Genomic DNA, 57,671 nt, shown 5'->3' with positions numbered 1-57,671 from the left:
ACCCAGGTTCATGAATGCCAGCAGGGTCATGGTGGCGTCGCGCAGCCAGCAGAAGCGGTAGTCCCAGTTGCGCTCGCCACCCACCCGCTCGGGCAACGAGGTGGTGACGGCGGCGACGATGCCGCCGGTGGGGGCGTAGGTCATGGCCTTGAGGGTCAGCAACGAGCGGCGCACCAGGGCGGTGTAGGGCCCCACCTGCGGACAGCGCGCAGCGAACGCCTGCCACTGCTCGATGGTGCGCGCCAAGGCGTCGTCGATATTGCAGTCCGGCTGTACGGGCAGGTGGGAGGGCTGGTGGCGCAGGCTGAAGACGTGACGTTCGCCTGCGCAGACGCGAAAGCGCGCGACCGTGTGCTGGTCACGCGCCTGCGGTGGCACGCTGCTGCACAGGATCAGGCGTTCGGGGCCGGCGACGGCGCTGAGGGTCAGGGGGTCGAGTTTTTCCACCCAAGGGACGCTGCGGCCGTAATCGAAACGCAACACCAGGTCCATTTCGAAACTGGTTTCGCCTGCCATGCCCTCGACGATGCGCACCACCGAGTTGACCTCGTCCAGCGGCATGAAGTCCAGCACCCGGGCGCGGCCGCTGGCGGTGACCCAGGTGGTTTCCAGCACCAGGGTGTCGTCGATGTAGGTGCGGCTGCAATGCTCGACCGGGTCGCTGGGGGCCAGGCGCCAGCGGCCGTTGTCTTCATTGCCCAACAGCGCGGCGAATACCGCCGGGGCGTCGAAACGGGGCAGGCACAGCCAGTCGAGGGAGCCGTCGCGGCTGACCAGGGCGGCGCTGCGGCAGTTGCCGAGCAGGGCGTAGTCTTCGATTGGGGCGGGCATTGCAACTCCTTGGTAGGTTTGTCTGTACGGGCCTCATCGCCGCGGTTCGTCGCCACGACAAGCCGGCTCCCACAAGGATCACAGAACACCCTGTGGGAGCCGGCTTGTCGTGGCGACGAACCGCGGCGATGAGGCCGGAACAGTCACCCCAGCTTGTGCCATTCACGCTTATCGCGGGCCAGCAGCTCATCCCCGGCCTCTGGCCCATCCTCACCGGCCGGGTACTCGTGCACCTCGCCATCCTGCGCCCAGGCATCGAGAAACGGCTGCACCGCACGCCAGCCGTTCTCGATGTTGTCGGCGCGCTGGAACAAGGTCTGGTCGCCGGTCAGGCAGTCATAGATCAACGTCTCGTAGCCCGTCGCCGGGGTCATGTTGAAGAAGTCCTTGTAGGCGAAGCCGAGCTCGACGTTCTCGATCACCATCTCCGGCCCCGGCCGCTTGGCCTGCAGGTCGAACGTCATGCCCTCGTTGGGCTGGATCTGGATCTTCAGGTAGTTGGGCTTGGGCCGCTCCAGCTCCGATTCGCGAAACTGCGCATAGGGCGCCGGCTTGAAGCAGATGGCGATCTCGGTGTCGCGTACGCTCATGCGCTTGCCGGTACGCAGGTAGAACGGCACTCCGGCCCAGCGCCAGTTGTCGATCATCACCTTGAGGGCGACATAGGTTTCGGTCTGGCTGCCTGGCGCGACCTTGTCCTCCTGACGGTAGCCCGGCAGCCGCTTGCGGCCGTGCTTGCCCGCCGTGTACTGGCCACGTACCGAGTTCTTCAAGGCCATCTTCGCCGACCACGGGCGGATGGCACCGATCACCTTGGCCTTTTCCCCGCGCACGGCATCGGCGCCAAAGGCCGCCGGCGGCTCCATGGCGACCATGGCCAGCAACTGGAACAGGTGGTTGGGCACCATGTCGCGCAAGGCACCTGTGTTGTCATAGAACGCACCGCGGGTCTCGACGCCAACGGTTTCGGCGGCGGTGATCTGCACATGGTCGATGTAGTGGTTGTTCCAGAACGATTCGAACAGGCCGTTGGAAAAACGGCTGACCAGAATGTTCTGCACCGTTTCCTTGCCCAGGTAATGGTCGATGCGGTAGATCTGCCGCTCGCTCATCACCTTCAAAAGGCGGGCATTGAGGGCCTCGGCGCTGGCCAGGTCGGTGCCGAAGGGTTTCTCCACCACCACCCGACGGAACCCGCCTGCCGACTCGTCGAGCAGGCCGGCATCGCCCAGGCGCTGGGCCACTTCGGGGAAGAAGCGTGGCGAAGTGGCCAGGTAGAAAATGGCGTTGCCATGGGCGGTCTTGTCGATGCGTTTGGCCAGGGCTGTGTAGGTGGCAGGGTCGAGGAAGTCGCCAGTCTGGTAGTCCAGCCGTCTGGCCAGTCGCGCCCAGCGCTTTTCATCCAGGCATTTGCCGGCGCCCTCGCCGCCCCTGTCGCGCTCTTGCATGAACGCATGCAGGCGCTCGGCGAACGCCTCGGCCGTGGCGGCATTGTGGTCGACGCCCACGATGCGCAGGTTGCGGTCGAGCAAACCGTCACGGTCGAGGTTGTAAAGCGCTGGCATCAGCAAGCGCTTTACCAGGTCGCCATTGGCGCCGAACAGGAACAGGGTGCAGGGTGGAGCCGCTGGAATGGTCTGTTTGGTCATGCGTCTTTCTTCTCGACATGGCCACCGAAGCCCAGGCGCATGGCCGAGAGGATCTTGTCGCCGTAGGTGCCCTGCTGCTGGCGCGAGCGGAAGCGGGCGAACAGTGCGCTGGACAGCACCGGCACCGGCACGGCCTGTTCGACCGCGGCGTCGACGGTCCAGCGGCCTTCGCCACTGTCGGACACCGAGCCGCTGAACTGCGCCAGCTGCGGGTCGCCCACCAGGGCATCGGCGGTCAGGTCGAGCAGCCACGATGTGACCACGCTACCGCGGCGCCAGACCTCGGCGATCTCGGCCACGTCGAGATCGAAGCGCTGGTCCTCGGGCAGTTGCTCGCCGCCTTTGCTGCGCAGCAGGTCGAAGCCCTCGGCGTAGGCCTGCATCAAGCCGTACTCGATGCCGTTGTGCACCATCTTCACGTAGTGCCCTGCGCCTGGCGGGCCGGCGTGGATATAGCCGTGCTCGGCGCGCTGGTGCTCGCCGCTGCGGCCATGGGTGCGGGGAATCTCACCGACACCCGGCGCCAGGGCCTTGAACAACGGCTCCAGGCGTTCGAACACATCCTTCTCGCCGCCGATCATCATGCAGTAGCCGCGCTCCAGGCCCCAGACGCCACCGGAGGTGCCGACATCCAGGTAGTGCAGCCCGCGCTTGGCCAGCTCGCTGGCACGGCGCATGTCGTCCTTGTAGAAGGTATTGCCGCCGTCGATGATCGCATCGCCCGGTTCCAGCATGTCGGCCAGTTGCGCGATGGTCTGCTCGGTAGGCTCGCCAGCCGGCAGCATCACCCACACCGCACGCGGCGCCTTGAGTTTCTGCACCAGCGCGCCAAGGTCGTGGGCGCCCTGGGCGCCCTCGCCTTCCAGGCCGACGACAGCGTCACGGTTGCGGTCATGGACCACCGTGCGATGACCGGCGCGCATCAGGCGCCTTGCGATATTGCCGCCCATGCGGCCCAGCCCGACGATTCCCAGTTGCATGAGCCGATGCTCCCCTGTGCAAATGAATGAAAATTCAGTTCAGCATTTCAGATTAGTCCAGCACACGGACCAGGGGTTCAGCGACGGACGGCGAGACAACGCCAAACAAAAAAGTTCCCAAGGCCTGCAAAAGAATTCAGAATGCGCGCCGCGTGGAGCGACTACGCTTCAATTGTCACCAGCCAAAACCGCGAGGTGTGCTCATGGGTACCTTGATGCCTGCAACTCCAACCCAGACCCTCTATGTCTCCGTGCGTCGTGATGAGCTGCGCAAGTTGAAGGATGAACGCGACCAATTGCGCCAACAGGTCGCCCAGTTGCACATGCTGCTGGAGCAGGCCCGCTCCGACGACAAATCCGTAAGCCTCTGAGTCACCCCATCCTCCCGTGGGGGCTGCACGGCTCCCAACCTGACTGGCAGCGCCGAATAATCACCATTCGACCCAAGATATCTCCGATAGTTGAGCACCGTGGCAGTGCCTACAGTGGCCTGCGTCAAGGGCCCAGCCAGGCGCCCGCGTGCAACGGAGATACCCATGAACATCGCGAAATGCTGCTTGCCCATGGCCCTGCTCGGCCTCGTAGCGCTGCCCCTTCAGGCAGCGGCCCAGAACTGCCAGACCGTCAGCGAACAACATGCACTGGCGCTCTTCGAACAGTGGAACGACAGCCTCAAGAGCGGTGACCCACAGCAGGTCGCCCAGCTCTACCAGCATGACGCCCTGCTGCTGCCCACGGTGTCCATGCAGCCCCGCCTGACCCAGCAAGAGCGCATCGACTACTTCACCCACTTCCTGGCCGAAAAACCCAGCGGCAAGCTGGACAGCCACCACTTCCAGGCGGCGTGCGACACGGCAATCCTCGCCGGCCTTTATACCTTCGATCTTGCCGCCAGCGGCAAGCAGGTGGCGGCACGCTACAGCTTCATCTATCGCTGGAATGGCCAGCAGTGGTTGATCAGCCACCATCACTCGTCCCTGCTGCCTTCGACCTGATCCACAAGCCCGCGGGGCGAGCGCCCCGCCTCAGGGCAAAAATGCCTTGAGCGTGCTGCAAAATGATGCACACCTGCTCTTCGAAGATGCCTCCTGGCTCTCCATTCACACCCGGTCACAAACGCCAACGTTTGCGTCTAGCACGCGTCATAACGAAAGTGACCAACGGGTCACCTTTTTATCTCCGTCTCTCCTACACTCGGTTTTCGGCCCGCGATTTGCTCAGGGAAGAAGCGACCTAAATAAGTCGAACTTTTGCAAACGGTAGCGGGTCAGCAACATAAGTAGGCCATGGTAGAGGGACCACCCTTGCCGAAGCCGACCCAACCCAATTCGATCAATCGCCTTCGGCCGGAATGCCGATTGCGCCGTGCCTGCGCGCACGACCCTGGGGCAAGGACAGCATTACCACGCCAAGAACCAGAGATCGCCAACACGAAATAAAGCAACGGGTGCAAGCACCCGGCCATAACATAGGGACGGAGAGAAGTATGATCAGTGCCGCTGTCGAACCTCACGTAGATTCATTCAACCCGGACAACCGCGAACCGCTCACCCCTGACTTCGCCACGACAGCCAAGGCACCCGGCGCCCAGCGCCAGCACAACCCCAACAAGCGCAAGATCCTGTTCGTCACCTCGGAAATCGCCGACCTGGTCAAGACCGGCGGCCTGGGCGACGTATCGGCAGCGCTGCCGCGGGCACTGGCCCACCTGCATGATGTCCGGGTACTGATCCCCGGCTACCCGCAGGTGATGGAAAGCGACAACCCCATTCATATCGTCGGCGAACTCGGCGGCCATGCGGCGCTGCCACCGTGCAAGATCGGCCGCATGGACCTGGCCGACGGCCTGGTCATCTATGTGCTGATCTGCCCCGAACTGTACCAGCGCGACGGCACGCCCTATGGTGCCAACAACGGCCGCGACTGGCCTGACAACCATATCCGTTTCGCCCGCCTGGGCCTGGCCGCGGCCGAGATCGCCGCAGGCGAAGGCATGATCCACTGGAAACCCGAAGTGGTGCATGCCCACGACTGGCCCGCCGGCCTGGCCCCGGCCTACATGCATTGGCGCGGGCTGAACACGCCGACCCTGTTCACCATCCACAACCTCGCCTACCAGGGCGTGTACAGCCGCGGCTGCAGCCCGGAACTGGCGATCCCGGACCACGCCATGCAACAGGAAGGCATGGAGTTCTACGGCAAGCTGTCGTTCCTCAAGGCCGGCCTTGCCTACTCCAGCCACATCACCACGGTCAGCGCCACCTATGCCCGAGAGATCACCACCCCGGAATTCGGCTGCGGCCTCGATGGCTTCCTGGCCAGCAAGGCCCAGCAAGGTCTGCTTGGCGGCATCCCCAACGGCATCGACGAAAGCTGGGATTCGGCCACCGACAAGCACCTGCAGCACAACTTCAGCATCAATGACTGGGACGGCAAGGCGCGCAACGCCGACGAGGTACGCCATCTGTTCGGCCTGGAGCCTGCCAGCGGCCCGCTGTTCGCCGTGGTCTCGCGCCTGGTCTACCAGAAGGGCCTGGACCTGACCCTGGGCGTGGCCGACTACATCGTCGAGCAAGGCGGCCAGATCGCCATCATTGGTCGCGGCGAGCCGGAAGAAGAACAGGCCATGCGCGATCTGGCGCTGCGCCACCCGGGCCGCATCGGGGTGCACATCGGCTTCAACGAGACCGATGCCCGGCGCATGTTTGCCGGCAGCGACTTCCTGCTCATGCCCTCGCGCTACGAGCCCTGCGGCCTGAGCCAGATGTATGCGCAGCGGTTCGGCTCGTTGCCGGTGGCACGCAACACCGGCGGCCTGGCCGACACCATCGAGAACGGCGTCACCGGTTTCCTGTTCGACGAGTCGACGGTTGAAAGCTACCGCGAGGCACTGAGCCGGGCCTTCTATGTCTACGGCAAGAAGAACCTGCTCAATGCCATGCGCTGCCTGTCCATGACCCAGCCGTTCAACTGGTGCCAGGCGGTCGAGCCCTACGCCCGCCTCTACGAGGACCTGGTCAAGCAGACCCAGTTCAGCCACTACTAAGCGGGGGTCGAAGATGCACAGGCATGGCGCACACTTGCTGGACGCCACGTCGGCGCGCTTCGCCCTCTGGGCGCCCGATGCGCGCAGCGTGAGCTTGGAACTGGAGCAGCAGCCGGCGATCGAGCTGCTGGCCGATGACGATGGCTGGTACACGGGAGTCGCCGCGTGCCAGGCAGGTGACCGTTATCACTACCGTATCGATGGCCAGCTGCAGGTGGCCGACCCCGCGTCGCGCTACCAGCCTGAAGGCGTGCAGGGGCCGAGCCAGCTGGTCGACACCGGGGCCCATGCCTGGCAGCACCCATGGCAGGGCCGGCCCTGGCACGAAGCGGTGATCCAGGAGCTGCACGTCGGCGTGCTCGATGGCTACGACGGCGTGGCCCGGCACCTGCCGCGCCTGGCCGAGCTGGGCATCAGCGCCATCGAGCTGATGCCCCTCGGGCAGTTTCCGGGCGAACGCAACTGGGGCTACGACGGCGTGCTGCCCTACGCGCCGCAGCACAGCTACGGCAGCCCCGAGCAATTGTGCGCGCTGGTCGACGATGCCCACGGCCACGGCCTGATGGTGCTGGTGGACGTGGTCTACAACCACTTCGGCCCCGACGGCAATTACCTGCATCAGTACGCCAGCCCGTTTTTCCGCCAGGACCGGCAGACGCCCTGGGGCGCCGCGATCGACTTCCGCCGCCCCGAGGTGCGCGAGTACTTTATCCAGAACGCCCTGATGTGGCTGTGCGAGTACCGCTGCGACGGCCTGCGCCTGGACGCCGTGCATGCCATCGACCAGCCGGATTTTCTCGTCGAGCTGGCGCAGCGGGTGCGCACTGCCGTGGAGCCTGGCCGGCATGTCTGGCTGGTGCTGGAGAACGAGCACAACCAGGCCTCGCTGCTCGAACAGGGCTTCGACGCCCAGTGGAACGACGACGGCCACAATGCCCTGCACGTGCTGCTGACCGGCGAGACCGAAGGCTACTACGCCGACTACCGGCAACGGCCGATCGACAAACTGGCTCGCTGCCTGGGCGAAGGCTTCGTGTTCCAGGGCCAAGCCAACCGCCACGGCACGCCACGCGGCGAACCCAGCGGCCACTTGCCGCCCAGCGCGTTCGTGCTGTTCCTGCAGAACCATGACCAGGTCGGCAACCGCGCCCTGGGTGAGCGCCTCACCCGGCTGTGCCCGCCGCCGGCCCTGCGTGCCGCGACTGCCCTGCTGCTGCTGGCACCGATGATCCCGCTTCTGTTCATGGGCGACGACGACGGCAGTTGCCGGCCGTTCCTGTTCTTCACCGACTTCCACGACGAACTGGCCGATGCCGTGCGCGAAGGCCGCCGCGGCGAGTTCGCCCACTTTCGCGCCTTCGCCGACCCACACCAGCGCGAACGGATTCCCGACCCCAACGCCGAACAGACCTTCGAGGCCTCACGGCCACAGCGCCAGGAAGTCATCGCTGGCTGGCACGGTTTATACCAACAGCTGCTGGCGCTGCGCCAACGCCACGTCATCCCGCACCTGCTCGGCAGCCACGCACTGGGTGCCGAGGTACTGGGCGACAAGGCGCTGAGCGCCCGTTGGCGGCTTGGGGATGGCAGCACCCTGCGCATCGACCTGAACCTGGCAGACACGCCCCAGGCCGCAGCCCTGCCCCCCGCCGAACTGCGCCTGTTCGACAGCAGCGACACCACGCACCCTGACACCGCACTATCGGCCTACAGCTGCGTGGTCAGCCTGCTTGCACCTGGCCAGGAGAGCCCATGAGCGAAACCGCACTGCACCGCCTGGCCGCCCGCGTCGGCCTTGCCCGTGACTGGATCGATGCCAACAACCGGCCACAGCAGGTGGCCGACGAGGTGCTGCGCAAGGTCCTCGAAGGCCTGGGCCACCCAGCCGCCGACGACAGCGCCGTCCACAGCAGCCTGCACGCTGTCGAAGCCTGCGAAGACAGCCAGCACCTGCCGCCCCTTCTGACTGCCGAGGTTGACCAGCCGCTGGCCTTGGCGCACTTCTTCGCACCTGCCAGCAACGCCTTATGCACCCTGGAGGACGGCAGCCAGCGCCGCATCGCCCTCGACGCCCAGGCGCACCTGCCGGGCCAGCTGCCCATCGGCTATCACCAGGTGGAAATCGAAGGTCGCACCTTTGTCCTCGCCGTGGCACCCCCGCGCTGCTACAGCCTGGCAGACGCCATCCAGCAACCGCCGCCACGCTGCTGGGGCATCGCCGTGCAGCTGTACAGCCTGCGCCGCACGGGCGACGGCGGCTTCGGCGACTGCCTGGCGCTGGAGCAACTGGCGCGCAGCGCCGCCGAACGCGGCGCCGACGCCTTGGCCATCAGCCCGATCCATGCCTTGTCGGCGGTCGACCAACTGCACTACAGCCCCTACTCACCGTCCAGCCGCCTGCTGCTCAACACCCTCTATGCCAGCCCCGCGGCCATTCTCGGCGAGCGCGCCGTGCGCATGGCCATCGACGCCTGCCGCCTGGAGCAGACGCTCGAAGACCTGGAACGCCGCCCGCTGGTGGACTGGCCACGCGCCGCCTATGCCCGGCTGAGCCTGCTCGAAGCGCTGTACCAGGACTTCAGCCAGGGCGATCACCCGTTGCGCAAGGACTTCGACAGCTACCGCGGCGCTGCAGGTCAGGCCCTGGAGCACCACTGCCGTTTCGAAGTGCTGCAAGCGCAAGCTGTCGACCACGGCCTGGGGGGTGACTGGCGCAACTGGCCCAGTGCCTGGCACGACCCTTATCACCCCGAGGTCGAAGCCTTCGCCAACGCCTACCCGGCGAAGATCGAGTTCCACGCCTTTTGCCAATGGCTGACCGAACGCAGCCTGCAACGCGCCCAGGAGGCCGCGCGCAGCAACGGCATGGCGATCGGCCTGATCGCCGACCTGGCCGTAGGCGCAGACGGTGCCGGCAGCCAGGCCTGGAGCCGCCAGGACGAGCTGCTGGCCAACCTCAAGGTCGGCGCGCCACCCGACATCCTCAATCGCGCCGGGCAGGACTGGGGGATCTGCGCGTTCTCCCCGGAAGGCCTCAAGCGCAATGGCTACCGCGCCTTCATCGAGATGTTGCGGGCCAACCTGGCGCACGCCGGCGGCCTGCGCATCGACCACGTGATGGGCCTGCGCCGACTGTGGTTGATCCCGCGTGGCTGCAAGCCCAGCGAAGGCGCCTACCTCGATTACCCGCTGGAGGATCTGCTGCGCCTGTTGGCCCTGGAGTCGGTGCGGCACCAGGCGATCATCCTTGGCGAAGATCTCGGCACGGTGCCTGAAGGGCTGCGCGAACAGCTGGCCGACAAAGCGCTGCTAGGCATGCGCGTATTGCCCTTCGAGCAGACCCACCCCGGACACTTCAAGCCGATCCTCGACTGGCCGGACGATGCCTTGGCCACCACCGGCACCCACGACCTGGCGCCCCTGGCCGGCTGGCTGCAGAGCCGGGATATCGACTGGAACCAGCGCCTGAAGTTGATCGATGCCGCCACCGAACTGCACTGGCGACACGAACGGCAAAAGGAGCGGGACGGCCTGCGCCGCACCCTGGAAGCCAATTATGGGCCCTTGACGGACAACGACGCACTGATCGATGCCGCGATCCGCTACGTCGGCCACACCCGCGCGCCGCTGGTGCTGATCCCGCTGGAAGACCTGCTCGGCAGCGATGAACAACCCAACCTGCCAGGTACCACCGAAGGCCACCCCAACTGGCGCCGGCGCTTCGCCGCGCCGGTGGGCGAGCTGCTCGACGACGAAGACGCCGCTCGCCGCCTGGAGCTGTTGGCCCAGGCCCGCGAGCAAGCTTGGGAGCGTGACCGATGAAGCCGTTGACCGCGACCCTGCGCCTGCAACTGCACAGTGACTTCACCCTCGACCATGCGGTGCCGCTGGTGCCCTACTTCGCCCAGCTGGGCATCAGCCATGTGTATGCCTCGCCGATCCTCAAGGCCCGTGCAGGCTCGCGCCACGGCTACGACGTGGTCGACCCGACCCAGATCAACCCGGAGCTGGGCGGCGAAGCCGCGCTGGAACGCCTGGTGGCCGCCCTGCGCCAACATGGCATGGGGCTGATCCTCGACACCGTGTCCAACCACATGGCCGTGGGCGGCGCCGACAACCCGTGGTGGCAGAGCCTGCTGGCATGGGGGCGACGCAGCCCCTATGCCGAATTCTTCGACATCCAGTGGCATTCCAACGACCCCCTGCTGGCTGGCCAGTTGTTGCTGCCGTTTCTTGCCAGCGACTATGGCATGGCGTTGAAGAACGGCGAGATCCCGCTGCAGTTCGATGCCCATCAGGGCGTACTGCAGATCGCCCACTACGACCACCGATTCCCGATCTGCCCCATCGATTACGGCTGGATATTGTCCCTGAGCCCGGAGCCTGCCCTGCAGGCGCTGGCCGAGCACTTCACGGCCCTGCACGAGCATGCCGCGCCGCTGGCCGCCGCCCTGCCCCTGCACGTCGAGCTGGCGCGCCTGGTGGCCGATGGGGCCGACCTCGAATCCGCCCTCGTCGCCTTCGACAGCCGCTGCGAGAACGGCTTCAAGCGCCTGCACCTGCTGCTTGAGCGCCAGACCTACCGGCTGGCCAGCTGGCGCACCGCCGCCGACGACATCAACTGGCGGCGCTTCTTCGACATCAACGAGCTGGGTGGCTTGCGGGTGGAGCGCGCGGTGGTGTTCGAGGCGACCCACGCCAAGCTGTTCGAGCTGATCGAGCGGGGCCTGGTGGACGGCTTGCGCATCGACCACATCGACGGTCTGGCCGACCCGCGTGGCTACTGCCGCAAGCTGCGCCGGCGGGTCACCGGCCTGCTCGCCAGCCGACCGCTGTCGGCAGCGCTGGAGCACTTCCCGATCTACGTGGAAAAGATCCTCGGCAGTGATGAACACCTGCACCGCGACTGGCTCACCGACGGCACTACCGGCTACGAATTCATGAACCAGGTGTCGCTGCTGCAGCACGACCCGGCAGGCGAAGCGCCACTCACCGAGCTGTGGGCCACGCTCAGCGAACGCCCCGCGTTTGCCGAGGAAGTGCGCCAGGCCCGCCATTTGGTGCTCAATGCCAGCCTGGCCGGCGATTGCGAATCGGTGGCCCAGGCGCTGCTGCAGGTGGCCCGCGACGACCTGATGACCCGCGACCTGACCCTCGGCGCCATCCGCCGTGCGCTGCAGGCGCTGGTCGCCCACTACCCGGTGTACCGCACCTATTTCAACGCCTGCGGGCGCCCGGCCGAGGACGAAAAATGCTTCCAGCAGGCCCTGGCCAATGCTCGCCAGGACCTTGCCGAAGCCGACTGGCCGCTGCTCGAGCAGCTGGCGCACTGGCTCGGCGGCCAACCTTGGCGCCAATTGCCCCACGGCCGACCCCGCAAGCACCTGCGCCATGCCTGCGTGCGTTTCCAGCAACTGACTGCGCCCAGTGCGGCCAAGGCGGTGGAAGACACCGCCTTCTACCGCTCGGCTCGGCTGCTGTCGCGCAATGACGTCGGCTTCGACGCAGAACGCTTCGCTGCCGGCGCCGAGTACTTCCACAACGAGGCCCAGCGCCGTCTGCGTGACTTCCCCGACAACCTGCTGGCCACCGCCACCCACGACCACAAGCGCGGCGAAGACACCCGTGCGCGCCTGGCGGTATTGAGCGAACGGGGCACGTGGCTGGCCAGCCGGGTGGAACACTGGCGCGAGCTCGCTGCCCCCCTGCGCGAGCAGCTGGACGATGGCCCGGCGCCGAGCCCGGGCGATGAATTGCTGTTGCTGCAGACCCTGCTCGGCAGTTGGCCGCTGGCGCTGGACCTGCACGACGACAGTGCAGTGCGCCGCTACGCCGAACGCATACGCCAGTGGCAGCAGAAAGCACTGCGCGAGGCCAAGCTGCGCAGCAGCTGGAATGCACCCAACGAAGCCTATGAAGGGGCCTGCGCTGCCTATGTCGATGGCCTGCTGCAAGGCCGCGAGAACCAGCAGTTGCGCCAGTCACTGGCGGATGCCGCGCAGTTGATCGCCTGCCCCGGCGCGCTCAACGGGCTGGTCCAGGCGCTGCTGCGCATGACCGTGCCCGGCGTGCCCGACTTGTACCAGGGCAACGAGTACTGGGATTTCAGCCTGGTCGATCCGGATAACCGCCAGGCAGTGGACTACGCCGCCAGGCGTCGCACCCTGGACGACGCTGCGGCCCCCGCTGAACTGCTCGCGCACTGGCATGACGGACGCATCAAGCAGGCCCTGGTTGCGCGGGTGCTGGATTGCCGCCAGGCCCACGCCGAGCTGTTCCGCCGCGGCGCCTATCTGCCTCTGACCGTGCAGGGCCGGCATGCCGACGAGGTGCTCGCATTCGCTCGCCTGGGTGAAGGCGAGCGCGCCATCGTGGTGGCCCCGCGCCTGGCCAGCGGCCTGTTGGAGGGCGCCACGACACCGTTGATCCCGGCGCAGAACTGGGACGACACCCGGGTGATCCTGCCGTTTGCCGCGTCACCTGCAACCTCGACGGGACTTTTCCCCTGCGCGGCGGTCAGCCCTTCAAAGGAGCTGCTGGTAAGCGCGGTGCTGGCGGAGTTTCCGGTCAACCTGTTGATACAACAATCTTGAATATCAGGAGCGTCACGATGAGTGTCGATGAAAAACGTATTCGCGAATTCGCCTATCAGATCTGGGAGTCGGAGGGTAAGCCCGCTGGCCAGGAAGACCGGCACTGGGACATGGCGCGCAAGCTGGCCGAGGCCGAGGCGCTAGCGCCCAAGGCAGCGCCACGCAAGAAGGCGGCGGCCAAGCCCAAGGCACCGGCCGAGCCCAAGGCGGCAGCGTTGCCAGGGGTTGAGCCGGCAGTAGCGAAGAAGCCACGGGCGGTGAAGAAACCGAGCGCTGGTTGAGCCTGTTCGGGCCCTATCGCCGGCAAGCCGGCTCCCACAGGGTCACCCAGTTCTCGCGTTTTATCGGGTACCTGTGGGAGCCGGCTTGCCGGCGATAGGGCCACCCCTGCCTTGCGCAAACTCCCTTCCCCCGGCCAATCGAGGACCGCCATGAGCCCCCGCACCCCGAAGAAAACCCGCTCCGTCGCCCCGTCGCGCATCCGTGAAGGCATGCCCTTCCCCCTCGGCGCTACCTGGGACGGCCTGGGTGTCAACTTCGCCCTGTTCTCGGCCAACGCCACCAAGGTCGAACTGTGCCTATTCGACGCCAGCGGCGAGCAGGAAATCGAGCGCATCGAGCTCCCCGAATACACCGACGAGATCTTCCACGGCTACCTGCCCGACGCTCATCCAGGGCTGATCTACGGCTACCGTGTGCACGGCCCCTACGCGCCGCAGAACGGCCACCGCTTCAACCCCAACAAGCTGCTGATCGACCCTTACGCCAAGCAACTGGTCGGCAGCCTGAAATGGTCCGAGGCGCTGTTCGGCTACACCATCGGCCACCCTGACGGCGACCTGTCGTTCGATGAACGCGACAGCGCGCCCTTCGTGCCCAAGTGCAAGGTGATCGACCCGGCCTTCACCTGGGGCCGCGACCAGCGCGTGCTGGTGCCATGGGAGCGCACCATCCTCTACGAGGCCCATGCGCGCGGCATCAGCATGCGCCACCCGGCGGTCCCGGAAGAGCTGCGCGGCACCTTCGCGGGCCTGGCCAACGACGAGCTGCTCAAGCACATCAAGGACCTTGGTGTGTCGAGCATCGAGCTGCTGCCGATCCATGCCTTCGTCAACGACCAGCACCTGCTCGACAAGGGCCTGAACAACTACTGGGGCTACAACAGCATCGCCTTCTTCGCACCGCACCCCCGTTACCTGGCCAGCGGCAAGATCGCCGAGTTCAAGGAGATGGTCGCGCACCTGCATGACGCAGGCCTGGAGGTGATCCTCGATGTGGTCTACAACCACACCGCCGAAGGCAACGAGCGCGGCCCGACCCTGTCTATGCGCGGCATCGACAACGCCTCCTACTACCGCCTGATGCCCGACGACAAGCGCTATTACATCAACGATTCCGGCACCGGCAACACCCTCGACCTCAGCCACCCGTGCGTGCTGCAGCTGGTCACCGACTCGCTGCGCTACTGGGCCGGCGAAATGCACGTCGATGGCTTCCGCTTCGACCTGGCGACCATCCTTGGCCGCTACCACGAGGGCTACAGCGAACGCCACGGCTTCCTCGTGGCCTGCCGCCAGGACCCGATGCTCAGCCAGGTCAAGCTCATCGCCGAGCCCTGGGACTGTGGCCCGGGCGGCTACCAGGTGGGCAACTTCGCACCGGGTTGGGCGGAGTGGAACGATCGCTTTCGCGACACCGTGCGCGCTTTCTGGAAGGGTGACGAAGGCCAACTGGCCGACTTCGCCGCACGCATGACCGCCTCGGGCGACATGTTCAACAACCGTGGCCGGCGGCCCTACGCCTCGGTCAACTTCGTCACCGCCCACGACGGCTTCACCCTGCGCGACCTGGTGTCGTACAACAGCAAGCACAACGAGGACAACGACGAGAACAACCAGGACGGCACCGACAACAACCTGTCGTGGAACTGCGGCGTCGAAGGCCCCACCGACGACCCGCAGATCAATGCCCTGCGCATGCGCCAGATGCGCAACTACTTCGCCACCTTGCTGCTGGCCCAGGGCACGCCGATGATCGTCGCCGGCGACGAATTCAGCCGCACCCAGCATGGCAACAACAATGCCTACTGCCAGGACAGCGAGATCGGCTGGATCAACTGGGACCTGGACGAGGACGGCCAGGCGCTGCTGGCATTCGTCCAGCGCCTGACCCGCTTGCGCCTGGCCTACCCGGTGCTGCGCCGCTCGCGCTTCCTGGTGGGCGACTACAACGAGGCCATCGGGGTCAAGGACGTGACCTGGCTGGCGCCGGACGGCAGCGAGATGACCGTGGAGCAGTGGGAAGACCCCAATGGGCGTTGCCTGGGCATGCTGATCGACGGGCGCGCGCAGGTCAGCGGCATTGCCCGGCCCGGGTCCGAGGCGACCATGCTGATCATCGTCAACGCCCACCATGATGTGGTGCCGTTCCAGCTGCCGGCGGTGCCGGAAGGTGAGTACTGGAGTTGCCTGGTCGACACCGACCGGCCGGAAATGCGCAAGCCACAGCACCTGCAGTTCGACAGCACGTTCGAGGTCAAGGGGCGATCGTTCCTGCTGATGGTGTTGCAGCGCGAGGAAGAGTGAACCCAGCTTGTCCTGGCCGGTCCCATGACTATCTGTGGCCTGTACCGGCGATAGGGCCGGTATGGACAACATCCTCACTCAAGGAGCCACCGTGAACCCCGAAGCCGGCCGTCCAGGTTTCGCCCATGCTGACCCATCCGCGGCCGTGCACCGGCTGCGGGTGCTGACGGTGAACACGCACAAGGGCTTCACGGCCTTCAACCGTCGCTTCATCCTGCACGAACTGCGCGAAGCGGTGCGCAGCACCCAGGCCGATATCGTGTTTCTCCAGGAAGTGCTCGGCAGCCATGACCGGCATGCCGCACGCTACCCCGGCTGGCCGCAGACTTCACAATACGAGTTTCTCGCCGACAGCATGTGGAGCGACTTCGCCTACGGCCGCAATGCGGTCTACCCCGACGGCCATCATGGCAACGCGCTGCTTTCCAAATACCCGATCATCGAACACCGCAACCTCGACGTGTCGATCACCGGCCCCGAGCGGCGTGGCCTGTTGCACTGCGTGCTCGACGTGCCAGGCCAGCGCCAGGTGCATGCGATCTGCGTGCACCTGTCGTTGCTCGAGAGTCACCGCCAGAAACAGCTGCAGTTGCTGGGCCAACTGCTCGACGCACTGCCAGCCGATGCGCCGGTGATCATTGCCGGTGATTTCAACGACTGGAAGCTGCGCGGCAACCGCACCTTGCGCCTGCAACGCGACTTGCACGAGGCCTTCGAACGGCACCACGGATTGCTCGCGCGCACGTATCCGGCGCGCCTGCCTTTACTGGCCCTGGACCGCATCTACCTGCGCAATGCCGAAAGCCATGCGCCCAGGATTCTGGGGCACAAACCTTGGACCCACCTCTCCGATCATCTGCCATTGGCCGTGGAAGTGAGGCTGTAGCAATGATTCGTCATAGCCACAGCGCGGCAAATAGCGAACACCACTATCTGAGCCGTTTTTCCGAAGAAAAACAACGTGATATCGACCTTCGCCAGGGGTGTCCGGTTTTTTAACACATTCTTGACGCAACCCCCCAACTCACCTTAGCTGAACAATTACCTAGTCGTAGAAAACTCGCGCCGGGCCTTTAGCTCGCGCCTTTGTGCGCGCTCGCGAAAGCTGGCGTGCCGGTTTGGGTCGCCCTCTGTTTTTGCCGTACAGCTCGTGACAACCGGCCAGGTCCTTGGGCTGTACAACAAAAAACAGAGGAGATCCGCCATGAAAAGAACCTCGATCCCCGTGCGCTTCGATCGAATCTTATACGCGGTTTCCACGTCGATGCTTCTGGCAACCCCGGTGGAAACCTTTGCCCTCGAACTGCAGGACGATCCAACGTTCTCCGCATTTCTGCAACAACCGGCAGTGCCAAGCCTGTCGCTCGAGCCGGTCGGTGCCAGCGCCATCAACCTGGACACGCTGGCAGCCTTCTCCGACAACATGAGCGAACGCCACGGCCAGATGGCCCCTGACCTTGTAGCCAGCCAATGGAAGCAATTCTTCCCCACCGCCCCACGGCTCGGTGCGCAGCCACCCGAACAGCTGGAAGCACCCAGCCAGCAACTGATGATCGGCCCGGACCTGTTCGTGCGCGAAACCCCCGGCGGCAATGTGCACCGCGCGGGTATCTTCGTTGGCCACAACAACCTGCAAAGCAGCTTCAGCGGAACGCGCCCCTTGCTCGGCGACAAGCAACGCAATGCCGTCAACCTCAGTGGCGAGAGCCTGGGGATGTACTGGAGCATGACCCATGAACAGGGATGGCACGTGGATGCCGTGGCCATGGGTTCGCGCATCGATGTCATGGGCCGCGGCGACAGCGGCCAGCGCCTGAACGACAGCGGCCATGCCATGACCTTTTCCGTGGAGGGCGGTTATCCGATTCGCCTGGGCAACACTTGGGTGATCGAGCCGCAGGCGCAGTTGATCAACCAGCGCTTCTTCCCCGGCAACCAGGTACAGGAAGAAACCTTGCAGGCGTTCGACAGCCAGCCCACCTGGAGTGGCCGGGTCGGTGCCAAGTTGTCGGGAAAATACTACGTGCGCGGCATGCCGATCGAACCCTATGTGCGCACCAACGTCTGGTATGACTTCAACGACACCGACGAGGTGAAGCTGGACGAGGTCGACAAGATCTCCAGCTCTCGGTATTCGACCACGGTGGAACTGGGCCTGGGGCTGGTGGCGCGGGTGACGCCTTCTGTGGCGCTGTTTGTCAGTGCCGATTACAGCAGTGATGTGGATGGCAATGACTTGAATGGGTTGATTGGCAGCCTTGGGGTCAGGATGAGATGGTAGGCAGGTCTGGCCCTATCGCGGGCAAGCCCGCTCCTACAGGGATCACCACTATCCTGTAGGAGCGGGCTTGCCCGCGATAGGGCCGGTACAGTCAATCCATCAAGCCGGCTTCATCACCAACACCCCAAGCGGCGGCAGGTTCAAGGCCAGCGACAAAGGCTGCCCATGGCTGGCCACCGCCTCGCTTTCAACCGCCCCCAGGTTGCCCACATTCGACCCGGCATACAGCCCGGCATCACTGTTGAGCAGTTCCTGCCAGCGCTCGCCGAACGGCACGCCGATCCGATATTCCTCGCGCGGCACCGGGGTGAAGTTGGCCACCACCAGCAACGGCTCGCCCTGGCTGCTCCAGCGCAGCCAGGCATATACGCTGTTGTGCGCGTCATCGCCGATCAGCCACTGGAAGCCCTGAGGCTGGCAATCCAGTTCATGCAGCGCCGGCAACTCGCGGTACAGCCGGTTGAGGTCACCGACCAGGCGTTGCACACCCTGGTGCTCAGGGTACTGCAGCAGGTACCAGTCCAGCTCGTGATCGTGGTTCCACTCGCGCCACTGGCCGAACTCGCACCCCATGAACAACAGCTTCTTGCCCGGGTGGGTCCACATGAAGGTCAGGTAGGCGCGCAGGTTGGCGAACTTCTGCCAGCGGTCACCGGGCATCTTGTCGATCAGCGAGTGCTTGCCGTGCACCACCTCGTCGTGGGAAATCGGCAGGATGAAGTGCTCGGAGTAGGCGTAGATCAGGCCGAAGCTCATCTCGTTGTGGTGATAGGTGCGGTGCACCGGATCGTTCTGGATGTAGTGCAGGGTGTCGTGCATCCAACCCATGTTCCACTTGTAGGCAAAGCCCAGGCCGCCCTGCTGGGTCGGCTGGCTGACGCCCGGCCAGGCGGTGGATTCCTCGGCGATGATCAGCGCGCCAGGCGCCTCATGGGCCGCGACCCCGTTGAGGTGGCGGATGAAGTCGATGGCTTCGAGGTTCTCGCGTCCGCCATGGCGGTTGGGCACCCATTCGCCAGCCTTGCGCGAGTAGTCGCGGTAGAGCATCGATGCCACCGCGTCGACCCGCAGCCCATCGATGTGAAAGTGCTTGAGCCAGTGCAGGGCCGAGGCCAGCATGAAGCCGCGCACCTCGTTGCGGCCCAGGTTGTAGATCAGCGTGTTCCAGTCCTGGTGAAAGCCCTCGAGGGGGTTGTCGTATTCGTACAACGCGGTGCCATCGAAACGCGCCAGACCATGTTCGTCGGTGGGGAAATGCGCCGGCACCCAGTCGAGGATCACCCCGATACCTCCCTGGTGGCAGGCATCGACGAAGGCCGCGAAGTCTTCGGCGGTGCCATAACGCGAGGTGGGTGCGAACAGCGACAGCGGCTGATAGCCCCATGAGCCACCAAAGGGGTGCTCCATGATCGGCAGCAGCTCGATATGGGTGAAGCCCAGCTCCTGCACATAAGGCACCAGCCGATCGGCCAGTTCGCGCCAGTTGTAGAAGCGCGACACTTCACCCGCGTCGTCCAGCTCGCAGCGCCAGGAACCCGGGTGCAGCTCGTAGATCGACAGCGGTGCGCTGTAGGCATGGCGCTGGGCGCGGTGCTCCATCCAGTCGTGGTCGTGCCAGTCATGGCCGAGCTCACCTGCCACCTTCGATGCGGTGCTGGGCGGCAACTCGGTGGCACGGGCCAACGGGTCGGCCTTGAGGGGCAGGATGCCGTCCTTGCCCAGTACCTCGTACTTGTAGGTTTCGCCCACACCCAGGCGCGGCACGAACAGCTCCCAGATGCCGGCGCTGTGACGCAGGCGCATGGGGTGGCGGCGTCCGTCCCAGTTGTTGAAGTCGCCCACCACCGACACCCGCCGGGCGTTCGGTGCCCACACCGAGAAGCACACCCCCTGGATGCCGTCGACCTCGATCGGCTGGGCGCCAAAACGCCCGGAGAGGTCGCGGTGGTTGCCTTCGGCGAACAGGTACAGGTCCATGTCGCCCAGTTGCGGGCCGAAGCTGTAGGGGTCTTCGGTGACCTGCTCGCCCCCGGCCCAGCCGATCTGCAGCAGGTACGGCTGTGCCTGGTCCAGGTGAGCGCTGAACAGCCCGGGCAGGCTGCCCTGCACCATTTCGGCCAGCACCCGCCCGTCCTGCCGGGCGAGCACCCGACTGCTCAAGGCGCCGGGCAGGAAAGCACGCACCCAGACACCACCCGCACCATCGCCATGGGGACCCAGTACTGCGAACGGATCGGCGTGCTCGGCGCGGGCAAGGGCATCGAGCTCCCGCTGCCGAAGGCCACCGTTGTCACGCGTGCTTGCATTCATCTATGACTCTCCCCAGGTACTTATCAATCCATGCAGGCCATGCAAAGGCACGGCCAGCCAACTTGGCCGGTTCTCGGCTTCATAGGTAATTTCGTAGGCGGCTTTTTCCAGGCAGAACAGTTCCAGTGCGGCGCGCTCGCCCTCGGCCTGTTGCCAGGCGTGGGGCATGGCGGCGGTGGCCAGGCCATAGGCTTCGACGAAGGCATGGCGCGACTGGTGCAGGTACTGCCGGGCAACCCGCTGACGAGCCTGCCGCGCGGCCTCGGAGAGGTCTACCGCCGAGGCGCTGCGCAAGATCATCGCAGCAGCATAGTCGAAGGATCGCAGCACGCCGCTGACATCCTTGTACGGGCTGTGCTTGGCCCGACGCTCCTGCAGGGGCCGTGATGGCTCGCCCTCGAAATCGATCAGGTAGGCATCACCCTGCACCACCAGCACCTGGCCCAGGTGCAGGTCGCCGTGAACCCGCATCAGCAGCCCGCCCTGGGCTTGCTGGGCAAGGTTGTCGATGTGCTGGGCGAGGCCGTCACGCTGTTGCTGCAGCTCGTCGACCAGGGCCTGGCTGTCACTGTCCAGCTGATCGCGGTGCTGCACCAGCAGGTCGAGCGCGTGGGCCAGTTCGGCGTTGATCTGCCGGCTCCAGCGTGCGCTGTCCCGGGCATCGCTGGCCTGCGGCTGGAAGGCGGCATCGTTGCTCGGCGCGGCCAGCAACAGGTGCATTTCGCCCAGGCGCTGGCCAAGCAAGGCCGCGAAGCCGTTGAGCTCGGCCAGGGCATTGGTGTGCGCTTCAGGGTCGATGCTGGTCGGTTCCATCTCGTCGCGGATCGCCCGTTCCAGGGTGTTCTGGGTCCAGGCCCAGGCATCGCCCTGGTTGCTCAGGTAACCCTGGGCGATCATCAGCAGGTGCGCTTCGTCGCGCTCGTCCACGCGGCTGACCCAGGCCAGCAGCGGCGAGATGTTGGCAAAGCCTGCGGCCGTCAGGTAGGCGCTCATTTCCAGCTCCGGGTGGATACCCGGGTTGACCCGGCGAATCAACTTGAGCACCAGGCGATCGGCGACCACCACGGAGCTGTTGGACTGCTCGGCGCTCAGGTAGCGCACTGCACTGTTTTCGTCGAGCGCAAGGCCGGCCAGTTGCTCGGTGCAGGTAAAGCGCAGCTCACCCTCGCCATTGCCGCAGGGCAGGCGCATGCCGTCCTGACAGGCACGCAGCACCGCGCGGACGAAAGGTTCGAGCACGAAGGCATCGGTGATCAGCCCCACCTGGCGGCCGCGGCGAACCCGCGACAGGGCCAGCTGCTGCGGCAACGCGCTGTTGATCTGCTCCTCGGGCAGGAAGCCGAACGGCAGCTGGTACTGGTTGGCCTGGCCATCGCCAAGCACTTCGATCTCGCTCAGCAGCACCGGCGTGCCGGCCGTGCCGAAACGCACACCGTAGCGCAGGCGCACCTGGTCGATCGGCCCTTCCTTGCCGGCGAACCAGCGGCGCTTGGGCAGGTACTGTGGCAGCACCGAGCCTTCCAGAGTGTCGCGCGAAGGCGCCTCGAGCAGTTCTTCCATGCGTTTGCGCAGCACCAACGTGGTCAATTCCGGGAGCCCCTCGGTGGGTTGAACGTGCCAGCTGGGCATGCGGTCGTGGGTAGCCAGCAGGAACCAGTAGAAGGCATAGGGCGGCAAGGTCAGCAGAAACGGCAGTTGGCCGATCGGCGGGAAGGCGCTGCCGCCAAGCATCTCGACAGGCACCTTGTCAGCGTACTGTGACAATTCCAGCTCCGCCGCCTGCGCCGCGCGCGAGACGTTGGCGACACACAGGATGGTCTCGCTGTTGCCCTCGGCATCGGTGTATTCGCGGATGTACGCGAGGATGCGCCGATTGCTCGGGGTGAGCGTGCGCAGGCTGCCGCGGCCAAAGGCCTTCTGCTGCTTGCGCACCGCCAGCAGACGGCGGTTCCAGTTCAGCAGGGAATGCGGGTCGTGGGACTGGGCCTCGACATTGACGGTCTGGTAGCCGTAAAGCGGGTCCATGATCGGTGGCAGCACCAGCCGCTGCGGGTCAGCTTTGGAGAAGCCGCCGTTGCGGTCCGGCGACCACTGCATCGGCGTGCGCACACCGTCACGGTCGCCCAGGTAGATGTTGTCGCCCATGCCCAGTTCGTCGCCGTAGTACAGGGTCGGCGTACCGGGCATCGACAGCAGCAGGCTGGTGAGCAGCTCGATGCGCCGGCGATCGCGTTGCAGCAAAGGCGCCAGGCGGCGACGGATGCCGAGGTTGATGCGCGCGCGGCGGTCTTCTGCGTAGTAGTTCCACAGGTAGTCGCGCTCGCGGTCGGTGACCATCTCCAGGGTCAGCTCATCGTGGTTGCGCAGGAAGATCGCCCATTGGCACTTGGCCGGGATCTCCGGAGTCTGGCGCAGGATATCGGTGATCGGGAAGCGGTCCTCCATGGCCAGGGCCATGTACATGCGCGGCATCAACGGGAAGTGGAAGGCCATGTGGCATTCATCGCCCTCGCCTTCGCCGAAGTACGGCCGCGTGTCCTCGGGCCACTGGTTGGCCTCGGCCAGCAGCATGCGGTCGGGATAGTTGGCGTCGATTTCGGCGCGGATCGCCTTGAGCACCTGGTGGGTTTCGGCCAGGTTCTCGTTGTTGGTGCCGTCGCGCTCGATCAGGTACGGGATGGCGTCCAGGCGCAGGCCGTCGACGCCCAGGTCGAGCCAGAAACGCATCACCCCGATCACCGCCTTGAGCACCTGCGGGTTGTCGAAGTTCAGGTCCGGCTGGTGCGAGTAGAAGCGGTGCCAGAAGTACTGGCCGGCCACCGGGTCCCAGGTCCAGTTGGATTTCTCGGTGTCGAGGAAGATGATCCGCGTGCCGTCGTATTTCTGGTCATCGTCCGACCACACGTAGAAGTCCCGTGCATTGCTGCCGCGCTTGGCGTGACGGGCGCGCTGGAACCAGGGATGCTGGTCGGAGGTGTGGTTGATGACCAGCTCGGTGATGACCCGCAGGCCGCGCTTGTGCGCCTCGCCGATGAAGCGCCTGGCGTCGGCCATGCTGCCGTAGTCGGGGTGCACGGCCTTGTACCCACCGATGTCGTAACCGTCGTCGCGCCGTGGCGAGGGGTAGAACGGCAGCAGCCAGAGCGTGTTGACACCCAGTTCGGCGATGTAGTCGAGCTTGCTGATCAGGCCGGCGAAATCGCCGATGCCGTCGTTGTTGGCATCGAAGAACGATTTGACGTGCAGCTGGTAGATCACGGCGTTCTTGTACCACAGCGGGTCGTCGATGAAGGCTGCCGGGCGGGAACGCTTGGCCATGTGCGACTCCTTTCAATTCTGTGGGGCTGCCTTGCAGCTCATCGCCGGCAAGCCGGCTCCCACAGGTTCATGTGCAAGTTTCCGGCTCTTGTGGGAGTCGGTTTGCCGGCGACGGGGCCCTAACGGGCCTTCTCGATGCGCCAAATACCAAACGGCTGGTGCCATGGATCGATGCGCATCCACTGGGTCTTGCCATGCCAGGTCCAGCGATGGCCGTTCATCAGGTCTTCACCCAGGGTGTCGGCATCGTCGTCCAGCCCCAGCTCCCACAGCGGCAGTTCGAAACTCGCCTCCTGGGCGTTGAAAGGATCGAGACTGACGGCCACCAGGATGTAGTTGTCGCGCTCGGCAGTACGCTTGGCGAAGTACAGGATGTTGTCGTTCCAACAGTTGAAGAACGCCACGCCCAGATGGGTCTGCAGCGCGCGGTTCTGCCGGCGGATGCGGTTGAGCTGGGCGATTTCGGCAATGATGTTGCCGGGCTGGGTGAAGTCGCGCGGGCGGATCTCGTATTTCTCCGAGTCCATGTACTCCTCCTTGCCCGGCAGCGGCGTCGCCTCGCACAGCTCGAAGCCCGAATACATGCCCCACAGGCCCGAACCCATGGTTGCCAGGGCTGCGCGAATCAGGAAACCGGCGCGGCCCGAGGTGTGCAGGAAGAAGGGGTTGATGTCCGGCGTGTTGACGAAGAAGTTCGGCCGGTAGCACTGGCTCCACGGCGGCTGGTTGAGCGCTTCGAAATACTCGCGCAACTCCTGCTTGCTGTTGCGCCAGGTGAAATAGGTGTAGCTCTGGGCATAACCGACCTTACCCAGGCGCGCCATCATCGCAGGCTTGGTGAAGGCCTCGGCGAGGAAGATGACGTCGGGGTGCTGGCTGCGCACGTTGGCGATCAACCATTGCCAGAACGGCAACGGCTTGGTGTGCGGGTTGTCGACGCGGAAGGTCTTGACGCCTTCCTCGACCCAGCCGACCACCACATCGCGCAAGGCCAGCCACAGCGATGGCACGGCCTCGGCGGCATAGAAATCGACGTTGACGATGTCCTGGTACTTCTTCGGCGGGTTCTCGGCATAGCGGATGGTGCCGTCGGGGCGCCAGCTGAACCAGCCTGGGTGCTCCTTGAGCCAGGGGTGGTCCTGGGAGCACTGGATGGCGAAGTCCAGGGCGATTTCCAGGCCGTGTTCGGCGGCGGCGGCGACCAGGCGCCGGAAGTCCTCGCGGCTGCCCAGCTGCGGGTGAATGGCGTCATGACCGCCCTCGGGGCTGCCGATGGCATAGGGGCTGCCGGGGTCGCCGGGCTCGGCGCGCAGGGCATTGTTGCGGCCCTTGCGAAACTGCGTGCCGATCGGGTGAATCGGCGGGAAGTACAACACGTCGAAACCCATGTCGCGGATCATCGGCAGGCGTTCGTGCACGTCGTTGAAGGTGCCGTGGCGTTCCGGGCTGTCGGTGATCGAGCGCGGGAACAGCTCGTACCAGCTGGCGAACTGCGCCGCCGGGCGGTCCACGTCGATCGGGAATTCGCTGCTGCGGGTCAGGTAAGAGCGGTGCTCGGCTTCGCTCATCAGGCGCGAGGCTTGCGCCCCCAGCAACAGCGCCACCTGCTCGTCGGCAGGCAGGCCCGGCAGGCGCGCCTGCAACGCCTCGATCGCGCTGCGCAATTCCCCTTCGCTGCGCTCGGCACCCTTGCCCAGCAGCAACCTGCCCTCTTCCAGCTCGAGCTTGACCTCGACGCCGGCATTGAACTTCTTCTCCAGGTCATGGCAGTAGGTGGCGAACGGGTCGATCCATGCCTCGATGCTGAACAGGTGCGGGCCCAGCTCGAGCGGGGTGAACTCGGCCAGCCACAGGTCATTGCCCGGCGAGTGCATCGGCACGCAGTGCCAGCGGCGACTGTGGGCCTGGCGCCAGTTGAGCATGACTGCCAGACGGTCGTGCCCATCGCTGTAGACCTTGCTGCTGACCGCCACCGGCTGGCCGCTGATGGCCTTGGCGGCGAAGGTGCCGCCGTCGAGCACGGGTTGAGTGTCTTCGACCACGATGCGCGGCGCCAGCAGCGCCTGGGACAGGCTGATGGCCTGGTCCGGATGGTCGTTCGCCATGGGCACGCTTTCGAAGGGCTCGTTTCGTGTCATCTGACCTTGCTCCCTTAGGCTGGTGGCGGTAAGGGTTCAGAGCCGTGCGCAGGCGTGGGGGTTCAAAAAAATTGAGCGAATGGCAGCTGCCAGCGGTCAGAGCCTGCAGCACCTCTTCATTCACCCACGCGAGGTCAGGCCATGAACATTCCCATTCCACCGGAGACACCCGACCCCAACATCGACGACCCCAGCTTGCCGCCGCCCGTACCGGAAGAAGACCCGGACGATCTGCCGATCAAGCCGACCGTGCCGCCGACGGTGGGGGACCCACCGAGTGATGAACCGCCGGTGAAGGCTTAAGGATAGACAAGGATTCAGCGGCGCATTCAGCGGCCCTATCGCTGGCTTGCCAGCGATGGGGCCCCGGAGGTCATTACGCAGACAGTTCTTCCACACTGATCTCGCGCATGCGGAATTTCTGCACCTTCCCCGTCACCGTCATGGGGAACTCATCAACAAAGCGGTAATGCCGCGGCACCTTGAAATGCGCGATGCGCGCCTTGCACCAGGCCTGCAGTTCTTCAGCGCTGGCGACATGCCCAGGATGCAGCTTGATCCACGCCACCACTTCCTCGCCGTACTTGCTGCACGGTATGCCGATCACCTGCGCATCCGCCACCGCCGGGTGGGTGTAGAAGAACTCCTCCAGTTCACGCGGGTAGATGTTCTCGCCCCCGCGAATGATCATGTCCTTATTGCGCCCGACGATACGCACATAGCCGTGCTCGTCCATCACCGCCAGGTCACCCGAATGCATCCAGCCTGCCGGGTCGATGGCGTCTGCCGTGGCCTGGGGGTTGTTCCAGTAACCGAGCATCACGCTGTAGCCACGGGTGCACAGTTCGCCGATCCCGCCGCGGGCAACGATGCATCCGTCAGCATCCACCAGCTTGGTTTCCAGTTGCGGATGGGTGCGCCCGACCGTGGTCACACGCAGCTCCAGCTCGTCGTCGGGGCCGGTCTGCAGCGACACCGGGCTGGTTTCGGTCATGCCATAGGCGATCTGCACTTCGGCCATGTGCATCTGGTCGATCACCCGGCGCATGACTTCGATGGGGCACGTGGCGCCGGCCATGATGCCGCTGCGCAAGGTCGACAGGTCGAGCTGGGGGCGCGACGGGTGGTCGAGCATGGCGATGAACATGGTCGGCACGCCATACAGGATGCTGGCGCGCTCTTCGGCCACGGCCTTGAGCGTCAGCTCGGCATCGAAGGCATCGTTGGGGTAGACCATGGTGCTGCCGTGGGTGATGCAACCCAGGTTGGCCATGACCATGCCGAAGCAGTGGTACAGCGGCACCGGGATCACCATGCGGTCGGCGTGGGTCAGCCCCAGGCTTTCACCGACCACGAAACCGTTGTTGAGAATGTTGTAGTGACTGAGCGTGGCACCCTTGGGCGCGCCAGTGGTGCCCGAGGTGTACTGGATGTTCACCGGCTGGTCGAACTGCAGGCTGGCTTGGCGGGCCAGATACGCCTCGTCGCTGGTCTGCCCTGCCCTTTCGGCCAGCGCCTGCCAGGGCAGGAAACCGCGTGGTGGGTTGGCCGCCAGGCTGACCACGCCGCGCAGGTCAGGCAGGCATTGGCAGGCCAGCTCGCCCGGCGTAGCGCTGGCCAGTTCCGCTACCAGCTGCTGAACCATGGCGTGGTAATCGGACGTCTTGAAGGCATCGGCGCAGACCAGCCAGCGGCAACCGGACTGGCGCAGCACGTACTCCAGCTCACCGACGCGATAGGCCGGGTTGATGTTGACCAGGATCGCACCGACCTTGGCGCTGGCCAGTTGCAGGATGCACCACTGGGCGCAGTTGGGCGCCCAGATGCCGACGCGGTCACCGGTATCCACGCCCAGGGCCATCAGCGCACGGGCATGCAGGTCGACCTGTTCGGCCAGTTCTAGCCAGGTGTAGCGAACGCCCTGGTGGCGCACCACCAGCGCTTCGCCATCGGTGCAGCGGGCCACGGTGGCATCGAAGGCCTGACCGATGGTCAGGGTCAGCAAAGGGTGGTCCTGGCGACCGCGGGTGTAGCTGGGTTGACTCATGGGTGTCCCTTCTTGTGGTTGTTCTGGGCACGGCTGAAGCAAGCGCCAATTACTCTGGCGCAGATTTACGTTTACGTAAAGGTGATGACCCGATTGACACTGACCAAAGGCAGGTTTACGTTAACGTAAAGGTGATCAACCACACCTGCTCCCTCGGGGTTCGGCGGCGAATCCATGAGCTACGGTGTTTCCTTATTTCAAGAACAAGAAGGTGCCCCCGCATGCATTACCCAACCCTGAACTTCGCCCTGGGCGAAACCATCGACATGCTCCGCGACCAGGTGCGCACCTTCGTTGCCGCCGAGCTTGCCCCGCGCGCTGCGCAGATCGACCACGACAACCTGTTCCCTGCCGACATGTGGCGCAAGTTCGGCGACATGGGCCTGCTGGGCATCACCGTGTCGGAAGAGTACGGCGGCGCCGGCCTGGGCTACCTGGCCCATGTCGTCTCGATGGAAGAAATCAGCCGTGGCTCGGCCTCGGTGGCCCTCTCCTACGGCGCCCACTCCAACCTGTGCGTCAACCAGATCAACCGCAACGGCACCCACGAGCAGAAGCTCAAGTACCTGCCCAAGCTGATCAGCGGCGAACACATCGGCGCCTTGGCCATGAGCGAGCCCAACGCCGGCTCCGACGTGGTCTCGATGAAACTGCGCGCCGAGAAACGCGGCGACCACTATGTGCTCAATGGCAGCAAGACCTGGATCACCAACGGCCCCGACGCCAACACCTACGTGATCTATGCCAAGACCGACCTGGACAAGGGTGCCCACGGCATCACCGCCTTCATCGTCGAGCGCGACTGGAAAGGCTTCAGCCGCAGCAACAAGTTCGACAAGCTGGGCATGCGTGGCTCCAACACCTGCGAGCTGTTCTTCGACGGCGTCGAAGTGCCGCAAGAAAACATCCTCGGCCAGCTCAACGGCGGCGTGCGCGTGCTGATGAGCGGCCTGGACTACGAGCGTGTGGTGCTGTCCGGCGGCCCGACCGGCATCATGCAAAGCTGCATGGATCTGGTGGTGCCTTACATCCATGACCGCAAGCAGTTCGGCCAGAGCATCGGCGAGTTCCAGCTGATCCAGGGCAAGATCGCCGACATGTACACCCAGCTCAACGCCAGCCGCGCCTACCTGTATGCCGTGGCCCAGGCCTGCGACCGTGCCGAGACCACCCGCAAGGACGCCGCCGGGGTGATCCTCTACACCGCCGAACGCGCCACCCAGATGGCCCTGGAAGCGATCCAGATACTCGGCGGCAACGGCTACATCAACGAATTCCCGGCCGGCCGCCTGCTGCGCGATGCCAAGCTGTACGAAATCGGCGCCGGCACCAGCGAAATCCGCCGGATGCTGATCGGCCGCGAACTGTTCAACGAAACCCGCTGAGCACAGGGGACGGGCGCACATGGCAACCTTGCACACCCAGATCAACCCGCGTTCGGCGGAATTCGCCGGCAACAGCGCGGCCATGCTCGAACAGGTCCAGGCCCTGCGTGGCCTGCTCGCCCAGGTGGCCCAGGGCGGCGGCCCCAAGGCCCAGGAACGGCATACCTCACGCGGCAAGCTGCTGCCGCGCGAGCGTATCGACCGCCTGCTCGACCCGGGCTCGCCGTTTCTCGAGATCGGCCAACTGGCCGCCCATGAGGTGTATGGCGAAGACGTGCCTGCTGCAGGCGTGATCGCCGGCATCGGCCGCGTCGAAGGCGTGGAATGCATGATCGTGGCCAACGACGCCACGGTAAAAGGCGGCTCCTATTACCCGCTGACGGTAAAGAAGCACCTGCGGGCGCAGACCATCGCCCTGCAGAACCGCCTGCCGTGCATCTACCTGGTGGACTCCGGTGGCGCCAACCTGCCGCGCCAGGACGAAGTGTTCCCCGACCGCGAGCACTTCGGGCGGATCTTCTTCAACCAGGCCAACATGAGCGCCCTCGGCATCCCGCAGATCGCCGTGGTGATGGGTTCGTGCACCGCCGGTGGCGCCTATGTACCGGCCATGGCCGACGAAGCGATCATGGTGCGCCAGCAGGCGACCATCTTCCTCGCCGGCCCGCCGCTGGTGAAAGCTGCCACTGGCGAGGTGGTGAGCGCCGAAGACCTCGGCGGCGCCGACGTGCACTGCCGCACCAGCGGCGTGGCCGACCACTATGCCGACAACGACGAACATGCCCTGGCGATTGCCCGGCGCAGCGTCGCCAACCTCAACTGGCACAAGCTGGGCAAGCTGCAGCGAATGGCGCCGGTGGCACCGCTGTATGCCGCCGACGAGCTGTACGGCGTGGTGCCGGCCGATGCCAAGCAGCCGTTCGATGTGCGCGAAGTGATCGCGCGCCTGGTCGACGGCTCGGTGTTCGATGAGTTCAAGGCGCTGTTCGGCACCACCCTGGTGTGCGGCTTCGCCCACTTGCATGGCTACCCGATAGCGATCCTGGCCAACAACGGCATCCTCTTCGCCGAAGCCGCGCAAAAAGGCGCGCACTTCATCGAACTGGCCTGCCAGCGCGGCATTCCCCTGCTGTTCCTGCAGAACATCACAGGCTTCATGGTCGGCAAGAAGTACGAAGAAGGCGGCATCGCCAAGCACGGCGCCAAGCTGGTCACCGCGGTGGCCTGCGCCCAGGTGCCGAAGTTCACCGTGATCATCGGCGGCAGCTTTGGCGCCGGCAACTACGGCATGTGCGGCCGCGCCTACGACCCACGCTTCCTGTGGATGTGGCCCAACGCGCGGATCGGTGTGATGGGTGCCGAACAGGCTGCCGGGGTGCTGGCCCAGGTCAAGCGCGAGCAGAGCGAACGCAGTGGCCATGCCTTCAGCGCCGAAGACGAGGCGAAACTCAAGCAGCCCATCCTCGATCAGTACGAGCACCAGGGCCACCCCTATTACTCCAGTGCAAGGCTGTGGGACGACGGCGTCATCGACCCGGCGCAAACCCGGGACGTGCTTGGCCTGGCGTTGTCCGCCGCGTTGAACGCACCGATCGAACAGAGCCGCTTCGGCATTTTCCGGATGTGACCCATGAGCGATTTCAGCACTATCGAAGTGACTCGCGACCCACGCGGCTTCGCCACCCTGTGGTTGAGCCGCGAGGACAAGAACAACGCCTTCAACGCGCAGATGATCCACGAACTGATCAAGGCACTCGACCAGCTGGCCGAAGACGCCAGCCTGCGCTTTTTGCTGCTGCGTGGCCGTGGCCGGCACTTCAGCGCCGGTGCGGATCTGGCGTGGATGCAGCAATCGGCGCAACTGGACTTCAACAGCAACCTGGACGACGCCCATGAGCTGGGCGAGCTGATGTATGCCCTGCACCGCCTCAAGGCGCCGACCCTGGCCGTGGTGCAAGGCGCGGCCTTTGGCGGCGCGCTGGGCCTGATCAGCTGCTGCGACATGGCCATTGGCGCCGAAGATGCGCAACTGTGCCTGTCGGAAGTGCGCATCGGCCTGGCCCCGGCGGTGATCAGCCCGTTCGTGGTCAAGGCCATCGGCGAACGCGCTACCCGCCGCTACGCCCTCACCGCCGAGCGTTTCAGCGGCGTGCGGGCCCGCGAACTGGGCCTGCTGGCCGAGGTGTACCCGGCCAGCGAGCTGGACGCGCAGGTGCAAGCCTGGGTCGACAACCTGCTGCTCAACAGCCCGCAAGCATTGCGCGCCAGCAAGGACCTGCTACGTGAAGTGGACGACGGCGAACTAAGCCCGGCCCTGCGCCGCTACTGCGAAAACACCATTGCCCGCATCCGCGTCAGCGCCGAAGGCCAGGAGGGCTTGAACGCCTTCCTGGAAAAACGCCGCCCCGCCTGGCAAACCGAGCACAAGAAGGAGCCGCGCCCATGAGCCGCCCCACGATCACCACCCTGCTGGTCGCCAACCGCGGCGAAATTGCCTGCCGGGTCATGCGCACCGCCAAGGCCATGGGCCTGACCACCGTCGCCGTGCACAGCGCTACCGACCGTGATGCCCGGCACAGCCGCGAAGCGGACATCCGCGTCGACCTGGGCGGCACCAAGGCCGCCGAGAGTTACCTGGTGGTGGAAAAACTGCTGGCCGCGGCGAAGGCCAGCGGCGCCCAGGCGATCCACCCGGGCTATGGTTTCCTGTCCGAGAACGCAGGCTTCGCCCGCGCCATCGAAGAGGCCGGCCTGATCTTCCTCGGCCCACCGGCCAGCGCCATCGATGCCATGGGCAGCAAGTCGGCGGCCAAGGCGCTGATGGAGGCCGCCGGCGTGCCGCTGGTGCCGGGCTACCATGGTCAAGCCCAGGACCTGGAAACCTTCCGCGCCGCCGCCGAGCGTATCGGCTACCCGGTGCTGCTCAAGGCCAGCGCCGGTGGCGGCGGCAAGGGCATGAAAGTGGTCGAGGAGGAAAGTCAGCTGGCTGACGCCCTCGCCTCGGCCCAGCGTGAGGCGCAGGCATCGTTTGGCGACTCGCGCATGCTGGTCGAAAAGTATGTGCTCAAGCCACGTCATGTGGAAATCCAGGTGTTCGCCGACCAGCACGGCAATTGCCTGTACCTCAACGAGCGTGATTGCTCGATCCAGCGGCGCCACCAGAAAGTGGTCGAGGAAGCCCCCGCTCCAGGCCTCTCGGCCGAGCTGCGCCAGGCGATGGGCGAGGCTGCGGTACGGGCTGCCCAGGCCATCGGCTATGTCGGCGCCGGCACCGTGGAGTTCCTGCTCGATGCCCGCGGCGAGTTCTTCTTCATGGAGATGAACACCCGCTTGCAGGTCGAACACCCCGTTACCGAAGCCATCACCGGCTTCGACCTGGTAGCCTGGCAGATTCGCGTGGCGTGCGGCGAGCCGCTGCCTGTCACCCAGGCGCAGGTGCCGCTGATCGGCCATGCCATCGAAGTGCGCCTGTATGCCGAAGATCCGGCCAACGAGTTCCTGCCGGCCACCGGCACGTTGGCCCTGTACCGCGAGTCGGCGCCGGGCGAAGGCCGCCGGGTGGACAGCGGGGTCAGCGAAGGTGACGTGGTGTCGCCGTTCTACGACCCGATGCTGGGCAAGCTGATCGCCTGGGGCGAGAACCGCGAACAGGCGCGGCTGCGCTTGCTGGCGATGCTCGACGAATTCGCCATCGGCGGGCTGAAGACCAACATTGCCTTCCTGCGCCGCATCCTCGCGCACCCGGCGTTCGCTGCAGCGGAACTGGATACCGGCTTCATACCGCGTCATCAGGATGTACTGCTACCGGCGCCGCAAGCCTTGCCAGCCGGTTTCTGGGAGGCCGCCGCCGAGGCCTGGTTGCAAGGCCAGCCGGCGCATGAGCGTGATGATGACCTTCACTCGCCATGGGCGCCACGCAGCGGCCTGCGCCTGGGCCTGCCGGCACGCAGCAGCCTGCACCTGCAAAGCGGAGGCGAATGCCAGGCGGTAGCGCTGGAGCGAAGCGCGGCGTCGATCTGGCGTCTGGACGCAGAACAGCTTGGGCATGATGAGGGTGGCATCCGTCGCCGTCATCTGGCGGTACGCCGGGGTGGCACGCTGTTCCTGCGCTGGGAAGGCGAGATGCATGCCATCGAAGCGTTCGACCCGATCGCCGAAGCCGAAGCCAGCCACAGTCATCAGGGCGGGCTGGGCGCGCCCATGAACGGCAGCATCGTGCGCGTGCTGGTGGAGCCAGGGCAGGTGGTGGAGGCCGGTACGGCGCTGGTGGTACTGGAAGCGATGAAGATGGAGCACAGCATCCGCGCGCCCCATGGCGGGACGGTGAAGGCGCTGTTCTGCCAGGAAGGGGATATGGTCAGCGAAGGGACGGTGCTGGTCGAATTGGTGGAGTGAGGTAGGGCTCGCCTGATGGGGTTTGGCGTTTGTGAGATCGAGCGCCGCGCGGGCGGCGCTCGATCTCACTGCCACCCACACTTTCTTGCCCTACACCTTCCAACCATCACGCAATCACAACAGCAAACGGCCCGTCTAAAAGACCCCGTGCACCCGCACGACCACCCCAAGAAACTCACAGCCTTCCTCGCATACCAACGCCGGATAACTGCTGTTCAGCGCCTTCAGGTACCGCTGCCCACCCTCTTCGCCCAGTTCGCGCAAGATCGCCGACTTGCCGGGTTGGCGAGCAATCACCAGACGCCCCGGCTCAGCCTCCAGCCCCGGATCCACCAGGATGCGCATGCCCTGGGGTACGCTACGGCCACTCAGCGCACTCATCGCATCGTTTTCCACGGTCAGCCAGAACGCCTTGCCCTGGGCCAGGTACTCGGTCTGTTCGTAAACGGCCGCATCACAGGCCTCGCTACCCGCCAAATCGTCCCAATGCAGTACCGGATAACGGAAGCACACGATGTATTGCATCAGGTCGATCGCGTCGTCGTCGTCATCCATCTCGTAGCGGGCGCTTTCTTCACCTACCTGCCCAAGGACGCGCAACTGCAAGCTGACGTGGTAATGCGGCATGCCCAACTCGACGAACACCCGGTTCATCGAATCGACCTTGGGCTGGCGCCGCTTGTTCACCCAGTGCCCCACGCTGCCCTGGGAAACCCCAACGCGTTCGGCGAGCTGCTCCTGGGAGATATCCAGCTCCTCCATCCGGTCACGGACGAGGGCAATCCATTTATCCATATTCATCGCTGGCACGATACGGACTGCCTTCCGACGCTCAATAAACATTCAGTATTATTTATCGAAATGCGCTCGAATACCTCAAGTATTAGACTCGACCAGAAGCTATTCCCTCTTGGCATGCGCAGGTATCAGGATGAAACCACCGAAAAACGACGTAACAGATCTCGACAGCGAAGCCGCCCGCCGCGCCCTCGACTATTACCTCAACCCCAACCCTACCCGCCCCACCGAATACAACAAGATCTGGACCCTGCACGAGGGCGTCAGCAACGAACAGGCACAGGAACACGCCATCGCCCTGCTCCGCTGTGCCGCCGCTACCGCTCACGAAACCGCCATTCACCAGGAAGGCACTACCCGGGAACTGATCTTCGCGCTGATGCACATGATGGACATGGCCCGGGCGCTGCTCGAGCACAAGCATGCCGGAAACACGGGGGTTCAGGGCTGAAAAGGAAGGGAGAGACGTGATTGCCGGGTTGCGGCAGAAGGCCGATTGCCGGGACAAGGAAGCGCTCCGGTAAATTTTTTACCGGATAACTGAAAATTCATTTGACTGGCAAATGATAACGATTATTATTGCACTCAGCTGATCGCGAGATCTGCTGGATAACCTGGAGCTTAGGTCGCTCTCAGATTATCTCCTCATCAGGCTAATCACGGTTTTTGACCCGGCTTTTTGCCGGGTCTTTTTTTTGGCTCTTCAGGCTAATGAAGATCGTTGATGGCCGGCATGGTAGCAAAAGTGTGTCAGGGCGTGAACGCTCATTACAAAACTTTGCGGAATCAGTACTTGAGAATCAATCTCGTTTCACCTATTCTGATTCCGCATCACGGACGATGCCCCCACCTCTACCCTCTCGAGCAAGGAGCTTCCCATGAGCCGTGCACTGCTACCCCTTGAGCACCCCACGCCCTCGGCCGAGCAGTTTGCCGAGCACGCGCTGCTGCATGGCCTCAAGCGCTTGCCACGGCGAGTGCAGCAGGTGTTTCTGCTCAACCGTCTCGATCAACTGGATTTTGCCAGCATTGCCGCACGCCTCGACTTGCCCTTGATAAGCATCGAGCGGCACATGAACCAGGCCTTGCAGACGGCACGCCCCCAGGGAGATTCGCTGGCCAGCGTGGCCGGGCAATGGTATGTACGGTTGCAAAGCCCCGAGGTGACCTCCTGCGAACGCATCGATTTTCGCCGCTGGCTGGATGCAGACCCTGCGCACCTGCAGGCATTCCATGACACCGAATTGCGCTGGCGCAGCCTGCTTGCACCGGCGCGTGAGCTGGGGCGCGATGGCTGGTATCGGCAAGGGCGTGCGGCGATTTCGTTGGGTGGGTGTTCGGTTGCTGTTGGTTTGGGCGTTGCGGCGCTATTGCTGTTTGGCTATTGGGCCTGAATAGCAAAACTGCCAATCGGGCCCGCACGACGCGTAGCGGTTTCATACGTTGGGGTAACTTGGCATTTTTGGGATTTGGTACAGAGCTTGAGTATCAAGCGGTGTACAGTAGCCCCACAACAATTCCCAAGGAGCCCGCCAATGACCGTGACGCTGTCCCCCCTGCAGATCGACTGTGACTTCGACTCCGGCAACATTCAGGTCCTCGACGCCAGCAACCCGTCCGATGTCCACCTGGCCATCCGCCCGGACACTCACAGCGGCCACTACCAGTGGTTCCACTTCAAGGTCGGTGGCCTCACCCCGGGCCAGCGCCACCGTTTCAGCCTGGACAACGCCAGCGAGTCTTCCTACAAGAACGCCTGGACCGGCTACAACGCCGTGGCGTCCTACGACCAGAAGTCCTGGTTCCGCGTGCCCAGCCAGTTCGACGGCCAGGCGCTGTCGTTCGAGATCGAGGCGCAGCAAGAGCAGATCTGGTTCGCCTACTTCGAGCCTTATCCGCGCGCACGCCACAACCAGCTGATCGAGCGTGCACAGCAGATTCCGGGCGTCGAGCTACTGGCCCACGGGCGCAGCGTGCAGGGTCGGGATATCCCGCTGCTGCGCGCAGGTGACGGCGCTGCGGGCAAGCGCAAGCTATGGCTGATTGCCCAGCAGCACCCGGGCGAACACATGGCCGAGTGGTTCATGGAGGGGGTGATCGACCGCTTGCAGGCCAATGATGCGACCGTGCAGAAGCTGCTGGAAAAAGCCGACCTGTACCTGATCCCGAACATGAACCCTGATGGCGCCTTCCTCGGCCACCTGCGTACCAACTTCAAGGGCAAGGACCTCAACCGGGCCTGGCAGGACGCCAGTGTCGAGGCGAGCCCTGAGGTGTTCTTCGCTCAGGCGCAGATGAAACAGTACGGGGTGGATGCATTCATCGATGTGCATGGGGATGAGGAAATCCCCCATGTGTTCACGGCGGCGTGCGAGGGCAACCCGGGGTATACGCCGCGACTGGCCAAGCTGGAGGAACAGTTTCGCAGCACCTTGTGCAGCCTGACGCCGGACTTCCAGACGCAATATGGCTACACCCGCGATGAGCCGGGGCAGGCCAATACCACGCTGGCGTGCAACGCGGTGGGGATGGCGCATGACTGCCTGTCGCTGACCCTGGAGATGCCGTTCAAGGACCATGACGATGCGCCCGACCCGGTCACCGGGTGGTCGGGGGAACGGTCGAAGGCGCTGGCCGGGGCTGTGCTGGAGACGTTGTTGAAGATGGCTGGTGATTTGCGCTGATGCTACAGGCCTCATCGCCGGCAAGCCGGCTCCCACAAGGGGAGCACAGCTGTCAATGCCATGTGGGAGCCGGCTTGCCGGCGATGAGGGCCACACTAATCCCGTTCAGAACTGCACGTCCAGTATCACCGAGTCGGAATAGCTCGCCGCCGGCGGCGTCGCCTGGTCGGTGTAGACCTTGGCGTTGTAGTTGAACACCTGGCTACCCGTCCCGGTCCCTGCCCCGGGGTTCACATCGGCGTCGCTGCTGGCACGCCGCGCACTGCTGACCGAGCCCCAGCGCACGGCACCGGCGCTCTTGAAGATGTCGTAGGCCAGGTAGTTGTTGGCACCGGACTTCATCCTGCGGCGCCCGCCCGCAGCGTTCTGCCCGTCATCCAGCCCCACCGTGTAGCTGCTGCCCTTGGTGCACGACAGGCTCACGCTCTGGTTCACCGTACCGAACCCGGCCACCACCGGTGCACTGGCGAAATTGATGTTGGGCGTGGTGATCTGGCAGTCGTTGGTCACCGTCAGGGTGACGCTCAGGGTCTTGGTGCCGGAGCCGATGTCGCGGCCCAGGCAGATGCTGCCGATGCCAATCCCCGAGCAGTAGTTCCAGTCCCAGAACACCTGCAGGGTTTCGCGATACACGCCTGCCGCCACATTGCTGCCGATCTGCGTGCGCAGGTAGAGCGGCACGGCCTTGGGCGTGGTGCCATTGAGCAGACCGAGCAGGTCGAGAATGCCATTGCGGGCGAAGTCGAATGCCACGCCGCGGCTGATCGGGAAGTTGGTGCTGTTGTCGGCGTACAGGGTGTAGCCGATCACATCGCCCGTCGGGCCCACCAGGCCGGCGGTGCTGGAGGTGATGGTGGCGTAGAAATGGTCGCCCGAGCTGAGCAGCGTGAGCAACGAACCCGTGCATTGCAGCCCGGAGTTTATGCTGGAAGCGTTTTGCACGGTGGTCCGCACCACGGTCGAGCTGAGCGTGCCGAACCCTGCCGGGGCGGTTGCAACCGATGAGCACAGCGCCCACGCCGAGCCTATCGGCAGCAGCACAAGCCCCGCCAGGACAGCCCGCGCAACCCCTCTCATCGACACACCAGCGGGCCGATCAACGGAATCGAGCCCTGCGCTGGCGGCATATCGAATTCGACCTGGCACTGCCCACCCCCTTCGATTGCCACCTGCAGGCGGTTGTGTGACGCCAGGTTTTCCAGGTACACCAGCCCGTCCCAGCCCACCACGGCCTGACTGCCGCTTTCCTGATGAGTCACCTGGCTGCCCAGCTTCAGCGGCTGCTGGCTGCCATCGACCAACTCGATGCTGGCCGCCAGCACGCGCTTGAGCGGGAACTCCAGCAGGTAACCACTGCCACGGCGCACGGCCACGCGCTGCTCGATTTCCGGGGCCAGCACATCGGGCGGCAGGTCCATCGGGTCGATTTCATACTTGCCGCGATAGTAGCCGCTGCTGTACGGCACCAGCAGGTGCCCACCGTCGTCGGTGCGGCCGATCTCCTGGTTCTCGTAGCGCACCGGTACATCGGCATAACCGTCGGTGCTGACGACGACGAAGGCATCGTCGATCCGATTGGCGGCGAACACGCCGGCGTCCATCCATACCAGCGAGCCGCTGGCATCGGCCCAACGGGTCATCTCGCCACTGTTGCCGTACACGCCAGCCTGCAGTTGCACCGACTGCAGGCGCCAGGTGACGTCGGCCTGGCGGTAGGCATCGCGGTCGCTGCCGATGGCATAGCCGAGGTTGTAGCCGACGCCCGCCCCCACCGGCACCGCACGGCTGTAGTTGACCCGCTGCAGGTCTTCGCCGTCCTGGGTGCGCTCCACGCCCACGGCCAGGGTGCCGTTGAAATCGAACGGAATCACCAGCTGCGCCTGCACCGCCCACTGGCTGTCGCCGACCTCGCGGTTGGCCGAGAGGTACACGCTGCTGTTGCCCCACAGCGGTTTGCTCCAGCTCAGGTTGATCAGCCGAGTGCGCGTGCCGTCGCCGGCGCGCACGTCGAAATAGCCCGCGCCGAGGCTGCCGTAGCGGTCGAGGTTGAGGCTCACGGTCACTTGCTCGCTGCGCTGGCTCAGCTGTATCTCGGGGGTGTCGACCCGGCTCAGGTCGGCATAGTCGCCGTAGCGCTGCAGGCGTTGGTAGCTGAAGCCGATGCGCTGGCTGTTGTACTGGTAGCCAAGGGCAACCTGGTGACCGTTGTCGCCGTCGAACTGGCTCTGCGCCAGGGCGGCATTGAGCACGCCGAAGTTTCCCAGGCGCATGTTGCCGCCCAGGCCGCCGAGCACCAGGGATTCGGCCGTTTCGACGTGGCTTTCCAGGGTGAAGAAGTCGCTGATGCCGTGGCGCAGGTTGGCCGAGGCGACACCGGGACCATAACTGAAGTCCTCGACGGCGTAGTCGCGGCGCAGGCTGCCGGCGGCCACCGAGAAGTCCGACAGGCCTTTTTGCAGCAGGCTGCTGGTGACATAGAACGGCAAGGTGGTGGACACCTGGCGGCCCAAGGCATCGGTGGTGACCACCACCGCCTCGCCGGCACCGTTGATGAACGGCACGTTGGTCAGGGTGTAGGGGCCCGGTTGCAGTTCGGTGGAACTGGACTTGTAGCCATTGATGAACAGGTCCAGCGAAGTCGGCACGGCGGCCTCGCCGGCGAATGCCGGCAACGGATAGGTGACCAGGTCCGGGCGGGCAGCGAAATCACGCGACAGCTGCAGGCCACCGACCCGCACCGAGCTGGTCCAGGGCAAGGCCCCGGTCACCACGTCGCCCGCTTCATAGGTCAGCAGGCGCTGCTCGTCGGTAAAGCGCCAGGTGCTGTCGTACCGTAGGAAGCCCTGGTGGCTGTCGTCGCCGGGTGCGCCATTGAACGACTGGCGCCACTGGCCCGTGGTGGAAAAGGTGCCCCAGCTGTCGAACAGCCGCAGTTCGTTCCAGGCAGCCAGGTAGCTGCCGCCGTCATCGGTGTCATTGAGGTACAGGTCGTAGTTGAACAGGGCGCCGAAGCTGCTGCGCGCAGCGCTGGGCGGATACAGGTTGCGATCGCCGACCTGCTGGTCCGGCAGCCAGGCCGCAGGGACCTGCAGCAGCAGGCGCTGGTTGGGGCTGTCGTAGTCGCTGTGCAGGCCGTCGAGCTGATCGAGTGCGACTTCGCCGTGGGGATCGCCCGGCAACTGGATGCCCGCTGCGCGCAGCACCTCGCTGTCCAGGAACAAGTGCCCGGCCCGCTGCTGCACCGGCACCAGCTCAGCCTTGGGCACCTGGTTCACCAGCAGGTCGAGGTACAGCGTGGCGTCGGCGATGGCCGCGGACTCGGTGGGTGGCGGCGGCAGGTCGTCGGCCAGCACCAGACCCGAGCCCAGCAAGGCCAGCCCAAGGCACCAGCGTCGGCTCGCCCGCGACATCCCTTTCACCCTGGGACTGCGGCCATTGTCGGGTCCTCCGTGGCCCCAGACCTTCATGCGCAATCGGTCTCATTGTCCTTGGCGGATCGCTTCGGCCGCCTCCTGGCCGTTCACCCTGCCCTTGAGCACCCCGCTGGCCGCCGGGGCCGGCCAGCGCATGCTGGCACCGGGCAGCACATAACCCAGCAACCCTTCGGCCAGCGGTTTGGCCTGGCCGCCCTGCTCCACTACCACATCGGTCAGGCGCGCATGCACCGGGCCACTGTTACGCAGTTCGACATAGGGCTTGCCCTGCACGGTCACCGGGTGCCAGCTCAATTGCGGCTTGCCGACGCCACTGGCGTTGCGCTTGCCCTCCGGGTCCGGCTTGCCCCACAGGCCTTCGCCGTACACGAACAGCGGCACCGAATAGCGCATCTGCAGGCGAATCGCGGCGCTGGTGCCTTGATTGCCGGTATCGGCCGGCAGTGGCGAGGGGATTTCATCGATGATGATGCGATAGGCCTGCTCCTGACCGGCAGGCGAACTGGCCGTGCGGGTCAGGCGGATCAACTGCTTCTGCCCCGGGGCGATGGTCGCCACCGGCGGGCTGCCGATGATCTCGCGCTGTGCCTGGAACTGCTCCTGATAATCGCCCTGGCGCCAGGCGAAGACCCGCACCTGCAGGCTGGCCGGGGCCGTGCCGCGATTCTCCAGCCACAAGGCACCGGCCTTCTGGTCGGCCTCCAGCACCGGGTCGATGGGCCATATCAGCACCGAGGTGGCGGCCCCTGCCGGCAGGCTCGCCATCATCAGTAACCCGAACACACCCTGCGCCCACTTCGCGCCTGCCCGCATGCCAACTCTCCTTGGGTTTGGGTGGCGGCACCTTCACCAGGTCACCGTCACCTGTACTACGTCGGTATAAGTCCCGGCCGGCAGGGTGCCGGTCAGTTGGGTGCGGCCGTAGACCGGCAGCTTGATGGCCGTGGGGTCGCTGTAGCTCACCACCACGCTCTGGCCAATGCCCAAGGTCTGGGTGTAGGCCGCATCCCGATAAAGCTGGTAGGCCAGCACTTGCGTGCCGCCGCTGCGCTTGAGGTAACGCGTGCCGCTGGCGCTGTTCTGGCCGCCATCCAGGCTCATGCTCAGGCTCACGCCAGGCGTGCATTGGAAAGTCACCGTGGAGCCGCCCAGGGAAGTACCGAGCAGTCCGGTGGACAGCGCCGACTGAGTGCCGTAGTCGAGCACGCCGTAATGGGTCACCCCGCCGACCACCAGGCAACCGGCGACGATCTGCGCGGTCACCTGGAACGTGCTGGTGGTCGCCGCGTCCAGCGGCGTCGCCAGCAGCATGCCGAGGCCCGTCAGGCAGCCCCCAGCCAGGCGCGCATGGCCGCGCCTCAGAACGACAGCTCGACAGCCACGGTGTCGGTGTAGACCCCTGCCGGCAGGCCCGCCTTGCCGCGGGCCTGGCCGTACAGGTTGACGGTTTGCGCAACGCCCGTGCTGGTCGGCAGCGTGATGGTGCCGTCGATGGCCAGCAGCTGGGTGTGCCCGGCGTCGGTGTAGAAGTCATAGGGCACGAAGTTGCCGCTGCCATCGGCCAGCGCCCGGGTGCCTCCGGCCGACTGGCCATCGTGAGCCCCCGCGCGCACGCGGATCGCCGGCACCGTGCCGGCCGAGCAGAGGATGCTCATGGCCCCCCCGCCGCCGCCGAGCACTTGCCCGGGGGCCGTGGTGAACAGGGCGTCCTGGCTGCCGAAGTTGAGGGAACCGAAGTTCAACCCCGAGCTGCCCGTGCTGCCGTTGACCTGGCACGCTGCGGTCAGCGTCAGGGTAGAGCTGATGGTGCCGGTCACCGTGGCGGCGTGGGCATCGGTTGCCAGGGCGAGGCCGAGGCCGGCGAGGATGCAGTGGGTAAGGGTCGTTCGCATCGGGGTCTCCTTGCGATGTTTACCAGTCCAGGGTCACTCTCAAGGTGTCGCGATACAGCCCGGCAGGCAGCGCGCGCGGTTGCGCCACCACTACGCCGTAGATCGGAATCGGAATCTGCTCGGTACCGCGGATGGTGAAGGCACGGGCCTGGCCGATGCCGTAGTGACTATTGCCGCCCGGGTCGACGGCCAGTTGATAAGGGATCATTTCGCGCCCATTGCTCAACCGCCGCACGCCATCGTTGCCATTCAGGCCGCCGTTGATACGCACGTTGAAGGCCCTGACCTCAGGCGTGCAACTGATCTGCAGGCTGCCGTCGCCCCCGGCCTCGTCGACCCGGCTGCGCAGCGGCTGTTCCCAGTTCGGGCCACGCTCGCCAAAGTCCATCAAGCCAGGGTTGCCCAGGGTGGCCGGAGGCTGGTCGCCGCTATCGATCTGGCAGGCGGCGCTGATCACCAGGCGTGCCTGGATGAAGCCGGTGGTGGTGCCATGCGCGCCACCGGGCAACAGCAGCGGGCCGAGACTGAGCAAAAGGATCGAGGTACGTTTCATGGCGTGACGTCCTTGTGCATGGTGGCCTCGCTACCAGATGACCGTGACTTTGAGCAGGTCGGCGTACTGCCCGACACGGGGTACCCAGGCCAGCTTGTCGATTCGGGCATACAGCGGCAGCTCCACCGTGCCGCTGTCCGGCACCCGGTCAGCATGGGCGACCCCGACGACCACAGGTTCCTGCCAGCCAGCGTCGCGGTAGAGACGGTAGGGAATCGGCCGCGCCTTGGCGTCGTCACTGGCCAGGAAACGCAACTCGCCGACGCCGCCATGCTGGCCACCGTCGATGCGTACCTGGTAAGGCGTGTCGGGGTTGCACTCCAGTCGCGGTGGGCGGCGGTTGAGCAGGACACCACTCAACGGGGCACCCGGCCCGTCCAGGCGCGCCGTGTCGCCCAGGTCGATCCGACCCTGGGCCTGAGGGCCTGCGTCGCGGGGCTGGTTGATCAGCATGCAGCCGCGCTGCACCTGCACCCGCACCTCCACGAGGAAGTCCGCCGCACCAGCCAAGCCGCTCAACACCAGGCCCAACAGCGCGGCCATGAAGCGTTCCGTCACTGGGTGATCCTTGTTTTTCTCATCTGAACTTGAGCGTAGCAGTGGTTGGCGAAGGCGTGATGGCTGAGTGCCATTCTTTTGTATTAACGACAAAGGCCTAGCGTAAACACCATTTTTGCCCAGGCCAGCGAACCCCTGCACATCCTGTGCCTCCAATGGCCATGGGCCGGCAAAGCGGCGCACATTCTGATACGGTGCCTGTTCGGGCACCCGCCGGTATCGGGCGCATGCGCATGCATGGACGAACATGACAGGAGCGTTTCATTGAAGACCACCGACAAGCTACTTGCCGAAGCCGTGGAGCGCTGCGCCCAGGAGCCTATCCAGGTGCCCGGCAGCATCCAGCCTCACGGGTTCCTGCTGGTACTCGACGAACCGAGCCTGTGCATCCTCCAGGCCAGCGAGAACGCCGAACGCTGGCTGGGTGTACCTGCGCAGGCGCTGCTCGGATGCAGCTTCGCCGAAGTGGTCGGCGCCAGCTTCGACCTGAGCGCGCAGCTTGATCGCCTGCCTGATGAGCAAGTCTTCCCTTTTCACCTCGGCGATGTGCGCTTGCGCTCCGACGCACCCTGCCGCGAAAAGCTGCGCTTGCTGATCCACCGTCACGACGAGGTGCTGATCGCCGAATTCGAACCCGTGCGCCTGCCCGCCGCGCTGACCGATCACGACCACTATTACCCACTGGTGCGCGAGTTCGTCGGCAGCGTGCACACTGCCGGCGACCTGCAGGCGCTGCTGCAGCAGACCGTGCAACAACTCAAGCGCATCACCGGATTCGGCCGGGTCATGGCCTACCGTTTCGATGCCCAGGGCAATGGCCAGGTACTGGCCGAGGTGGCCGATGACGGCTACCCGCGCTACCTGGGCCTGTGCTTTCCGGCTTCCGACATCCCGCGCCAGGCCCGCGAACTGTATCGGGTCAACCGCATCCGCGTGATCGAGGACGCCAATTACCAGGCCTCGCCGTTGCTGCCTGCCGCCAACCCGCGCACTGGCAAGCCGCTGGACCTGAGCTTCGCCGCCTTGCGCAGCGTGTCGCCGGTGCACCTGCAGTACATGCGCAACATGGGCACCTTGGCGTCGATGTCATTGTCGATCGTGGTCGACGGGCAGTTGTGGGGGCTGGTGTCGTGCCACCACGCACAACCGTGCCCGGTCGACTTGCGCACCCGCACCGCCTGCGAATTGCTGGCCAGCGTGCTGTCGCTGCAGATCGAGTCGCGTGAATCCCACGCCCATACCCGCCAGCTGCTCGACCTGCGTCAGCACATCGTGCGGATGATCTCCTCGATGGCCGACCACGACAGCGTCAGCGATGGCCTGCGTGCCCTGCCCCAGGTGCTGCTGGATTTCGCCGGCGCCAGCGGCGCTGTGGTGATTTCCGCCGAGCGCTGCGACCTGTTCGGCCAGACCCCACCTGCCGCGCTGGTCAATGCGCTGGTCCATTGGCTGTCCCAGCGCGGCACCGAAACCGTGTTCCACAGTGACAACCTGGCCCGTGACATCGGCGAACTGCCCGAGCTGGCCGCGCATGCCGGCGGCGTGCTGGCGGTGGCCATCTCGCAGATCCACTCGCACTACCTGCTGTGGTTCCGCCCGGAACAGGTGCGCACGGTGCACTGGGCCGGGCGGCCGGACAAGCAGATCGGCCCGCAGGGCGCACTCAACCCCCGGCACAGCTTCGAGCACTGGCAGGAACAGCTCAGCGGCTACTGCCAGGCCTGGCACCCGCTGATCATCGAAGGCGTGATAGAGCTGCGCAATGCGGTGCTTGGGATCGTCCTGCGCAAGGCCGAGGAGCTGGCGCAGCTGACCAATGAGCTGCGCCGGTCCAACAAGGAGCTCGAAGCGTTCTCCTACAGCGTGTCCCACGACCTGCGGGCGCCGTTGCGGCACATCGCCGGCTACACCGAACTGCTCGGCGAAATCGAAGGCCAGGGCATGGGCGAGCGCGGCCGGCGCTTCCTCACGCACATCGAGGAAGCTGCGCGCTTCGCCGGCAGCCTGGTGGACAACCTGCTCAACTTCTCGCAGATGGGCCGTTCGGCCTTGCGTCTTTCAGATGTCGACCTCAACGCCCTGGTCGACACCGTTCGCCAGGAACTGGCACCGGACTACCAGGGCCGCGAAGTCATCTGGACAGTCGCGACGCTGCCCAAGGTGATCGGCGATCCGGCGTTCATCAACCTGGTCCTGCACAACCTGATCGCCAATGCCCTCAAGTACACCCGTGACCGAGCGCCTGCGCGGATCGAAATCGGCGCGCAGCAGCACAAGGGCGAAACCGAGGTCTATATTCGCGATAATGGCGTCGGTTTCGACATGGCCTACGCCAACAAGCTGTTCGGGGTGTTCCAGCGCCTGCACCGCATGGAGGACTTCGAAGGTACCGGGATCGGCCTGGCCAGCGTGCGCCGCATCATCGAGCGCCATGACGGCCGGGTGTGGGCCGAAGGCCAGGTCGGCCAGGGTGCCTGTTTTCATTTCACCCTTCCCCGTCATCCAGCGACTACCTGAGGCACCCGTACCATCATGCTCAAGCCCATCCTGCTGGTCGAAGACAACCCCCGCGACCTGGAGCTGACGCTCCTGGCCCTGGAGCGCAGCCAGTTGGCCAATGAAGTCATCGTGCTGCGCGACGGCGCCGAAGCGCTCGACTACCTGCTGCGCCGCAATGCCTATGCCGAGCGCGACGACGGCAACCCGGCGGTGCTGCTGCTGGACCTGAAGCTGCCCAAGGTCGATGGCCTCGAAGTGCTCAAGGTCGTGCGCACCACCGCCGAACTGCGCAGCATCCCCACGGTGATGCTGACCTCCTCGCGGGAGGAGCCCGACCTGCAGCGCGCCTATGAACTGGGGGTCAATGCCTATGTGGTCAAGCCCGTGGAGTTCAAGGAATTCGTCGCCGCCATTTCCGACCTTGGGGTGTTCTGGGCCGTGCTCAATGAACCACCGCCGGGTTCGCTGCGCCTGAACCGGCGCGGCAGCAACTGAGGCCTGCACGAAGATGTTGCCGATGCCACTGAAACTGCTGATGGTCGAAGACAGCTCGTTGGACGCCGAGTTGACCCTGCTCAACCTCGAGCGCAGCGGGCTGCAGGTACGCTCGCAAGTGGTGTTCGACCATGTGGCTGCCGAGCATGCGCTGCTCGAGACCCGCTTCGACCTCATTCTCTGCGACTGCGTGCTGCCCGGCTCCTCCGGCACCGAGGTACTGGCCATCGCCCAGCGCCTGGCACCGGACACACCGTTCATCTTCCTCTCCGGCATCTACGGTGAAGAGCACGCGGTGGAGATGATTCGCCTGGGCGCCACCGACTACGTGCTCAAGAAGAACCTGCCGCTGCTGCCCAAGGCCGTGCGCCGCGCCCTGACCGAGGTCCAGGAGCGCCAGCGGCGGCGGCGCGCCGAGGAGGCCCTGGCCGATGTCGAAGCGCGTGCGCATATCGCCATCGATGCTGCAGGCATGGGCACCTGGGACATGCGCCCGGCGGAAAACCTGCTGATCTGGGACGACCGCTGCAAGACCCTGTTCGGCCTGCCCGTGGACACCGAAATGAGCCTGGCGCTGTTCTATGCCGGCATCTATCCGGAGGATCTGGAGCGGGTGCGCGACGCCGTGGAACAGGCGATGCGCCCCGACAGCGACGGCCTGTACCGTGTCGAGTTCCGCATCGCCCAGCCCAATGGGCTGGAGCCACGCTGGCTGCTCAGCAGCGGCCAGTGCCAGTTCGTCGATGGCCGGTGCACGCGGTTTTCCGGCGTGCTGCAGGACATCCACACCCAGCGCCAGGCGACCCAGGCGCTCAGGCAGCTCAATGAAATGCTCGGCGAACGGGTCGAACGTCGAACCCGCGAACGCGATCGCGCCTGGGAGCTGTCCCAGGACTTGCTCGCCGTGCTCAACAAGGACCTCACCCCAGTCGCGCTCAACCCCGCCTGGGAAGCCAGCCTGGGCTTTTCCCGCGAGCGCCTGAGCCAGGCCTCGCTGCTGCAGTTGCTGCCAGAGGCCGACCAGGCGGCGCTGCTAGCCGAGCTCGCCGCCCTTGCCCACGGTCGCACCAGCGCACGCTTCGTCGGCCGCATCCGCCATGTCACGGGCCAGTTGCGCTGGCTGTCCTGGGCGGTCGTGCCGGAAGACACCTTGCTTTATGTAGTGGCCCGGGACATCACCAGCGAGCGCGAAGCCGCGCTGGACCTGGCCGAAGCCAACGACCGCCTGCGCGAGCAGATCACCGAGCGCGAGCGCATCGAAGCTGCGCTGCAGCAGATGCAGCGGCTCGAGGCGGTGGGCCAGCTCACGGCCGGGGTGGCCCACGACTTCAACAACCTGCTGACGGTGATCCTCACCGGCGCCAGCTTCCTCGAACGCGACCTGGCCAAGGGGGACGTGGAAAAAGCCCGCTCACGCCTGACACATGTTCGCGAGGCCGGTGAGCGCGGCGCCAAGCTGACCTCGCAACTGCTCGCCTTCTCCCGGCGCCAGCGCCTGGAGCCGGTGCCACTGAACCTCAACCGTACCTTGGGCGGCCTGGAAGAACTGCTGCGCCGCACCCTGGGTGGCAACATCTCGGTGCGCCTGGACCTGGACCGTGGCCTGTGGCAGGCGCTGACCGACCCGACCCAGACCGAAATGATCATCCTCAACCTGGCGATCAACGCCCGCGATGCCATGCCCGAAGGTGGCCAGCTGACCTTGTCGACTCGCAACACCCGGATCAAGGCCCGCGCGCAACGCCCGGAAGATCCGGAACCTGGCGAGTACGTGATGCTGAGCATCCGCGACACCGGCTGCGGCATGAGCGAAGAGGTACTGGCCAAGGTGTTCGAGCCGTTCTTCACCACCAAGGACATCGGCAAGGGCTCGGGCCTCGGGCTGGCCCAGGTGTTCGGCTTCGCCAAGCAATCCGGGGGTGGCGTGCGCATCGACACCCAGCCAGGGCATGGTACTCAGGTGGCCGTGTACCTGCCGGCAGTCAAGCATGAAACGGCCAGCGAACCGACGGCCCCGACGGTGGCCCAGGCGATCGGTGACAGTGGCCGCGATCGCACGGTACTGTTGGTGGACGACGACCACCTGGTCCGCGACCTGCTCGGCGATGTGCTGCGCCAGTACGGTTACCAGGTGCGCCAGGCGCACAATGGCGAGCAGGCGCTGGCGTTGCTGGATGAGCGCATCGACCTGTTGCTGACCGACTTCGCCATGCCCGAGTTCAACGGCGCCCAACTGGCACTGGCAGCGCGCGAACGGCATCCACGCTTGCCGGTGGTGTTCCTGACCGGTTATGCCGAGTTGCAGGGGCTGGACATACCTGGAAGCCTGGTGCTGCAGAAACCGGTGCAAGCCGAAGAGCTGGCACGGGCACTGAACGAGATGCTGCGGGGGGACCCGTAGTTCTGGGGTTGCCTGGACTGGCCTCATCGCCGGCAAGCCGGCTCCCACATGAATGAGCCCTACCCCCCCTTGTGGGAGCCGGCTTGCCGGCGATGAGGCCAGCACAAACGCCAGAAACGCGAAAACCCAGCGCCGACTTCATCTGCACTGAGTAGGAAACTAGTATTGGGAAAATGGCAGGGGCGGCTGGATTCGAACCAACGCATGGCAGGATCAAAACCTGCTGCCTTACCGCTTGGCGACGCCCCTGTATCGGATGCAGCTGACGCTGCTCTGACAATTCCAATTTGTCGACAACTGGGTTGTTGTCTTGGAATGCGCGGCACTTTAACAACAAAGTTTCAGTCTGTGAACCCCCTTTGCAAAAAAAAATGCTTTAAAACAGCAAGTTAGTGTTCCCGCCCGCGCCTCACCCGGCAATAGCACCCACCATCCGTCGAATTTCTGCTGCCCTGCCTCAACACAATCGCATTCCTCCCTTCAAATCAGGTAAGCGAACTGAGCAGACCAAGGAGGCCCCCATGCCCGTTTCCCACGACCTGTACCAGGACTTGCACTACCCCCGCGAAATCGTCCAGCAACGCCGCCAGCAGGACCCGACCCTCGACCGACTGCTCGATGAGTACATGGACATCGACAACCAGGTGCTGGCCGCCGAATCGATCTCGGCGGGCAACTTCCAGGACGACGAATTGCGCCAGCTCAAGGAACGCCGGCTTACCGTGAAGTACATGATCGAGCGCCAGCTGGAGCGCAAGGCCTGAGCTATTGCCCGAGCAGCTCGAGGGTACGCGCGTCCGGCTGGCCGGCGTAGAACTGCGCAAGGGCGCGCTGGAACAGCGGATTGTCAGGTGCGACCTTGCCGAACAAGGTCAGGCACGAGCGCAGCTTGAGGTCATCGGGGCTGCCGAGTATCTCGCGGGCACTTTTGTCACTGTGCTGCACGAGCGCGGTGACGCAGGCCTCGGGCCGCTGCTCCTCTGCTCGTTCCTTCCCCTAGCCTACGCCTCCCAGGCCAACCTATCTCGCCAGCCGATCATTGCCCCGCAGTTTATCGACTGGTCACGATGGCCTGCCTCGGGCAAGCTGCACGCTGCCCAGCCTTCGCCCAAGGAGCATCGCTTTTGTCTGCCTGGATCCCTTCCCCGCTGCGCCAGCTCGGCCAGCGCCTTGACGGCGCATCGACCAACCAGAGCGAACTGCTCGCCTGGTTCGAGGACAAGGCACATGACCGTGGCTATCATCTGAGCGATGGCCAGCGCCGGGTCATTCACAGCATGGCCGAACAGCTGACCGTCTTGCCAGACGGCCAGCCATGCAGCCTGTACTTGCATGGCTCGGTGGGCCGCAGCAAAAGCTGGCTGCTCGACGGTTTCTTCCAGGCGGTGCCGATCGCTGCCAAGCGGCGGCTGCATTTCCACCTGTCGGAATGTTCGCTGGCCGCGCAGCAGCGGTTCGTCAACCTGGTGGATGTGTTGTATGACCAGGATCGGCAACTGACGGTGATTGGACGGCGGCCACTGGAAGCAAGCCTGGGCGGGGCAATTGCCGACCTGATGCGCACGCGCAGTCGCTTGGGGCAGTTGCGCCAGGCAGGGCCTGAGGGTTTCAGGGCCTGAAGTGGCCTCATCGCCGGCAAGCCGGCTCCCACAGGGGAGTGCACAGGTCTCAGGTGCTGTGAGCCCTTTGTGGGAGCCGGTTTGCCGGCGATGGGGTCAACCTGTCAACCGGCCCGTGGCAAATCCGCCAGCACCGTCTCTATCTCCCCCAGCACCGCCGGATCATCCAACGTCGACGGCGGCACATACGCCTGCCCATCGACAATCTTGCGCAGCACCGCCCGCAAGATCTTCCCCGAACGCGTCTTGGGCAACCGCTTCACCAGCCGCACCCGGTTGAAACACGCCAGCGCCCCGATCTCCTCGCGCACGCTGCCCACCAGGTCCACCAGCAGCTGAGATTCGGCAATACCCTCGCCATCCTTGAGCACCACCAGCGCCAGTGGCACCTGCCCCTTGATCTCGTCATGCACGCCGATCACCGCACACTCGGCCACCGCCGGGTGGCGTGCCACCAGATCTTCCATCTCACCAGTCGACAGGCGATGGCCGGAAACGTTGATCACATCGTCGGTGCGGCCCATGATGTAGACGAAGCCCTCGTCATCCAGGTAGCCGCCATCGCCGGTGTGGTAATAGCCCGGATAGGTGCGCAGGTAAGCCTGCAGGTAGCGCTCGTGATCGCCCCACAGGGTCTGGCTGCAACCCGGCGGCAATGGCAGCGCGATGACGATGGCGCCTTGGTGATTGGGGCCGAGCAGGCGCCCCTCGTCATCCAGCACCTGCACGTTGTAGCCCGGTACCGCGCGGTTGCTCGAACCCGGCCGCGCCGAACTGCCCTCCAGGCCCACGCAGGGTGCAGTGACCGGCCAGCCGGTCTCGGTCTGCCACCAGTGATCGTGCACCGGCTTGCCGCTGACCCGTTCCAGCCATTCGTGAGTGCTGGAATCGAGCTTCTCCCCGGCCAGGAACAGCTGGCGCAATGAGCTCAAGTCGTGCCGACGGATCAGTTCGCCCTCCGGGTCTTCCTTGCGGATCGCGCGCATGGCGGTGGGCGCGCAGAACAACGCATTGACCCGATACTGCTCGACCACGCGCCAATAGGCCGAGGCATCCGGCGTGCGGATCGGCTTGCCTTCATAGAACACCGTGGTGCAGCCGCTCATCAGCGGCCCGTAGACGATCAGCGAATGGCCGACCACCCAGCCGACATCGGAAATGCCCCACCACACATCGCCCGCCTGCATGCCATAGATGTGGCGCATGGCATAACGAAGCGCGACCGCGTTGCCGCCGTTTTCGCGAACGATGCCCTTGGGTTTGCCGGTGGTGCCAGAGGTATACATGATGTACAGCGGATCGCCGGCCTCCAGTTCCACCGGCGGCACCGCCTGGGCAGTCTCCAGCGCCTGGCCCCAGTCCAGGTCACGCCCTGGCTGCAACTGTGCACGGGCCTGGGGCCGCTGCAGCACCAGCACATGACGCGGCTGGTGGCGGGCCAGTTGCAGCGCGCGATCGACCAGCGGCTTGTACTCGATGACCCGTTCGAACTCCAGGCCGCAGGATGCCGTGAGCAGCAGCGTCGGCCGCGCATCATCGATGCGCAATGCCAGTTCGTTGGCGGCAAAGCCGCCGAACACCACCGAGTGCACGGCGCCGATGCGCGCACAGGCCAGCATGGCCATGGCGGCCTGGGGCACCATGGGCATGTAGATGATCACGCCATCGCCCTTGCCCACGCCAAGCTGGCGCAACAGGCCGGCCAGGCGGGCCACCTCGTCAAGCAGCTGGCGGTAGGTGAACGACTGCTGCACACCGGTCACCGGCGAGTCATGGATCAGTGCGGTCTGCTCGCCACGGCCCTGCTCGATCTGCTGGTCCAAGGCCAGGTAGCAGCTGTTCAGGCGGCCGTCTGCAAACCAGCGGTGGGTGCCGTCGGAGTTTTCCTGCAGGGTCTGGGTGGGTTTGCGGTACCAGGCCAGGTGATCGGCCTGTTCGGCCCAGAAGGTGGCTGGGTCGGCAATGGAATGGTCGTAGCTGTGCTGGTAGGTCATGGTGACGAAAACCCGGTACTTGTTGTTATTGAAGGGCGAACCTTGAGTATGGACCGCAGCGCCAGGCCCGCCATGGGACTAAAGTCACAACCCATGTGCAGATTTGCAGTGCGCGCAAAGGCGCCCCATAACAGTGCAAAGGCTCTAGAATACGCCATCCTTTTTTCTCACCGAGCCCGCCATGGACATCGATCAGGCCCGAACCTTCCTCGAAATCGTGCGTTGCGGCAGCCTGGTCGCCGCCGCCGAGCGCCTGTTCGTGTCGCAGACCGCCATCACCGCCCGGGTGCAGCGGCTGGAGCAGCAACTGGGCTGCCAGCTGTTCGTGCGCAGCCGCAACGGCGCCAGCTTGACCTGCGACGGCGAGGCTTTCGTCAGCTATGCCAACCAGCTGGTACAGACCTGGGAGGCCGCACGACGCGACCTGCCCTTGCCCGAAGGCTGCCAGCAGGTGCTGCATGTGGGCAGCGAGGTCAGCCTGGGCAACCCGATGCTGCTCGACTGGGTCAGTGCCTTGCACCGCGAGCTGCCCAGCCATGCCATCCGCAGCGAGGTGAGTGACGGCGAATCCTTGTTGCGCAAGGTGGAGATGGGCCTGCTGGACGCTGCGCTGGTGTACCAGCCGACCTATGGCCCGGGCCTGCAGGTTGAGCAATTGATGGAGGAAAAGCTGATCAGGGTACGCCGGGTCGACTGCCCCGAGCCGTACATCTACATCGACTGGGGCGAGGCCTTCCGCCGCCAGCACGATGCCGCCCTGCCCGACTGCGCGCGCGCGGCGCTGAGCTTCAACCTCGGGCCGCTGGCGCTGCAGTTCATCCTCGATCAGGGCGGCAGTGGCTATTTTCGTACCCGCGTGGTGCAGGCCTACCTGGACAGCGGCGTGTTCGAACGGGTGCCGCAGGCGCCGGAGTTCACCTACCCGACCTACCTGGTCTACCCGCGCAAACGCGACAGCCAGGCCTTGCAGCAGGCCTTCGCGGTGTTGCGCCGGCTGGTGGAGGCCGGCGCCAGCGATTGGTCACAACGCTGGGACCCGCTGATCTGAAACCCGTCCAGCGGCACTGAGCAACTGGCGCTTGAGGCCGGCGATCAGGTCGGTCTGGGTGATCACGCCGACCAGTTGCTCGCCGTCGAGCACCGGCAGGCAATGCAGGCCCTGCTCGCACAACAACGGCAACAGGCGCTGCAGCGGATGCTGGCTGCCGACACTGATGACGCGCCGGCTCATGACCTGTTCCATGCGCACCGCCTTGCGGGCGAACAGGCCACGCCAGCTGAACCGCCCCCGCTGCATGGCCGGGCCGACCAGGTCGCTGAGGCTGACGATGCCCACCAGCTTGCCCTGCTCCAGCACCGGCAAGGTCTTCAGGTGGTGGCTGGCGAGCATTTTCCAGGCCTGCTCCAGGGTGGTGTCGGGACTTGCGAACTGCACATCGCGAGACATCACCGAGGCGGCGGTGATGCCGCCGAGGCTGCGCTGCAGGGCGTGCTGCTCGGTGGCCAGGATGATGCGTTCGAGTTCGTCGCGGGTGACGTCGACGTATTCGCCGAGTTCTTCCAGGGCCTGGTCCAGGTCCTCGCTGCGGATGCCGACCCGCTCGCTGGGCAAGGGGTCGTGAGTGTGGTGCAGGTCCTTTCGCGGAGCCGCGCCTTTGGGGTACTGCACGCCGGTCAGGCGGTTGTACAGCACCGCAACCGCGACCAGGATCAGCGCATTGAGCAGCACCGGCTCAAGCAGATGGTCGCCCATGGCCGTCAGCCCCGAGTCGGCCAGCACCGCGCTGACCGCCACACCACCCCCTGGCGGATGCAGGCAGCGCAGCAGGCACATCACCAATAGCGAGAGGCCAAGGGCCGCAGCGGCGACCCACAGTTCGGCACCGAAGCCTTCGCGCATGGCCAGGCCCACCACCCCGGCCAGGGCATAGCTGCCCAGCACTGGCCACGGCTGGGCCAGCGGCCCGGAATGCACGGCAAACACCAGCACCGCAGAAGCGGCCAGGGGGCCCAGCAAGTGCAAGGCGATGCCGGGGCCGTACGCCAGACTGGTCAGCCAGCCGGCCAGGAACAGGCCGAGCAGCGCACCGATACCGGCACGCAGCCACTGCTTCGGGGGGATGTTCAGGGGCGCGGGCAATAGCCGCTGCAGACGACTTTCGGAACGCGAGGCAGACATTTGAGTGTTCGTATGGGTATTTTCTTGATTTAAAAGAAAGCCCAGCCGATTTGGGCTGGGCCCTAGGGGGCTCCGTCCGTGGAGAGATGGAAACCGCAGGGTTTCGTGGACGGGATTGTGCCGGGAGGGGGCGGGTTTGGGCCAATTCAAAAAAATGCGGCTGTGCTGCAATTTTTTTGCAGTGCTGGTAGGGCCCTATCGCCGGCAAGCCGGCGATAGGATCAGCGCGGATCAACGCCCCTTGCGCGGCAACTGGATGCTCACCCGCAACCCGCCCAAAGGGCTCTCCAGCAAGGCCAGCGACCCACCCCAGGCCTCGACGATGTCGCGCACGATACCCAGTCCCAGCCCATGCCCATCGACCTGCTCATCCAGCCGCGAGCCGCGCTCGAGCACCTGCAACCGCTGGCTTTCAGGAATTCCCGGCCCATCGTCGTCGACCCAGATCTGGTAACCATCGTCAGCTGGCGCAATGCCCAGTCGCACCTCGCTGTCCGCCCACTTGCAGGCGTTGTCCAGCAAGTTGCCAAGCAGCTCCAGAAAGTCCTCGCGGTCCCACGGCAGCAGCAGCCCCGGAGGGACATCGCGGGTCAGCAGCAGCCCTTCACCGTGGATCATTCCCAGGGTGGCGAGCAGCCCCGGCAGCTCGGCGTCGCAGTCGAACTGTGCGCCCGGCAGCGCATCGCCAGCCAGGCGCGCACGGTTGAGCTCACGCGTCAGGCGCTGCTGGATCTGCTCCAGCTGCTCGCGCATCTGCGCGCGCACCTCGGGCCGGTCCTTGAGACGCTCGCTGGACGCCAGGCTCAACAACACCGCCAGCGGCGTCTTGAGGGCGTGCCCCAGGTTGCCCAAGGCATTGCGCGAGCGACGCAAACTGTCTTCGGTATGGTTCAGCAAGTGGTTGATCTGGTCCACCAGCGGCGCCAGCTCGCTGGGCACCTCGGCATCCAGCTGCGAGCGCTGGCCTTGCTGCAACTGGGCGATCTGCTGGCGGGCGCGCTCCAGCGGGCGCAACGAGCGGGTCACGGTGATGCGTTGCAGCACCAGCACCAGCAGCAAGGCCACCAGCCCCATGCCCAGGCCGATCTGCTGCACGCGTCGGAAGCTTTCGCGCACCGGGGAGTAGTCCTGCGCCACACTGATCGTGATGTTCTGCCCCAGGCGTCGGTAGTCGGCGCGCAAAGCCAGCAACTGTTGCCCTTCCGGGCCCAGCTCGTGGCTGTCGGAAAGGCCGGGCGCGGCCGGCTTGGGCATGTCCAGGTCCCACAGCGAACGGGAACGCCAGGTGCCCTGGTCGAAATCGATACGGAAGTAATAACCCGAGAACGGTCGCTGGTAGGCAGCGGAAATGCGCCGCTCGTCCAGCTGTAGGCCCGAAGGCCCGCGCACCAGCGCCACCAGCAGGTTCTCGCTTTCCTTGCGCAGGCCGCTTTCCAGGTAGCGCTGCAAACCGGCTTCGAACAACCACAAGGTGAGCTGTGCCAGCGCCACGCCGACCACCACCAGCACGGCCACCAGGCCCAGGCTCAGGCGCGCCTGGATCGATTTCATCCGACGTTTCCGGCGTACAGGTAGCCCTGCCCGCGGCGCGTCTCGATGACGCTGCGGCCCAGCTTGCGACGCAGGTGATTGACGTGCACTTCGAGCACGTTGGAATCGCGCTCGGTTTCGCCGTCGTACAGGTGCTCGGCCAAGTGGCTCTTGGAGAGGATCTGTTGCGGGTGCAGCATGAAGTAGCGCAACAGGCGGAATTCGGCCGCGGTGAGCTGAATATCGACACCGTCGCGACTCACGCACTGGCGGCTTTCATCCAGGTGCAGGCCGGCCGCTTCGAGCTTGGGTTGATTGGCCAGGCCGCGAGCCCGACGCAACAGGGACTGGATGCGCAGCTGCAGTTCCTCGGGGTGGAACGGCTTGCTCAGGTAGTCGTCGGCCCCGGCCTTCAGGCCCTCGATGCGTTCGGCCCACGAGCCGCGCGCGGTGAGGATCAATACCGGAGTCGCCAGGCCACCGGCGCGCCACTGGCCCAGTACCTCGAGGCCCGGCAAGCCGGGCAGGCCGAGGTCGAGAATGATCAGGTCATAGGGCTCGCTCTGGCCCTGATACACCGCATCGCGGCCGTCGGCCAGCCAGTCCACGGCATAGCCCTGGCGCTGCAGGCCGGCGATCAGTTCGTCGGCCAGGGGCACGTTGTCCTCGACAAGCAACAGGCGCATTCAGTCGTCTTCCTCGTCTTTGAGCAGGGCGCCGGTGCTGGCATCGAGCTTGATCTCGCGCACCACGCCCTCGGTCGTCAGCAGCTCGACTTCATATTCGTAGCGGTCATCGTCCTGCTCCAGCTCGGCCTCCAGCAAACGCGCCCCAGGGTAACGCCCCAGGGCGGTTTCCAGCAGTTGTTCGAGCGGCAGGATGATGCCGTCCTGGCGCAGCTTCAGGGCTTCATCCTGGTCCAGGTCGCGGGCCATGGCCAGGGAGCAGACGGCCAGCAGCGAAAGCGCCATATATCGCGCTGGCCGGGGTACAGGGATCATCAGTTGTCTCGAGCGTCCTTGAGCACTTCACCGGTCTTGGCGTCCAGGTCGACATCCCACTCGACGTTCTGCGTGTCACGCAGCTCGACCTTGTAGATGTAGCGACCGTATTCGTCTTCAAGCTCCGAATCGGTGACAGTGGCGCCCGGGTGCTTGGCCACGGCGGCAGCCTTGAGCTCGTCCAGCGACTTGATGGTCTTGGCGTTGACCAGCTTGACCACTTCGTCAGGCTGGACGTCCTTGGCCAGGGCAGCGTTGGCACCGAACGCCAGTGCGACGGCAGTGAAGAGGGCAGTCAAAGTTTTCATGGGGTCTCTCCATCGAGATGTGCGATATGTCTACGGGGTTCAGATTAACCACCGGTCCTTAACTCAACCTGAAAACAGCAGACGCCATGATAGCTCAGCTTGGGACCGCGTCGCCTTGATCGCCGGCAAGCCGGCTCCCACGCCCAATGCGCAGCACAGGTAACCTGT

44 protein-coding genes, 1 tRNA gene and 2 pseudogenes (1 of these 47 running past the window's edge) are annotated in these 57,671 nt (G+C 65.2%); 24 read left to right on the top strand and 23 right to left on the bottom strand.

What is annotated here, in order from left to right; translation table 11 throughout:
• From PPL01S_RS19370 to gnd, 3 genes are all read right to left on the bottom strand, one after another.
• Window positions 1-831: the 5' portion of a glycoside hydrolase family 15 protein gene (locus tag PPL01S_RS19370; protein ID WP_028626092.1), read on the bottom strand. Its footprint begins 978 nt before the window's first position; the window shows 831 of its 1,809 coding nt (coding positions 1-831); the start codon lies at window positions 829-831; its stop codon lies off the left edge, out of view.
• A 143-nt stretch (window positions 832-974) separates the two neighbouring features.
• Window positions 975-2,480: a glucose-6-phosphate dehydrogenase gene (zwf, locus tag PPL01S_RS19365; RefSeq protein WP_028626091.1), complete on the bottom strand. Its 1,506-nt coding sequence runs from the start codon at window positions 2,478-2,480 to the stop codon at window positions 975-977.
• Window positions 2,477-3,460 (bottom strand): phosphogluconate dehydrogenase (NAD(+)-dependent, decarboxylating), encoded by a 984-nt coding sequence (gene gnd, locus PPL01S_RS19360; protein ID WP_028626090.1) that lies wholly within the window; start codon window positions 3,458-3,460, stop codon window positions 2,477-2,479. The genes zwf and gnd overlap by 4 nt, the downstream gene beginning before the upstream one ends.
• Before the next feature lie 203 nt (window positions 3,461-3,663).
• Here gnd and PPL01S_RS25435 point away from each other — a divergent pair, with 203 nt between their 5' ends.
• From PPL01S_RS25435 to PPL01S_RS19315, 10 genes are all read left to right on the top strand, one after another.
• Window positions 3,664-3,831, top strand: coding sequence for a DUF6026 family protein (locus tag PPL01S_RS25435; protein WP_016392751.1), 168 nt, complete (start codon window positions 3,664-3,666; stop codon window positions 3,829-3,831).
• Between the two features lie 165 nt (window positions 3,832-3,996).
• Entirely contained in the window at window positions 3,997-4,455 is a 459-nt protein-coding gene (locus PPL01S_RS19355; RefSeq protein WP_016392752.1) for an SgcJ/EcaC family oxidoreductase, read from the top strand.
• 491 nt (window positions 4,456-4,946) lie between these two features.
• Window positions 4,947-6,506 carry a glycogen synthase GlgA gene (glgA, locus tag PPL01S_RS19350; RefSeq protein ID WP_028626089.1) on the top strand — a complete coding sequence of 520 codons (1,560 nt, stop codon included), beginning with the start codon at window positions 4,947-4,949 and terminating at the stop codon, window positions 6,504-6,506.
• Window positions 6,507-6,519: 13 nt separating this feature from the next.
• Window positions 6,520-8,262, top strand: coding sequence for a malto-oligosyltrehalose trehalohydrolase (gene treZ, locus PPL01S_RS19345; protein WP_016392754.1), 1,743 nt, complete (start codon window positions 6,520-6,522; stop codon window positions 8,260-8,262).
• Window positions 8,259-10,328 (top strand): 4-alpha-glucanotransferase, encoded by a 2,070-nt coding sequence (gene malQ / locus PPL01S_RS19340; RefSeq protein WP_016392755.1) that lies wholly within the window; start codon window positions 8,259-8,261, stop codon window positions 10,326-10,328. Before treZ ends, malQ begins: the two co-directional genes overlap by 4 nt.
• Entirely contained in the window at window positions 10,325-13,099 is a 2,775-nt protein-coding gene (locus PPL01S_RS19335; protein WP_016392756.1) for a malto-oligosyltrehalose synthase, read from the top strand. Before malQ ends, PPL01S_RS19335 begins: the two co-directional genes overlap by 4 nt.
• A 17-nt stretch (window positions 13,100-13,116) precedes the next feature.
• Complete coding sequence (locus PPL01S_RS19330; protein WP_016392757.1) at window positions 13,117-13,380, top strand: DUF2934 domain-containing protein; 264 nt, start codon at window positions 13,117-13,119, stop codon at window positions 13,378-13,380.
• A 150-nt stretch (window positions 13,381-13,530) separates the two neighbouring features.
• A complete protein-coding gene (glgX, locus tag PPL01S_RS19325) occupies window positions 13,531-15,684 on the top strand; it encodes a glycogen debranching protein GlgX (protein WP_016392758.1) in 2,154 nt (717 codons plus the stop codon).
• A gap of 91 nt (window positions 15,685-15,775) precedes the next feature.
• Complete coding sequence (locus PPL01S_RS19320; protein WP_016392759.1) at window positions 15,776-16,570, top strand: endonuclease/exonuclease/phosphatase family protein; 795 nt, start codon at window positions 15,776-15,778, stop codon at window positions 16,568-16,570.
• 318 nt (window positions 16,571-16,888) lie between these two features.
• Window positions 16,889-17,965, top strand: coding sequence for an autotransporter domain-containing protein (locus PPL01S_RS19315; RefSeq protein WP_028626088.1), 1,077 nt, complete (start codon window positions 16,889-16,891; stop codon window positions 17,963-17,965).
• A gap of 99 nt (window positions 17,966-18,064) precedes the next feature.
• Here the strand turns inward: PPL01S_RS19315 and glgB are convergent, their stop codons facing one another.
• From glgB to PPL01S_RS19300, 3 genes are all read right to left on the bottom strand, one after another.
• Window positions 18,065-20,275 carry a 1,4-alpha-glucan branching protein GlgB gene (gene glgB / locus PPL01S_RS19310; protein WP_028626087.1) on the bottom strand — a complete coding sequence of 737 codons (2,211 nt, stop codon included), beginning with the start codon at window positions 20,273-20,275 and terminating at the stop codon, window positions 18,065-18,067.
• Entirely contained in the window at window positions 20,276-23,593 is a 3,318-nt protein-coding gene (treS, locus tag PPL01S_RS19305) for a maltose alpha-D-glucosyltransferase (RefSeq protein ID WP_028626086.1), read from the bottom strand.
• 119 nt (window positions 23,594-23,712) lie between these two features.
• Window positions 23,713-25,731: an alpha-1,4-glucan--maltose-1-phosphate maltosyltransferase gene (locus tag PPL01S_RS19300; RefSeq protein ID WP_016392763.1), complete on the bottom strand. Its 2,019-nt coding sequence runs from the start codon at window positions 25,729-25,731 to the stop codon at window positions 23,713-23,715.
• 141 nt (window positions 25,732-25,872) lie between these two features.
• Between PPL01S_RS19300 and PPL01S_RS25430 the strand changes: the two genes are divergently transcribed.
• Window positions 25,873-26,034 carry a hypothetical protein gene (locus PPL01S_RS25430; RefSeq protein ID WP_016392764.1) on the top strand — a complete coding sequence of 54 codons (162 nt, stop codon included), beginning with the start codon at window positions 25,873-25,875 and terminating at the stop codon, window positions 26,032-26,034.
• 73 nt (window positions 26,035-26,107) lie between these two features.
• Here the strand turns inward: PPL01S_RS25430 and PPL01S_RS19295 are convergent, their stop codons facing one another.
• Window positions 26,108-27,778, bottom strand: a complete 1,671-nt coding sequence (locus PPL01S_RS19295) for an AMP-binding protein (protein WP_028626085.1) — start codon at window positions 27,776-27,778, stop codon at window positions 26,108-26,110.
• A 221-nt stretch (window positions 27,779-27,999) separates the two neighbouring features.
• On the opposite strand from PPL01S_RS19295, the gene PPL01S_RS19290 reads away from it, so the two are divergent.
• Genes PPL01S_RS19290 through PPL01S_RS19275 form a run of 4 tightly spaced genes read left to right on the top strand, consistent with a single transcriptional unit; the run spans window position 28,000 to window position 33,558 of the window.
• Window positions 28,000-29,163: an isovaleryl-CoA dehydrogenase gene (locus tag PPL01S_RS19290; RefSeq protein ID WP_016392766.1), complete on the top strand. Its 1,164-nt coding sequence runs from the start codon at window positions 28,000-28,002 to the stop codon at window positions 29,161-29,163.
• 19 nt (window positions 29,164-29,182) lie between these two features.
• A complete protein-coding gene (locus PPL01S_RS19285) occupies window positions 29,183-30,790 on the top strand; it encodes a carboxyl transferase domain-containing protein (protein ID WP_028626084.1) in 1,608 nt (535 codons plus the stop codon).
• A gap of 3 nt (window positions 30,791-30,793) precedes the next feature.
• Complete coding sequence (locus PPL01S_RS19280) at window positions 30,794-31,609, top strand: gamma-carboxygeranoyl-CoA hydratase (RefSeq protein WP_016392768.1); 816 nt, start codon at window positions 30,794-30,796, stop codon at window positions 31,607-31,609.
• Window positions 31,606-33,558: an acetyl/propionyl/methylcrotonyl-CoA carboxylase subunit alpha gene (locus tag PPL01S_RS19275; RefSeq protein WP_028626083.1), complete on the top strand. Its 1,953-nt coding sequence runs from the start codon at window positions 31,606-31,608 to the stop codon at window positions 33,556-33,558. Before PPL01S_RS19280 ends, PPL01S_RS19275 begins: the two co-directional genes overlap by 4 nt.
• Window positions 33,559-33,693: 135 nt before the next feature.
• Here the strand turns inward: PPL01S_RS19275 and PPL01S_RS19270 are convergent, their stop codons facing one another.
• On the bottom strand, window positions 33,694-34,401 hold the full coding sequence (locus tag PPL01S_RS19270; protein ID WP_033743780.1) for a LexA family transcriptional regulator: 708 nt from the start codon (window positions 34,399-34,401) through the stop codon (window positions 33,694-33,696).
• An 88-nt stretch (window positions 34,402-34,489) separates the two neighbouring features.
• On the opposite strand from PPL01S_RS19270, the gene PPL01S_RS19265 reads away from it, so the two are divergent.
• The 3 genes from PPL01S_RS19265 to PPL01S_RS19255 all read left to right on the top strand — a co-directional run bounded on the left by PPL01S_RS19265 (window position 34,490) and on the right by PPL01S_RS19255 (window position 37,040).
• Complete coding sequence (locus PPL01S_RS19265) at window positions 34,490-34,807, top strand: DUF6124 family protein (RefSeq protein ID WP_016392771.1); 318 nt, start codon at window positions 34,490-34,492, stop codon at window positions 34,805-34,807.
• Window positions 34,808-35,234: 427 nt separating this feature from the next.
• Window positions 35,235-35,750, top strand: coding sequence for a DUF4880 domain-containing protein (locus tag PPL01S_RS19260; RefSeq protein ID WP_016392772.1), 516 nt, complete (start codon window positions 35,235-35,237; stop codon window positions 35,748-35,750).
• A 141-nt stretch (window positions 35,751-35,891) separates the two neighbouring features.
• The gene (locus PPL01S_RS19255) at window positions 35,892-37,040 is read left to right on the top strand and encodes a M14 family metallopeptidase (protein WP_016392773.1); all 1,149 of its coding nucleotides are present in this window, start codon (window positions 35,892-35,894) and stop codon (window positions 37,038-37,040) included.
• Between the two features lie 105 nt (window positions 37,041-37,145).
• Here PPL01S_RS19255 and PPL01S_RS19250 read toward each other — a convergent pair whose 3' ends face one another.
• The 7 genes and pseudogenes from PPL01S_RS19250 to PPL01S_RS19220 all read right to left on the bottom strand — a co-directional run bounded on the left by PPL01S_RS19250 (window position 37,146) and on the right by PPL01S_RS19220 (window position 43,477).
• Window positions 37,146-38,117: a Csu type fimbrial protein gene (locus PPL01S_RS19250; protein WP_028626081.1), complete on the bottom strand. Its 972-nt coding sequence runs from the start codon at window positions 38,115-38,117 to the stop codon at window positions 37,146-37,148.
• On the bottom strand, window positions 38,114-40,450 hold the full coding sequence (locus PPL01S_RS19245; RefSeq protein ID WP_174435908.1) for a fimbria/pilus outer membrane usher protein: 2,337 nt from the start codon (window positions 40,448-40,450) through the stop codon (window positions 38,114-38,116). The genes PPL01S_RS19250 and PPL01S_RS19245 overlap by 4 nt, the downstream gene beginning before the upstream one ends.
• 69 nt (window positions 40,451-40,519) lie before the next feature.
• Window positions 40,520-41,287 (bottom strand): fimbrial biogenesis chaperone, encoded by a 768-nt coding sequence (locus PPL01S_RS19240; protein WP_016392776.1) that lies wholly within the window; start codon window positions 41,285-41,287, stop codon window positions 40,520-40,522.
• 33 nt (window positions 41,288-41,320) lie between these two features.
• Window positions 41,321-41,823 (bottom strand): annotated as a pseudogene (locus PPL01S_RS19235) (Csu type fimbrial protein).
• A gap of 9 nt (window positions 41,824-41,832) precedes the next feature.
• Window positions 41,833-42,366 carry a Csu type fimbrial protein gene (locus PPL01S_RS19230; protein WP_016392778.1) on the bottom strand — a complete coding sequence of 178 codons (534 nt, stop codon included), beginning with the start codon at window positions 42,364-42,366 and terminating at the stop codon, window positions 41,833-41,835.
• Window positions 42,367-42,385: 19 nt separating this feature from the next.
• A complete protein-coding gene (locus PPL01S_RS19225) occupies window positions 42,386-42,919 on the bottom strand; it encodes a Csu type fimbrial protein (RefSeq protein WP_016392779.1) in 534 nt (177 codons plus the stop codon).
• A 30-nt stretch (window positions 42,920-42,949) separates the two neighbouring features.
• Window positions 42,950-43,477: a Csu type fimbrial protein gene (locus tag PPL01S_RS19220; RefSeq protein ID WP_028626078.1), complete on the bottom strand. Its 528-nt coding sequence runs from the start codon at window positions 43,475-43,477 to the stop codon at window positions 42,950-42,952.
• Window positions 43,478-43,741: 264 nt separating this feature from the next.
• Here PPL01S_RS19220 and PPL01S_RS19215 point away from each other — a divergent pair, with 264 nt between their 5' ends.
• From PPL01S_RS19215 to PPL01S_RS19205, 3 genes are read left to right on the top strand one after another with little or no spacing between them, the layout of a single operon-like run.
• Window positions 43,742-45,994, top strand: a complete 2,253-nt coding sequence (locus PPL01S_RS19215) for an ATP-binding protein (RefSeq protein WP_016392781.1) — start codon at window positions 43,742-43,744, stop codon at window positions 45,992-45,994.
• A gap of 15 nt (window positions 45,995-46,009) precedes the next feature.
• Window positions 46,010-46,471 (top strand): response regulator, encoded by a 462-nt coding sequence (locus tag PPL01S_RS19210; protein WP_016392782.1) that lies wholly within the window; start codon window positions 46,010-46,012, stop codon window positions 46,469-46,471.
• Window positions 46,472-46,484: 13 nt separating this feature from the next.
• Complete coding sequence (locus PPL01S_RS19205) at window positions 46,485-48,872, top strand: hybrid sensor histidine kinase/response regulator (RefSeq protein ID WP_028626077.1); 2,388 nt, start codon at window positions 46,485-46,487, stop codon at window positions 48,870-48,872.
• Between the two features lie 174 nt (window positions 48,873-49,046).
• On the opposite strand, the gene PPL01S_RS19200 is transcribed toward PPL01S_RS19205, so the two are convergent.
• Window positions 49,047-49,121 (bottom strand) — tRNA-Gln (locus tag PPL01S_RS19200).
• Window positions 49,122-49,393: 272 nt separating this feature from the next.
• Between PPL01S_RS19200 and PPL01S_RS19195 the strand changes: the two genes are divergently transcribed.
• A complete protein-coding gene (locus PPL01S_RS19195; RefSeq protein ID WP_016392783.1) occupies window positions 49,394-49,636 on the top strand; it encodes a hypothetical protein in 243 nt (80 codons plus the stop codon).
• 1 nt (window position 49,637) lies between these two features.
• On the opposite strand, the pseudogene PPL01S_RS19190 reads toward PPL01S_RS19195, so the two are convergent.
• A pseudogene (locus PPL01S_RS19190) lies at window positions 49,638-49,835 on the bottom strand (DUF1810 family protein); the annotation flags it as partial.
• Between the two features lie 161 nt (window positions 49,836-49,996).
• Between PPL01S_RS19190 and zapE the strand changes: the two are divergent.
• Complete coding sequence (zapE, locus tag PPL01S_RS19185; protein ID WP_028626076.1) at window positions 49,997-50,491, top strand: AFG1/ZapE family ATPase; 495 nt, start codon at window positions 49,997-49,999, stop codon at window positions 50,489-50,491.
• A gap of 104 nt (window positions 50,492-50,595) precedes the next feature.
• Here zapE and PPL01S_RS19180 read toward each other — a convergent pair whose 3' ends face one another.
• Window positions 50,596-52,485, bottom strand: coding sequence for a propionyl-CoA synthetase (locus PPL01S_RS19180; protein WP_016392786.1), 1,890 nt, complete (start codon window positions 52,483-52,485; stop codon window positions 50,596-50,598).
• Window positions 52,486-52,666: 181 nt separating this feature from the next.
• Here PPL01S_RS19180 and PPL01S_RS19175 point away from each other — a divergent pair, with 181 nt between their 5' ends.
• Entirely contained in the window at window positions 52,667-53,533 is an 867-nt protein-coding gene (locus PPL01S_RS19175) for a LysR family transcriptional regulator (RefSeq protein ID WP_016392787.1), read from the top strand.
• Here the strand turns inward: PPL01S_RS19175 and PPL01S_RS19170 are convergent.
• The 5 genes from PPL01S_RS19170 to PPL01S_RS19150 all read right to left on the bottom strand — a co-directional run bounded on the left by PPL01S_RS19170 (window position 53,507) and on the right by PPL01S_RS19150 (window position 57,503).
• Window positions 53,507-54,664, bottom strand: a complete 1,158-nt coding sequence (locus tag PPL01S_RS19170) for an HPP family protein (RefSeq protein WP_016392788.1) — start codon at window positions 54,662-54,664, stop codon at window positions 53,507-53,509. The two genes, PPL01S_RS19175 and PPL01S_RS19170, sit on opposite strands and share 27 nt — an antisense overlap.
• Window positions 54,665-54,895: 231 nt before the next feature.
• Window positions 54,896-56,215 (bottom strand): ATP-binding protein, encoded by a 1,320-nt coding sequence (locus tag PPL01S_RS19165; protein ID WP_016392789.1) that lies wholly within the window; start codon window positions 56,213-56,215, stop codon window positions 54,896-54,898.
• Entirely contained in the window at window positions 56,212-56,880 is a 669-nt protein-coding gene (locus PPL01S_RS19160) for a response regulator transcription factor (RefSeq protein ID WP_016392790.1), read from the bottom strand. Before PPL01S_RS19160 ends, PPL01S_RS19165 begins: the two co-directional genes overlap by 4 nt.
• Entirely contained in the window at window positions 56,881-57,195 is a 315-nt protein-coding gene (locus PPL01S_RS19155) for a PepSY domain-containing protein (protein ID WP_016392791.1), read from the bottom strand. It lies immediately after the preceding gene.
• Window positions 57,195-57,503: a PepSY domain-containing protein gene (locus tag PPL01S_RS19150; RefSeq protein WP_028626075.1), complete on the bottom strand. Its 309-nt coding sequence runs from the start codon at window positions 57,501-57,503 to the stop codon at window positions 57,195-57,197. Before PPL01S_RS19150 ends, PPL01S_RS19155 begins: the two co-directional genes overlap by 1 nt.
• Window positions 57,504-57,671 lie beyond the last annotated feature (168 nt).

The organism is Pseudomonas plecoglossicida NBRC 103162 = DSM 15088 (genome assembly GCF_000730665.1).
Taxonomy (GTDB): Bacteria; Pseudomonadota; Gammaproteobacteria; order Pseudomonadales; family Pseudomonadaceae; genus Aquipseudomonas; species Aquipseudomonas plecoglossicida.
This window is presented reverse-complemented; position numbering and strand designations above follow the sequence as displayed.

Excerpts from the sequence above, each read along its gene's own strand:
- treZ (WP_016392754.1), top strand. The coding sequence starts at position 6,520 with ATGCACAGGCATGGCGCACACTTGCTGGACGCCACGTCGGCGCGCTTC.
- PPL01S_RS19290 (WP_016392766.1), top strand. The coding sequence starts at position 28,000 with ATGCATTACCCAACCCTGAACTTCGCCCTGGGCGAAACCATCGACATG.
- PPL01S_RS19295 (WP_028626085.1), bottom strand. The coding sequence starts at position 27,778 with ATGAGTCAACCCAGCTACACCCGCGGTCGCCAGGACCACCCTTTGCTG.
- zwf (WP_028626091.1), bottom strand. The coding sequence starts at position 2,480 with ATGACCAAACAGACCATTCCAGCGGCTCCACCCTGCACCCTGTTCCTG.
- PPL01S_RS19195 (WP_016392783.1), top strand. The coding sequence starts at position 49,394 with ATGCCCGTTTCCCACGACCTGTACCAGGACTTGCACTACCCCCGCGAA.
- PPL01S_RS19160 (WP_016392790.1), bottom strand. The coding sequence starts at position 56,880 with ATGCGCCTGTTGCTTGTCGAGGACAACGTGCCCCTGGCCGACGAACTG.
- PPL01S_RS19210 (WP_016392782.1), top strand. The coding sequence starts at position 46,010 with ATGCTCAAGCCCATCCTGCTGGTCGAAGACAACCCCCGCGACCTGGAG.
- PPL01S_RS19270 (WP_033743780.1), bottom strand. The coding sequence starts at position 34,401 with ATGTTTATTGAGCGTCGGAAGGCAGTCCGTATCGTGCCAGCGATGAAT.
- PPL01S_RS19265 (WP_016392771.1), top strand. The coding sequence starts at position 34,490 with ATGAAACCACCGAAAAACGACGTAACAGATCTCGACAGCGAAGCCGCC.
- PPL01S_RS19155 (WP_016392791.1), bottom strand. The coding sequence starts at position 57,195 with ATGATCCCTGTACCCCGGCCAGCGCGATATATGGCGCTTTCGCTGCTG.
- PPL01S_RS19175 (WP_016392787.1), top strand. The coding sequence starts at position 52,667 with ATGGACATCGATCAGGCCCGAACCTTCCTCGAAATCGTGCGTTGCGGC.
- PPL01S_RS19285 (WP_028626084.1), top strand. The coding sequence starts at position 29,183 with ATGGCAACCTTGCACACCCAGATCAACCCGCGTTCGGCGGAATTCGCC.
- PPL01S_RS19355 (WP_016392752.1), top strand. The coding sequence starts at position 3,997 with ATGAACATCGCGAAATGCTGCTTGCCCATGGCCCTGCTCGGCCTCGTA.
- glgB (WP_028626087.1), bottom strand. The coding sequence starts at position 20,275 with ATGAATGCAAGCACGCGTGACAACGGTGGCCTTCGGCAGCGGGAGCTC.
- PPL01S_RS19330 (WP_016392757.1), top strand. The coding sequence starts at position 13,117 with ATGAGTGTCGATGAAAAACGTATTCGCGAATTCGCCTATCAGATCTGG.
- PPL01S_RS19170 (WP_016392788.1), bottom strand. The coding sequence starts at position 54,664 with ATGTCTGCCTCGCGTTCCGAAAGTCGTCTGCAGCGGCTATTGCCCGCG.
- PPL01S_RS19165 (WP_016392789.1), bottom strand. The coding sequence starts at position 56,215 with ATGAAATCGATCCAGGCGCGCCTGAGCCTGGGCCTGGTGGCCGTGCTG.
- PPL01S_RS19230 (WP_016392778.1), bottom strand. The coding sequence starts at position 42,366 with ATGCGAACGACCCTTACCCACTGCATCCTCGCCGGCCTCGGCCTCGCC.
- PPL01S_RS19300 (WP_016392763.1), bottom strand. The coding sequence starts at position 25,731 with ATGACACGAAACGAGCCCTTCGAAAGCGTGCCCATGGCGAACGACCAT.
- PPL01S_RS25430 (WP_016392764.1), top strand. The coding sequence starts at position 25,873 with ATGAACATTCCCATTCCACCGGAGACACCCGACCCCAACATCGACGAC.
- PPL01S_RS19280 (WP_016392768.1), top strand. The coding sequence starts at position 30,794 with ATGAGCGATTTCAGCACTATCGAAGTGACTCGCGACCCACGCGGCTTC.
- malQ (WP_016392755.1), top strand. The coding sequence starts at position 8,259 with ATGAGCGAAACCGCACTGCACCGCCTGGCCGCCCGCGTCGGCCTTGCC.
- PPL01S_RS19205 (WP_028626077.1), top strand. The coding sequence starts at position 46,485 with ATGTTGCCGATGCCACTGAAACTGCTGATGGTCGAAGACAGCTCGTTG.
- PPL01S_RS19245 (WP_174435908.1), bottom strand. The coding sequence starts at position 40,450 with ATGTCGCGGGCGAGCCGACGCTGGTGCCTTGGGCTGGCCTTGCTGGGC.
- PPL01S_RS19250 (WP_028626081.1), bottom strand. The coding sequence starts at position 38,117 with ATGAGAGGGGTTGCGCGGGCTGTCCTGGCGGGGCTTGTGCTGCTGCCG.
- glgA (WP_028626089.1), top strand. The coding sequence starts at position 4,947 with ATGATCAGTGCCGCTGTCGAACCTCACGTAGATTCATTCAACCCGGAC.
- PPL01S_RS19240 (WP_016392776.1), bottom strand. The coding sequence starts at position 41,287 with ATGCGGGCAGGCGCGAAGTGGGCGCAGGGTGTGTTCGGGTTACTGATG.
- gnd (WP_028626090.1), bottom strand. The coding sequence starts at position 3,460 with ATGCAACTGGGAATCGTCGGGCTGGGCCGCATGGGCGGCAATATCGCA.
- treS (WP_028626086.1), bottom strand. The coding sequence starts at position 23,593 with ATGGCCAAGCGTTCCCGCCCGGCAGCCTTCATCGACGACCCGCTGTGG.
- PPL01S_RS19260 (WP_016392772.1), top strand. The coding sequence starts at position 35,235 with ATGAGCCGTGCACTGCTACCCCTTGAGCACCCCACGCCCTCGGCCGAG.
- PPL01S_RS19255 (WP_016392773.1), top strand. The coding sequence starts at position 35,892 with ATGACCGTGACGCTGTCCCCCCTGCAGATCGACTGTGACTTCGACTCC.
- PPL01S_RS19180 (WP_016392786.1), bottom strand. The coding sequence starts at position 52,485 with ATGACCTACCAGCACAGCTACGACCATTCCATTGCCGACCCAGCCACC.
- PPL01S_RS25435 (WP_016392751.1), top strand. The coding sequence starts at position 3,664 with ATGGGTACCTTGATGCCTGCAACTCCAACCCAGACCCTCTATGTCTCC.
- PPL01S_RS19275 (WP_028626083.1), top strand. The coding sequence starts at position 31,606 with ATGAGCCGCCCCACGATCACCACCCTGCTGGTCGCCAACCGCGGCGAA.
- glgX (WP_016392758.1), top strand. The coding sequence starts at position 13,531 with ATGAGCCCCCGCACCCCGAAGAAAACCCGCTCCGTCGCCCCGTCGCGC.
- PPL01S_RS19335 (WP_016392756.1), top strand. The coding sequence starts at position 10,325 with ATGAAGCCGTTGACCGCGACCCTGCGCCTGCAACTGCACAGTGACTTC.
- PPL01S_RS19315 (WP_028626088.1), top strand. The coding sequence starts at position 16,889 with ATGAAAAGAACCTCGATCCCCGTGCGCTTCGATCGAATCTTATACGCG.
- PPL01S_RS19150 (WP_028626075.1), bottom strand. The coding sequence starts at position 57,503 with ATGAAAACTTTGACTGCCCTCTTCACTGCCGTCGCACTGGCGTTCGGT.
- PPL01S_RS19225 (WP_016392779.1), bottom strand. The coding sequence starts at position 42,919 with ATGAAACGTACCTCGATCCTTTTGCTCAGTCTCGGCCCGCTGCTGTTG.